This is a genomic window from Cryobacterium psychrotolerans (genome assembly GCF_900101115.1).
Taxonomy (GTDB): Bacteria; Actinomycetota; Actinomycetes; order Actinomycetales; family Microbacteriaceae; genus Cryobacterium; species Cryobacterium psychrotolerans.
The window spans coordinates 148,689-204,348 of record NZ_FNFU01000002.1 but is presented as its reverse complement, the minus strand read 5'-3'; the positions used below and the strand labels follow the sequence as shown (position 1 = coordinate 204,348).

Genomic DNA, 55,660 nt, shown 5'->3' with positions numbered 1-55,660 from the left:
CGGTGTCCACTCCGGCTGCCGCGTAAGAAGCGTTGCTCATTCCTGTCTTCCTGGGTCGCCGAACGGGATTTGCCCTTGCCGGGCCAGCGCACCCTCGCGCAGGGTGGCCGGGTCGAGCACTGCTTCGAACTCCGCGTCCGGCCCCGGGTCGCATCCGTTGGATGCGACGGGGCGCTCGAGCAGATTCTTGCCGAGGAGCGCGGAGTCGGGCAGCGGGATCGGGTACTTGCCCGTGAAGCAGGCGGTGCACAGGCGCTCGCGCGGCTGCTCGGTGGAGGCGATCATGCCCTCCTCGGAGAGGTAACCGAGCGAATCCGCGCCGATGACCTGGCGCACCTCGTCGACGCCGAGTCCGGTCGCGATCAGCTCCGCCCGGGAGGCGAAGTCGATTCCGTAGAAGCAGGGCCAGGTGATGGGCGGGCTGGAGATGCGCACGTGCACCTCGGCGGCGCCGGCCTCGCGGAGCATGGCCACGAGGGCGCGCTGCGTGTTGCCGCGCACGATCGAGTCGTCGACGACGATCAGTCGCTTGCCCTTGATGACCTCTTTGAGCGGATTGAGCTTGAGCTTGATGCCGCGCTGGCGGATAGTCTGCGACGGCTGGATAAAGGTGCGGCCCACGTAGGCGTTCTTCACCAGCCCCTGGCCGAAGGGGATGCCGGACGCCTGCGCGTAACCGATCGCGGCCGGGGTTCCGGATTCCGGGGTCGGGATGACGAGGTCGGCTTCGACCGGGTGCTCGGCGGCCAGGCGGCGCCCCATTTCGACCCGGGCCTCGTGCACTCCGCGACCGGCGATGGTCGTGTCGGGCCTGGCCAGGTAGACGTACTCGAATACGCAGCCGGCGGGCTTCGACTCGGCGAAGCGCTGGGAACGCAGCCCGTTCTCGTCGATGGTGATCAGCTCACCGGGTTCGACCTCGCGCACGAAGGTGGCCCCGACGATGTCGAGGGCGGCGGTCTCGGACGCGACGACCCACCCTCGCTCGAGGCGGCCGAGCACCAGCGGGCGCACGCCCTGCGGGTCGCGGGCGGCGTAGAGAGTGGTCTCGTCCATGAAGACGAGGCAGTACGCGCCGCGCAGGTGCGGCAGAACCTCGAGCGCCGTGGACTCGAGGGTGTGGTCGAGGTCGCCGGTGAGCAGCGCGGTGACGACGGCGGTGTCGGTCGTATTGCCGCGGGCCAGTTCGCCATCCGTCTGCGGGTAGCGCTCGTGCACGAGCTGGAGGAGTTCGGCCGTGTTCGTCAGGTTGCCGTTGTGGCCGAGCGCGATGGTGCCGGCGGCCGTGCGGCCCAGGGTCGGCTGGGCGTTCTGCCAGCTGGATGCCCCGGTGGTCGAGTAGCGGGTGTGCCCGACCGCGATGTGGCCGAGGAGGGTGCTGAGGGATGCCTCGTTGAAGACCTGGGCGACGAGGCCCATGTCCTTGTAAACGAGGATCTTCTTGCCGTCGCTGGTCGCGATGCCGGCCGATTCCTGGCCGCGGTGCTGCAGCGCGTAGAGGCCGAAGTAACTGAGCTTGGCCACCTCTTCGCCGGGAGCCCAGACGCCGAAGACGCCGCAGGCATCCTGCGGGCCCTTCTCACCAGGAAGAAGATCGTGACCTAATAGTCCGTCGCCACCGGCCAAGCCGCAGCCCCTTACTTGAGTGTGTTACTCGGTTTTTTCGGTATTTTCGGTGGTGCTCAGTCTATCCGAGACGGCCTGTGCGGTCGTTCGCCGGAGCAGTCGGTCAAGGATGAGCGCGACCAGGCTGCCGAGCGCAACGCCGAGCGCAACGCCCGCGAGGAGCAGGAAGCCGAAGACCTGGGATCGGTCGAAGTCCTCATTCTCCGGGAAGGTGACGGTGAACACGAGGGCGAGGATCGCCCCGAGCGCGGCGCCGACGATCATGAAGCTGAAGTAGCGCGGCGAACGGTGCACCGTCACGGTGGTTGCCGCGTCGGAGTCGGTCGGCCCGGGGGAAGTCACCTGTTCATTCTCGCACGTCCCTCGCCTCTGTACTCCGGCGCAGGTGCGGGCGCCGGCAGGTGCGGGCACTGGCAGGGTGCAGGCGCCGTCAGGGGCGGGCACTGGCAGACTGTCCCGGTGAACAGAATTGCGGTACTCGGCAGCGCGAACATGGACCTCGTCGTGCATCAGGAGCGGCTCCCCCGGCCGGGCGAGACGATCTTCGGATCGGGCTTCACCACCGTGCCGGGCGGCAAGGGCCTCAACCAGGCCGTCGCCGCCGCCCGGCTCGGCGGCTCGGTCGACTTCCTCGGCGCCGTGGGAGCCGACGCCTACGGGACCGAGCTTCGTGCGCTGCTCGCGGCCGAAGGCATCCGGGCCGACGGGCTCGCCTCGTCGCCCGCGCCGACCGGCACCGCGCACATCTCCGTGGTCGATTCGGGGGAGAATTCGATCGTCGTGGTGTCGGGCGCGAACAGCACGGTGACGGCCCTGACCGCCCAGCAGCGGGCGACCATCGAAGCGTCGGCGTTCCTCGTGATGCAGTGCGAGCTGCCGGTGCCGGTGCTCGTGGAAGCCATCGCTGCAGCCAGGGCCGCGGGCGTCTTCACGGTGCTCACGCCCGCGCCGGTCGTTCCGCTGCCCAGCGGATTCCTCGCCTCGGTCGACCTCGTCGTGCCCAACCGGATCGAGGCCGCCGAGCTCACCGGCGAGCCGGACCCGGTTCGCGCGGCGGAGCTGCTCAGCGCCGGCAAGACCTGGGCGATCGTCACGCTCGGCGCCGAGGGATCCGTCGTCGCGTATGACGGCGCCGTGCTGGGGCTGGCCCCGGCCCGCCCGGTGCGCGCGGTCGATACGACGGCGGCCGGGGACACCTTCGTCGGTGCGCTCGTGGCGCGGCTGGCGGTTTCGACTGCGGGGGCGGCCGCGGGGGCAGGTGCGGGTGCAGGTGCGGGTGCAGGTGCGGGTGCAGGTGCGGGGCCGGCGGCCTCGGGTGCGGCTGCCTCGGGTGCGGCTACAGCCGCCGGGTCGGCTCCGAGCGAGGCCGCGATGGTCGAGGCGGTGCGCTGGGCGACCGTCGCCTCGTCAGTGTCGGTCACCCGGCATGGAGCAACCAGCTCGATGCCGACCGAGGCAGAGGTCGCCGCGATCCTGGGCTGAGCCCGCGCGCATCCTGGGGATTTCCCCGGCTGAGATGCGGAGAAAGTACCTTCGTTGGCCCGGGGAAGGGTGTTTGTCCGCAAGTCAACGTCGGGCCGAGCATGACTGGCGTGTGAGCTCCTCCCGGCGGCGTCAGAGCAGGGGCAGCTCGCCGGCGAGATCCGCCCGCTGGCCGGACGCGTGGATGCGCCCTGTCGCCACCCCGTCGGACCAGCCGAGCGACCCGGTGGCGAGGGCGAGCCAGGTTGCGACATCCGTTTCGACGACGTTCGGCGGCGTGCCCCTGGTGTGACGCGGGCCGGCAACGCACTGCACGGCGCCGAACGGCGGCACCCGCACCTCCACGGTGTTGCCGCTCGCCTTCTCTGCGAGCAGCTGCAGCGTGTAGCGAACCGCCAGCGCACGGATGTCCCGGCTCGCGCCCCCGGCATCCGCCCCGCACTCCCGCACGGCGGCCGTGCCCGCCGCATCGTCGATCCTCGCCCTGGCCATGGGTCCAGTCTGCCCGGTCCGGCCGGGAAGTCGGACAGCGCGCCGATCACGGCCGACCGGCACCCGACCGGCACCCGGCCGGCCGCGTCGGGCCGTGACGCGGGAGGGGACGCGCGCGGCCGGATCGGCTAGCCTGAACGCGTGAGAATTCTGGTCCTCGGTTCCGGTGCCCGCGAGCACGCCATCATCACCGCGCTGCTCCGCGAGGAGCCGCGCCACCACGTCGTGGCCGCGCCGGGCAACGCCGGCATCGCCGCGGACGTCCCAGTCGTGCCGCTCGATGCGACCGACGCATCCTCGGTCACCAACTACGCGATCGAAAACAACATCGACCTCGTGGTGATCGGCCCGGAGGCGCCCCTCGTTGCCGGCGTCGCCGACGCGCTCCGCACCCGCGGCATCCCGGTCTTCGGTCCCGGTAAGGCCGCCGCCGCCCTCGAGGGCAGTAAAACGTTCGCCAAGCACATCATGGAGGAGGCCGGCGTGCCGACCGGTCGCGCCGTGCGCGCCGGAACACTCGCCGAGGCCAGGGCCGCCCTCGACGAGTTCGGGGCGCCGTACGTCGTCAAGGCCGACGGCCTCGCCGCCGGCAAGGGCGTGCTGGTCACGAGCGAGCGCCCCGCCGCCGTCGCCCACGCCACGCAGTGGCTGCAGCACGGCAGCGTGCTGATCGAGGAGTTCCTCGACGGAGCGGAGGTCTCGCTGTTCCTGCTCAGCGACGGCCACACCGTGCTGCCGCTCTCCCCCGCCCAGGACTACAAGCGGCTCGGCGACAACGACGCCGGCCCGAACACCGGCGGCATGGGCGCCTACTCGCCGCTGCCCTGGCTCGACGCCGAATTCGGCAGCGAGCAGGCCTTCGTCGACGAGGTCATCGACACCATCGCGTTACCCACGGTGCGCCGCCTCGCCCACGAGGACACCCCGTTCATCGGGCTGCTCTACTGCGGGCTCATTCTGACGGATGCCGGCATCCGGGTGATCGAATTCAACGCCCGCTTCGGCGACCCCGAGACCCAGGTCGTGCTGCCGCGCCTGCTCACCCCGCTGTCCGGCCTGCTGCTGGCGGCGGCGACCGGATCGCTCGGCGGGCTGGCCCGACCGGAGTTCTCTGACGAGGCCTGCGTGACCGTGGTGCTCGCCAGCGAGAACTATCCGGAGGCGCCGGTCACCGGGCGCGTGATTTCGGGGCTGGATGCCGCATCCGCCGTGCCGGGGGTCACGATCGCGCACGCCGCCACCGCCGCCCGCGGCGACTCGTTCGTCGCCACCGGCGGCCGGGTGCTCAGCGTCGTCGCCACCGGCTCGGGCTTCGCCGAGGCGCGCGCGCGCGCCTACCAGGCGCTGGGCGAGATCACGCTGGCCGGCTCGCAGTTCCGCACCGACATCGCCGCCCGCGTCGCGGGCTGAGCGGCGGGGCTACCCGCGCCCTGGGCTGGCTGTTGCCCTACCGGACGGCCGTGGCCGGCACACCGGCGACAGGTGTCCGATTCGGCACCTATTCCGCTTGAACGTCGGCGGCAGCGGGCGCGGCCGCGGCGGCCCGCGGCCCCCAGGTCGGCGCCTTCGGCCGGGCGAAGAAGGCCACGGCGAGCGCGCCGAGCAGGGCCACGGCCGCCGGCAGGAACAACGCCTGGCCCATGGCCGCGCTGAACCCGGCCTGCAGCGCCTCCGGGAGGCCTCCGGCTCCGGCCGTGCCGCCCTGCGCCGCCGCGCCAGCACCCGCGGGCAGCTCGGCCGAGAGGCGCGCCTGCATGATGGCCGCGATGCCGGCGCTGCCGAGCACGGCGCCCACCTGGCGGGTCGTGTTGTAGACGCCGGATCCGGCACCCGCGTCCCGGGGCGGCAGGTTGCGCGTCGCGGTGGTCGCCAGCGGCGCCCAAATGCCCGCGCTCGCGAACCCGAGCAGGGACAGCGGCAGGACGAGGTGCCAGATCGGGACATCCTCGGTCAGGATCGAACCGAGCCAGAACAGCGAGCCGGACAGGAAGACCAGGCCGACGAGCGCAATGTACTTGGGGTTCATCCGGTCAACGAGCTTGCCGACGACAGGGGCGAGTGCGCCGGTGATCACGGCCATCGGAACGAAGAGCAGGGCCGACTGGGTGGGGGTGAGCCCGCGCACCGTCTGCGCGTAGATCATCAGCGGGATCGCCATCCCGGTGAAGGCGAAGCCCACCGTGGTGATGGCGAGGTTGGAGAGCGAGAAGTTGCGTTCGGCGAACAGGCCGAGCGGAAGCAGCGGTTCGCCCTTCTGCACCGCCTGCCAGATCACGAAGCCGGCCAGCACGAAGATGCCCGCGAAGATGAGTCCGAGCACGGTGAACGGGCCGGAGATGAGGCCCCAGTCGTAGCGCGGGCCCTCCTGGATTCCGAAGACGATGAGGAACATGCCGACGGCGCTGAGCACGACGCCGAGCAGGTCGAAGCGGTGCTGGTGGGTGGTGAGGGTCGGCACGAGCCGCCAGGCCAGGATGAACGCGACCACGCCGACAGGAGCGTTGATGAAGAAGATCCACTCCCAGCCGGCCGCGTCGACGAGCACGCCGCCGAGGATCGGCCCGGCGAGCGTGGCGACGCCGGCGACGGCGCCCCACAGGCCCATGGCCTGGCCGCGGCGATCCGGCGGGAAGATGCGCGTGATCACGGCCATGGTCTGCGGCGTCATCAGCGCCGCGCCGAGCCCCTGCACCACGCGGGCCACGATGAGCATGGTGATGTCCCCGGAGAGGCCGCACCAGACGGATGCCGCGGTGAAGATCACGAGGCCGCCCAGGTACATGTTCTTCGGGCCGAACCGGTCGCCGAGCCGGCCGGTGATCAGCAGCGGCACCGCGTAAGCGAGCAGGTAGGCGCTCGTCACCCAGATCACCGCGTTGATGTCCGCGTCCAGCCCGGTCATGATCGCCGGGGTGGCGACGGACACGATGGTGCTGTCGACGAGGATCATGAAGAATCCGATGACGAGCGCCCAGAGCGCCGGCCACGGTTTCGTGACGTTTTCCATGTGCTCGGGTCCTTGCTGGAGAGAGTGGGATCGAGGTCTCGCTGACCAACTTCAGTAGCGTACGCGCAGTTGCGAGAGAATGGAGCCGTGACCGCATCCAGCCAGCCGACCGCATCCGCCGCCCTCGACCTTCCGGGCTGGCGGCACGCCTACTCGGGCAAGGTACGCGACCTCTACGTTCCGGACGGAGCGCCGGACCTCGCGGCCGCCGAACGCGTGCTCGTCGTGGCCAGCGACCGGGTGAGCGCGTTCGACCACGTGCTCGAGCCGGGCATCCCGGGCAAGGGCGAGCTGCTCACGACCCTCAGCCTCTGGTGGTTCGACCGGCTGACGGGGGTACCGAACCACCTGCTGCCCGAGCACACCCTGTCCGGGAGCCTGATCCCGGCCGCCGTCGCCGGCCGCGCCATGCTCTGCAAGACCCTCGACATGTATCCGGTCGAATGCGTCGTGCGCGGCTACCTCACCGGCTCCGGCTGGAAGGAATACCAGGCCTCGCAGACGGTGTGCGGCATCCCGCTGCCGGCCGGCCTGCACGACGGCGACCGCCTGCCGGAGCCCATCTACACGCCGGCCTGGAAGGCTCCGCTGGGCGCGCACGACGAGAATATCTCCTTCGAGCGCACGGTCGAGCTGGTCGGGGCGGATGCCGCGGCCGAGCTGCGCGCCCTCTCGCTCGAGATCTTCGGCCGGGCATCCGCGATCGCGGAGGATGCCGGCCTGATCCTCGCCGACACGAAGTTCGAGTTCGGCGCCGACCGGGAGACCGGGCTGACCCGGCTCGCCGACGAGGTGCTCACGAGCGACTCGAGCCGCTACTGGGATGCCGCGGCGTGGCGCTCCGGCCGGACGCCGGCCGAGCGCATGGCCAGCTTCGACAAGCAGATCGTGCGCGACTGGCTCGCCGCACACTGGGACCAGTCCGGAGAGCCGCCGCTGCTGCCGGCCGAGATCGTGGAGCAGACCGCTTCCCGCTACCGGGAGCTGCTGGAGCGGCTGACCGGGGCGTAGCGCCGGCCCCTCGCCGTTTCCGCTGGGTGCCGGACCCCGGCGGCGCGGATGCTCGGATGCGCTCCGGGCGGGGGGCCGGGTAGCCTGCTGCTCATGCGAATCAAGATGTGCAGCATCCATGTCGACGACCCGGCGGCGGCCTTCGAGTTCTACACGCGCACCCTCGGCTTCGAGGAGCTGGTCGTGATGCCCGACTACCTGCTGTACGTGGTGAAGTCGCCCGACGACCCTGACGGGGTCGGCCTGCTCCTCGAGCCGAGCGACAACCCGGTCGCGAAGGCGTACCAGCAGGGTGTGCACGCCCTCGGGCTGCCGGCGATCGTCTTCGGCACCCCCGACGTGCGGGCCGAACACGAGCGGCTGCGCGCCCTCGGCGTGCGTTTCACCGCCGAGCCGACGACGGATCCGGCCGGCACCACGGCGGTCTTCGACGACGGATGCGGCAACCTGATCCAGCTCCACCAGGACTAGCCCGAGTACCGGGCGGGGCGGGGCGGGGAATAGGGCAGGCCCGCGGAATACGGCGGGGGCGGCATCCGTTACTGGTGTCGTGACTACTCGATCTGCAAACGACCTGCTGGCCGCCGACACAGGGATGGGCGCGGTGACCCTGCGCGTCGGCAACCTCGACGCGATGATCGCCTACTACCGCGACGCCGTCACCCTCGAGCTGCAGAGCCACGACGGCCCGGTCGCCGTGCTCGGCCGTGGGACCACGCCGATCGTGATCCTGCAGCACGCACCCGAGCTGGCCGCGCCGGAGCCTCGCTCGGCCGGACTGTTCCACACGGCCATCCTGTTCGACACCCAGGCGCAGCTCGCCGCGGCGGTCTACTCGGTCGGCACGAGGCATCCGGGCAGCTTCACCGGCAGCGCGGACCACCTGGTCAGCCAGGCCTTCTACTTCACCGACCCCGAGGGCAACGGCATCGAGCTCTACTGGGACCGCGACCGGTCCGCCTGGAGCTGGACCCACGGACAGGTCGAGATGGACACCCTCCACCTCGACCCGAACGCGTTCATCTCGGAGCACCTCACCGAGGAGGGACAGGCCCACCCGTCGTTCGGCAACGCCATCGTCGGGCACGTGCACCTGTCCGTCGGCGATGTCGGAAGCGCCCGGGCGTTCTACGTGGACAAGCTCGGCTTCGAGGCCACCGCCACGTTGGGCCCGTCCGCGCTGTTCGTGTCGGCCGGCGGCTACCACCACCACATGGCGATGAACACCTGGAACAGCGCGGGCTCGGGCAAGCGGCGCCTGGCGCTCGGCCTCGGCGAGGTCGACATCATCGTGCCCACCGGCGACGACCTCGGCGCGCTCGGCGAACGGATGTCCCACTTCCGCGTGCAGACCCGCCACGACGGTCAGACCCTCAGCTTCGACGACCCCTGGGCGAACCAGATCACCGTCCGCACGGCGTAGGCGCGAGTCGCCCCGCGCCGAGTTGGCCCGTTCCGGTCGAGTTTGATCGGCACACCAGGCAAACTCGACCGCAAGTGGCAAGGTCGGCGCACCGATGCCGCGGCGTCGCGTCGTTCCCAGGCCGCCGAGAGTCGCCGTTTACGCCGAGGTGACCCGGTAGAACAGCGACACTCGGCGTAAACGGCGACTTTGGGCGAACGCGGGGCGGGGCGCGGCTAGGCGGCGGGGACCGCGACCGGCGCCTCAACGGGCACGTCGGGCAGCGCGTTGGCCTTCGCGACCTCGCCGAGCCAGGCGAGGCTCGGCTTGGGGGTGCGCACGAACGTCTCCCGGTCGACCGCGATGAGCCCGAACGTCGGGCGGAATCCGCTCGCCCACTCGTAGTTGTCCAGGGCGCTCCAGTGCAGGTAGCCGAGCACGTCGATGCCGTCGTCCATGGCCGCCTTCAGCCCGCGCAGGGCGCCGTCGGCGTAGGCGATCCGGCGGGTGTCGTCGGCCGTGGCGATGCCGTTCTCGGTGACCATGACCGGCACGTGCCCGCTCAGCTCCCAGGCAGCGCGCACGCCGAGTTCGAGCGCCGGCGGGAAGAACTCCCAGCCGGTCAGCGTGGTCTCGACGTCGCCCCGAACCGGGATGGGGCCGTCCGGGCCGATGAACGTGCGCGTGTACGCCTGCACGCCGATGAAGTCGTCGCCGCGGGCGTTCTCGAGGTACCAGTCGTCGCTCGGGTAGGCGTATTCGCGCAGCTTCTCGTCCGCGCCGGGCTCGCCCGTGGAGTGGAAGGCCTGGGTGGCGACGGTCCAGCCGGACTTGAGCCCGCTGACCGAGGACAGCACCTCGCGCGAGCGTTTGTGCGACTCGAGCAGGGCATCCGCCACCTGCAGGTCGGGCCGCGGCAGGCCGAACGCGACCAGGTTCGCGGCGGTCTCCCCGCCGGCGAGCATGGCCGCGATGTTCGGCTCGTTGATCGTGCAGACGTAGTCGACGCCCTCGGCGACGATCGGCAGCGCGGCCTCGGTGAAGCGGGCGAACAGGTCGGGCGCGTCGGGGTTGCGCCAGAAGCCGCGCGCGAACATCCACTGCGGCACGGTGAAGTGCATCAGGGTCACGACGGGGTTCAGGCCGAACTCGTGGGCGGTGTCGACCATGCGCCGGTAGTGGTCGATCTCGGCGCGGGAGACTTCGCCGGGCGCCGGCTCGATCCGGCTCCACTCGATGCTGAAGCGGTAGGAGTTCAGGCCGGCATCCGCGAGCAGCTTCATGTCCTCGCGGTAGCGGTGGTAGCTGTCCATCGCGTCGCCGCTGGGCTCGACGATCTGCGTGCCGGCGGCGTGCTCCTTGACCCACCAGTCGTTGTTGACGTTGTTGCCCTCGACCTGGTGCGCGGCGGTCGCGGCGCCCCAGAGGAATCCGTCGGGAAAGTTCTGCATGGTGCTCCTTGTCATCTGGGCTGCCCGGGTTCCGGGCGTGCCCTGCTGTCGGTGGGGTCGGGCGCTGCGGGCGCCGGGCGCCCCCAGAAGTCGTGGAGCACGGCGGCGGTCGCGCCGGGGTTCTCGCGCTGCGGCGAGTGTGCGGCTCCGGGGATGACCAGGTAGGGCGCGTCCAGCCGGGCGGCCATGGCGCGTTGCCAGTCCTGCGGCCAGGCGGCGTCGTCGACGCCGTGGGCGACCAGCACCGGGAGCGCGGTTGCCGCCAGGTCGACGGTCGTGTCGGTCTCGTCGGCGAGAATGCGGATGGCGCCGAGGAGGTTCTCGTCGCTGGTGCGCGCCAGGCGCAGCCGCCTGAACGCCTGGTCGGCGGTGAGCTCCTCGTCGGGCCGGCCGACGAGGAGCGGGTTGTCCCGGTCCCACCAGGCGGCCGATCCTTTCGCCCGCACCAGGGCCGCGTTCTTCGCGTTGCGTCGCGGCCAGCCGTGCGGGCCGGAGCAGAGCAGCGTGATGTCGGCGAAGAGTGCCGGCGAGGCGATCGCGGCGGCGCGCGCCACGATTCCGCCGAAGCTGTGCCCGACGAGGTGCACCGGCCGGCCCTGGCCCACCTGACGCGCGACGGCGAGCAGGTCACCGGCGTACGCGTCCAGGCTGTACTCGTCGACGCCGACCGGGGCGACGGAGTCCGCCTGCCCGCGCTGGCTGTACGCCCAGGCCTCCCAGCCCTCGGCCGCGACGAGCGGCAGGAAATCGAGGAAGTCCTCCTTCGACCCGGTGAAGCCGGGCACGAAGAGCACCACGCCCCGAGGGGCGCCGACCGGCCGCGCGTGCAGCGCGGTCAGGAGCCCGACCGGAAGGGACAGCGCCACGACCTCCACACCGCTCGGCACGGGCATCCGCCCGAAGGGGTCGGTCGGGGCGTACTCGGGCGTCATGCCGAGCCGCCTGGGGTTCTCCGGCCGGGGTTGGGGATCGCGTCGAGCAACCGGACCGTGTAGTCGTGCTGGGGGTTCTGCAGCACGGATGCCGTATTGCCGGATTCGACGACCGCGCCCTTGTTGAGCACCATGATCTGGTCGGTGACCAGCCGCGCGCTCAGCAGGTCGTGGGTGATGTAGAGCATGCTCACGCCCCAGGTTTCGCGCAGGCCCTCGAGCAGGGCGAGCAGTCCGGCGCGCAAGGACACGTCGAGCATCGACACGGGCTCGTCGGCGATGATCACCTGCGGGTCGCTGGCGAGCGCCCTGGCGATCACGACGCGCTGGCGCTGGCCGCCGGAGAGCTGGTGCGGCAAACGGGCCGCGAACTGTTCGACCGGGGTCAGGCCGACGGTTTCGAGCAGTTCGAGCACGCGGCGCCTGGCGTCGCGGCCGCGCAGCCCCGAGTAGTTCACGACCGGTCGGGTGAGCGTGTACTCGACGGTGTGCAGCGGGTTCAGCGCCGCGTACGGGTCCTGGAACACCATCTGCACCTCGCGGTGCAGGCTCTTGAGCCCCCGGCGCTTGACCTTGTCGATCTGGAGGTCGCCGAAGGTGATGGTGCCAGAGGTCGGATGCTCGATCCCGGTGATCATCTTCGCGATCGTGCTCTTGCCGCTGCCGCTCGCTCCGACGAGCGCCATCGACGCTCCCGGTTCGAGGGTGAACGACACGTCGTCGACGGCCAGCACCGGCTGGTCGGCGCGGCTCGGCCGCGGGTACAGCTTGGAGACGCCGGACACGACGATCGCCTGGTGCGCGGCGCGGCCCTCCCGGGTGCGCGCGGGCGCGTGGGTTGGTGCAGGAGTCGGGGCAAGCTCGATGGTCTCGACCGGCTCGACCGGCTCGACCGGCTCGACCACCGAGGCGCGGAGCGAGCCGCGCGACGCGAGCCCCGGCACCTCGACGACCTCCGCGCGCGGGTCGCCGTAGTGGCTGAGCAGCATTCGGGTGTACTCGTGCTGCGGAGCGTTCAGGATGTCCGCCGAGGACGCATCCTCGACGATCTGGCCCTCGTGCATGACCATGACCCGCTCGGTGACCTCGAGCACGATGCCGAGGTCGTGGCTGATCAGCACGGCGGTGAAGCCCATGGACTTCTGCAGCTCGCGAATGGTGTCCATCACGGCGTGCTGCACGAGCACGTCGAGGGCCGTGGTCGGCTCATCGAACACCATCAGCCGCGGTTCGAGCGAGAGCGCCAGCGCGATCGAGACGCGCTGCCGCATCCCGCCGGAGAGCTCCCCCGGGAACCGGTCGAGCACGCTGCCCGGCAGCTCCACCTTGCCGGCGAGCTCCTGCGCACGGGCCTCGCGGTCGCGTTTGGCAACGTGGCCGTGCGCCTCGAAGATGTCGAAGAAGTGGTTCCGGATGCTGCGCACGGGGTTCAGCGCGTTCATCCCGGACTGCAGCACCATGGCGAAGCCGCCCTGGCGCTGCACGCGCACGGCTTTGGGGTCCATCTCGGCGATGTCGACGCCGTCGAAGAGGATGCTGCCGCCGCCGATCATCGCCGGCGGCTTGGACAGCCGGGTCAGCGCGAAGCCGAGGGTGGACTTGCCGGAACCGGACTCGCCGACGAGGCCGACGAACTCGCCCGGCTGCAGGTCGAAGGAGACGTCCTTGACCGCGTAGACGCGTTCGGCGCCCTTCGACGCGTAGACGACGGACAGGTCACGAACGCTCATGAGGCTCATCGTGAGGCTCCTTCCCGGAGGCGCGGATTGCTCAGCCCGTCGACGCCGAAGTTGATCAGGCTCAGCGAGGTGGCGAGCAGGGAGATGCAGAGGCCGGGGGCGAAGAGCACGATCCACTGGCCGGTCAGCAGGGCGTTGCTGTTCTGCGCCCAGAAGAGCATGGTGCCCCAGCTGACGATGGTCGTGTCGCCGAGGCCGAGGAACTCCAGCCCGGCCTCGGCGAGGATCGCGGCGGTCGCCGCGGCGAAGAAGTTCGTCACGATCAGCGAGGTCATGTTCGGCAGGATCTCCCGGAACACGACCCGGCCGGGGCTCTCGCCGCTGAACACGGCGGCGGTGACGAAGTCCCGCGAGCGCAGCGACTGCGTCTGCGACCGGAGCACCCGGGCGCCGGACGCCCAGCCGGTGATCACGACAACGAGGATGATCATCCCGATGCCGCCGTTCTGCAGGTACGCGGCGATCACGATCATCAGCGGCAGCGCCGGGATCACGAGGAAGAGGTTGACCACGAAGTTGATCACGTCTCCGGCGACCGTGCGGATGTAGCCCCAGCTCAGGCCGACCAGCACGGCGATGAGCGTGGCGAAGATCCCGGCGGCGAAACCGACGAAGACGGAGACCCGCGCGCCCCAGATGATCTGGGACAGGACATCCTGCCCGGCGGCGGTCGTGCCCAGCCAGTGGGCCGCGCTCATGTCTTCGCTGCGGCCGAAGCTGTTGTCGGTGGCGCTGTACGGCGCGATCAGCGGGGCGAAGACGGCCAGGGCGATGAAAGCGCCGAGGAGCACGACGCCGATGCGCGCCTTGGGGACGCTCCAGATCGTCGCGATGGCCCGCCAGACGACGCGAAGCGGATTGGCCGGACCGTCGATCTCGGCCGGGACGCCCCGGTTCGCCAGCGCGGTGGACGTGTTCGTGGATGTCATCGCCGTGTCCTCGGGTCCAGGATGCCGTACAGGATGTCGACAATGAAGTTGGCCAGCAGCACGCTGATCGTGATGATCAGGAACAGAGCCTGCATGAGTGGGTAGTCCTGGTTGGTCACCGCCGTGTAGAGCAGGTAACCGACGCCCGGGTAGGCGAAGACCCGCTCGACGAGCAGCGAACCGCCGACGACGGCGCCGAGCGCGAGCCCGAAGGACGTGAGGTTCGGCAGAATGGCGTTCCGGGCCGCGTAGCGCAGCGCGACGGTGCGCGGGCGCAGGCCGTTCGCCTCGGCGAAGGTGACATAGTCCTCGCCGAGCGTGTTGATCATGGTGCTGCGCATCCCGAGGATCCAGCCGCCGAGGGAGGTGATCAGGATCGTCGTGGCCGGCAGGATCGCGTGGTACAGCGCGTCGCCCACGAAGGCGAGCGAGAACTCGGGCGTCGCCGATCGGCTGAAAGCGCCGGAGGTGGGGAACCACCCGCCGACGTAGCCGAGGAAGAAGACCAGCAGCAGTGCGGTCCAGAAGTACGGGAAGGCGCTGGCGAAGGTGCCGCCGACGGTGGGCAGCGTGTCGAGCCAGGTGCCCCGCTTCCAGGCGGCGAGCACGCCCAGCAGCGTGCCGAAGATGAAGGCGATGATCGTGACGAGCCCGACCAGGATGATGGTCCACGGCAGGGCGGCGGTGACGAGTCCGGCGACGCTCTGCGGGAAGAAGGTATAGGAGACGCCGAAGTCGAAGCGGGCGACACTGCCCAGGTAACTCAGGTACTGCTCCCACATGCTGCCGGTCGGCACGCCCAGCTGGGCCTCGACGGCGGCCTTGGTGGCGGGGCTGACCGGGCCGTTCTGCGCGAGCTTGGCGAGCGCGGCGTCGGCGGGCGACCCGGGCATGAGCCTGGGGAGCAGGAAGTTCAGCGTGATCGCTGCCCACAGCGTGAGCGCGAGCAGCCCGACCTTGTTGAGCACAAAGCGCACGGCGATCTCCTTTCGTTCTGGAGTCTGGCGGTGAGGCCGGTGAATCGAGGAAACGGGAGGCCGGCAGCGCGGGCGGGACAGGGCAACCGCCCCGCCCGCGCGTCAGGCCGAAAGGGCTAGGAAGCCTTTTTCAGGTTGGTCAGGATGAGCAACGGCGTCGAGTTCCACGTGTTCGGCGGCGCGTATGCGTTGTCCTCGGTGGGCCAGCCGGTGAAGTTCTTGTCGCTGTAGAGACCCCAGAGTCCGCCATAGAACATGCTGATCACGGGGAGCTGCTCGTACACGACGCCCTGGAGCTCCGCGGCGATCTGCTTCTGCTCTTCCTCGCCGGTGGCTGCCTTGAGGTCGGCCAGCAGGGCGTCGACCTTCGGGTCAGTGAAGCGCTGGAAGTTCGCGGTGGTCGAGGTTCCGACCGGGGTCGCGAACTCGCTGTTCAGCAGGCGGTTGAAGTCCTCGAAGACGCTGCCGGTGCCACCGAAGCCGGTGATCGCGATGTCGAAGTCACCGTTGTTGAGGGCCTTGTAGTATGCGGCCGGCTGCGGCTGGCTGAGCTTGACGTCGATCCCGAGCTTGCCGAGCTGCGCCTGGACCGTCTGCAGTCCCTGCAGCCAGTCGGTGTACCCGTTGGCGGTCGTGATCGTGATCTTGAGCTGCTTGCCGGCCTTGTCGACGAGCTTGTCGCCCTTCTTCGTGTAGCCCGCCTTCTCGAAGGCGGCAAGCGCCTTCTCGGTGTCCTGGCCGATGGCCCCGCTGTTCGGCAGGTCCTCGCTCAGCCATTCCTCCTGGTTGGGCAGCAGCAGACCGGACTGGCCGGCCGCCTCCACGTAACCCTGCTCGGCATCCACGGCGATCTTGTCGCGGTCGAGCGCGAAGCTCAGTCCCTCACGGAAGTCGAGGTCGTTGAAGGGCGCCTTGGTCAGGTTCGGGAGCAGGGCGATCGTGCCGCCCGGGGGGAACCAGTAGCTGTTGTGCTGCTTGTCGGCGTTGACCCAGGTGCCTTCGACGTCGGTCATGAACGCGTAGGCCCAGTCGTAGCCGTTGTTGACGACGTCGAGCTGGCTGTTGGCCGCGGGCAGCACGAGCTTGTCGACGGCGACCTTGTCGGCCTGCCAGTAGTCCTTGTTCTTCTTCAGCGTGTACTCGTTCGGGCTGAACTTGTCGAGCACGTAGGGGCCGCTGGCGACGGGCTCCTCGTTGGTGAAGGTCAGCGGGTCCTTGACGTCCTTCCAGATGTGCTCCGGAACGATGAGCTGCTGGTTGATGATGGCGACGGCCGGGACATCCTCCGCCTTGAGGTGGAAGACGACCGTGTCGTCCTTGACCTCGAGGCTCTTGATGTGCTGCCAGGCGCCCTGCACGTCCAGGGCCGGGGTGGCCTTGATCAGGTTGAACGTGAAGGCCACGTCGGCGGCGGTGAACGCTGTGCCGTCTGACCACTTCACGCCGGTGCGGATGTCGTAGACGACGGTCTGCGCGTCGGGCAGGGTGTTGCCCGTGGCCAGGAACGGCGTCGCCTTGCCGTCGAGGGTGTTGATGACCTGGAGCGGCTCGTACATGTAGGTGGTGGCCACGCGCTTGCTCGGGGAGAACGGGTTGAAGTTCTTCTCGAACGTGGGGGAGCCGTTGTCGGCGGCGACGAGCAGGGAGCCGTCACTCGCCGGAGCGTCGTTGTTTGCCTTGTTCTTGACGTCGATACTGCAGGCGCTGGTTGCCAGCACTGCAGTCACCCCGATTACGGCCAGGGCCGTGCGGGTGATGCGCCCTCTCAGATGCTTCATTGCAGTGGAACTTCCTTCGTGTCGTCGTTGACTGGGGCTGCTGCGGCCGACGTCCTGCCGGGAACAGGAGCGCGCAAAGCGAGTGACATTGAGTGTAAGCGCATACATTCAGCGAGTCAAGTCATTTCTCGCGCGAGGAACCATCCCCTCGCCAGGAGCCCGCTCCCGCTGAGTTGCGGACAAAGTACCTTCGTTGGGGCCATGAGGGTACTTTGTCCGCATCTCAACGCGAAGGCGCCTGCCAGGCTAGGCGGACCCCTCGGAGCTTTCCCTCAGCAGCACCTGCACGGGCAGGCGCAGCGAGATGGGCGGCTGGTCGCGCTTGTCGAGCCGGCTGAGCATCGCCCGGACCGCTGCCCGGCCGAGGTCGACCATCGGCTGGTGCACGGTGGTCAGCCGAGGCGTCGACTGCCGGCCGGCCTCGATCCCGTCGAAACCGGTCACGATGACATCCTCCGGCACGCGGATGCCGCGCCGTCGCAGCACGTCGAGCACACCGAGGGCCATCTGGTCGTTGGAGCACACCACGGCGCGGGGCAACTCGCCAGCCGCCACCAGACCTTCGGCGATGGAGCGCGCCTGCATCCGCGAGAAGTCTCCGCGCAGCATCGGGAGGGCGGCGGGGTCGATGTCCCGGGCGGCCAGGGCCTGGACGAATCCCTCGTACCGCTCCGCGTCATCCGGGGAATCGACCGGGCCGCCGATGAAGACGGGAGCCCGCACGCCGTGCCGGTCGATCAGGTGTTCGGTCAGGGTGCGCATGCCTTCGACGTTGCTGACGCTCACATGGTCGAAGTTGTCGCCGCGGCGGGGGCCGGCGACGAGCACGATGGGTATCCTCCGGGAGATATGGTCGAGCAGCGCGTCGGGGACGCTTCGGGCGAGCACCGCCATCCCGTCGACGCGGCCGGCGATGTCGCTGACCATCTCCTCCGGGTTCGTCCCGCGGCCGACGCCCACCAGGAGCGCGAAGCCGCGGCGCCAGGCCTCGAGCTCACTCCCCCGCAGCACCTCGTCGAAGTACAGGTTGGGCGGGCGCACCTCACCCGAGTCGGGCATGTCGACGATGACGTTCACCGGCTCCGACTGGTTGAACTCGGCCTCGTCCAGCTCCTCCATCGCGTCGAACCCGGGGAAGTACAGGCCGAGCACTCCCGTGCGCCGGGCCGCGAGGCTTCGGGCGCTGGCGCTCGGCACGTAGCCGAGCTCCCGCACCGTGGCCAGGACGTGCTCGCGTGTGGATGCGCGTACATCATCGGGACGACGAAGCACCCGGGAGACCGTCGCAATCGACACGCCCGCATGCGCGGCGACGTCGTAGACGGTGGGCGGCTTCATCGGGCCCCGTTTCCTTTCGCCGAGCCGGAGCGGCGGGATGCGACCCGCCTGGCCCGGCGCGACAGGCCGTGCACGGTCGCCTGGAATTCGTTCGGGCTCAGCGGCCTGCCCGGCAGCTTCGGGCGGTCACGGGCGGGTTCGCGCAGGCCGTCGAGCACGATCCCGAGCTGGCGCCGCCACTGGCCGGCATAGCCGTCGCCGAGCGAGCCGAGTGAGCCGACCAGCGTCACGAGCAGGGCCAGGTCGACGGTCTCGACGTCGGCGCGAAGCTCCCCGTCGCGCTTGGCCTGGGCGACGAGCGACGCGATGAACTTGCCGAATTCGGCGGCGGGCTGCGCGGACGGGTCGACCGCGGCCATCCGCTTGAGGATGTGCGGCAGCGAGGGGTCGGCGACGAGCCACTCGGCGACGCGCTCCGCATAGACGACGACGCCGTCCCACGCGCTCGGCGCGGCAACGACTTCCTCGCGGACGGTCTCCAGCTGGGCGAGGGCGATGTCGTAGAGGGCGCGCACGAGGTCGTCCCTGGTCGGGAAGTTACGGTACAGCGTGGCCACGCCGACGTCGGAGCGGCGGGCGATCTCCTCGAGGGACGCGTCGACGCCGTTCTGGGCGATCATCGCCCGCGCCTCGGTGATCAGCCGGTCCCGGTTTTGCCTGGCGTCGCGGCGCCTCGGCAGGGTCCCCTCCTGCGGGCCGCGTGAGGAAGAAGTCATGGCCCCGAGTCTAGGACCACTGGGACCCAATTCACGGAGGGAATCCTCCGCCCAGGCGTCTCGCGGGCGCTGAGTTGCATGGGAAGCTCGTAACACTGAGAATTCAGACAATGGAACCTGGCATCGTGGCCACAAGCTCGCCCGGTTCGGAAAGGGAAATCCCCATGCCGGTTGAGCACAATACCCGCGAGTTCGATCCGGAGATCGTGACCGATTTCCGGGACAAGATGAGCTACGGCTCCTACCTCGCCCTCGACACGCTGCTCAGCGCGCAGAAGCCCGTCAGCACTCCCGAGCACCACGACGAGCTCCTCTTCATCATCCAGCACCAGACGACCGAGCTGTGGCTTAAGCTCGTGCTGCACGAGCTCCGGGCGGCGACCGAGTTCCTCCGCACCGACCAGCTCGCCCCTGCGCTCAAGGCGATCGCCCGGGTCAAGCACATCCAGCGCACGCTGACCGAGCAGTGGTCGGTTCTGGCCACGCTCACCCCGACCGAATACGCCCAGTTCCGCGGGTTCCTCGGCAACTCCTCCGGCTTCCAGTCCTACCAGTACCGCGCGGTCGAGTTCGCGCTCGGCAACAAGAACCGCCGCATGCTCAGCGTCTTCGACAGCGACCCGGATGCGCACGCCCTGCTCAGCGAGGTGCTTGACGCCCCGAGCATCTACGACGAGTTCCTCCGCTACCTGCACCGCGCCGGCCACGACATCCCGGCCGCCGTGCTCGAGCGCGATGTCACCGAGGCCTGGGAGCTGCACCCGGAACTCGTGCAGGTCTTCCGCCGCATCTACGAGAACGCCACGGAGCACTGGGCCGCCTACGAGGCGTGCGAGGAACTCGTCGACCTCGAGGACAACTTCCAGCTCTGGCGCTTCCGCCACCTCAAGACCGTGCAGCGCATCATCGGCATGAAGTCGGGAACCGGCGGATCGAGCGGCGCGGCCTTCCTGCGGAAGGCGCTGGAACTGACCTTCTTCCCGGAGCTCTTCGCCGTGCGCACGGAGGTCGGAACGTGAGCGGCACCGTGCTCCCCTGGTTCCTCGACGCCCACGTGCACCTGGCACTGATCGACCCCTCCGCCCTCGCCGCCGGCGGGATCGCCCGGGTCGTCGACCTGGGCGGCTGGACGCCGGAGCCCGGCGGCACCGCGGCGAGCGGGACCGGCTCTTCGCCGCTCGCAGTCGCCCACGCCGGCCAGTTCCTCGCCGCTCCCGGCGGCTACCCGGGCGCCCAGTCCTGGGCTCCGGCCGGCAGCGTCTGCGAGGTGGCGACGGCGGAGGATGCCGCCGCGGCCGTCGACCGCCAGCTGGCGGGAGGGGCATCCGTGATCAAGGTCACCCTCAACTCGGTGGCCGGCCCCGTGCTCGGCACCGACGTGCTCGCGGCGATCATCGCCCGGGCCCACGAGCGCTCCACGCCGGTCGTCGCCCACGCAGAGGGGGTCGGCCAGGCCGTGCGCGCCTTCATCGCCGGCGTCGACGTACTGGCGCACACCCCGTTCAGCGAGCGCCTCGTGGACGAACTCGTCGACGCGATGGCCGGGCAGATGACCTGGATCAGCACCCTGGACATCCACGGCTGGGGCGAGCCCACCGACGACTTCGCCCGCGCCTCCGACAACCTGCGCCGCTTCCACGCGCATGGCGGACGGGTGCTCTACGGCACCGACCTCGGCAACGGACCGCTGCCGCTCGGGCTCAACCGCCGCGAAATCGACGCGCTGCTTCGCATCGGGATGTCGCCGGACGAGGTGCTCGGTGCCCTCACCTCCGCCTTCCCCGCCGCCGGCTCGGCGAGCGCGAACGCGCACGGCACCGTTAGCGTTATACCCGGCGAGCGCCCGACCGATCCGGCCGGATTCGCCGAATGGGTGTGCACCGCACGCGCGCTCAGCCGCTCCGAGCTCGAGGAATACGTATGACCCCCAGCACCACCCCCGTCGTCGGCGGCGGCCTGGACGCCCACATCGCGTTCGCCCGGCGGATGGACCGCATCGACGGGCTCGCGCACTACCGGGCCAGGTTCGTCGGCACCGAGGCCGGCTCCGACCCGGACGGGCCGCAGCCTGACCCCGTGGCCTACCTGGACGGCAACTCGCTCGGCCGGCCCACACTGGCCGGCGTGGAGCGGATCACCGAGTTCCTGACCGGCGCCTGGGCCACCCGCCTGATCCGAGGCTGGGACGAGGAGTGGATGGAGCTGCCGCTCACCATCGGCGACGACCTCGGCCGCGCCGCGCTCGGCGCCGCTGGCGGGCAGGTCTTCATCGGCGATTCCACCACGGTACTGCTCTACAAGCTCGCCCGTGCCGCCGTGGACTCGCGCCCCGGCCGCACCGAGATCGTGCTCGACAGCGACAACTTCCCCACCGACCGCTACGTGCTCGAGGGCATCGCCGCCGAGCGCGGACTCACCCTCCGCTGGCTGCGCCCCGACCCGGCCGGCGGCGTCACCGTCGAGCAGGTGCGCCGCGCCGTCGGCCCGCAGACCTCGCTTGTGCTGCTCAGCCATGTCGCCTACCGCTCCGGCTTCCTCGCCGACATGCGCGAGATCACGCAGGTCGCCCATGCCGAGGGAGCCCTGGTGCTCTGGGACCTCAGCCACTCCGTCGGGTCCGTCCCGGTCGAGCTCGACCTGTGCGACGTCGACCTGGCCGTCGGCTGCTCCTACAAGTACCTCAGCGGCGGTCCGGGCGCTCCCGCGTTCGGCTACGTGCGCAGCGACCTGCAGGACGTGCTCACCCAGCCGATCCAGGGCTGGATGGGCACGAAGGATGTCTTCACGATGGGCCCGGGGTACGTGCCGGCCACCGGCATCCGCCGTTTCATGAGCGGCACGCCGGCCGTCGTCGGCATGCTCGCGATGCAGGACACCATCGCGATGATCGAGGAAGCCGGGATGGAGCAGCTACGGGCGAAATCCGTGGCCCTGACCGAATTCGCCCTGACCCTCGTCGACGCCTGGCTGGTGCCGCTGGGCGTGACCGTGGCGTCGCCGCGCGAGCATACCCACCGCGGGGGGCACCTCACCGTGAACCACCCGGCGATGCGCCAGGTCACGAAGACGCTCTGGGAGCACGACGTGATCCCCGACTTCCGCGCGCCCGACGGCCTGCGGATCGGCCTGTCGCCGCTGAGTACGAGCTTCGTCGAAACCTACGAGGGCGTCGCGGCGATTCGGGACGTGCTGCGGGGCATCCTGCTCGGCCAGAGCGGGCTCACCGCAGAAGCGTGACCGGCCGGGACAGGCCGGCCGGGGACGGCCTGTAGAATTGGGGAGTCCGCCCCCCGACGCCTCCGGAGTGAGCCCCATGCCAACCATCGTCGTAGAAGTTATGCCCAAGGCCGAGCTGCTTGACCCCCAGGGAAAAGCCGTCGCCGGCGCCCTCGGTCGGCTTGGTAAGACCCGTTTCTCCGGCGTGCGCGTCGGCAAGCGGTTCGAGATCACCGTCGCCGGTCATGTTGATGACGCCGTGCTCGCCGAGGTGCAGGAACTCGCCGACAGCGTGCTCTCCAACTCGGTGATCGAGGACGTCGTCGGCATCCACGTGCTGGAGGCGCCCGCCGGAGAGACGCACTGATGCGCATCGGCGTCGTCACCTTCCCGGGCTCGCTCGACGACCGGGACGCCCAGCGCGCGATCCGGCTCGCCGGCGCCGAGCCGGTCGCCCTCTGGCACGGCGAGCACGACCTGCACGGCGTCGACGCGCTCGTCCTGCCGGGCGGATTCAGCTACGGCGACTACCTGCGCGCCGGCGCGATCGCGAGCCTCTCGCCGATCATGGCCGAGGTCATCGACGCCGCGAACAAGGGGATGCCGGTGCTCGGCATCTGCAACGGCTTCCAGATGCTCGCCGAGGCGCACCTGCTCGAGGGCGGGCTGATCCGCAACGACCACGGCCGGTTCATCTGCCGGGACCAGAAGCTGCGCATCGAGAACAACGCCACCGACTGGACCGGCAGCTTCGAGGCCGGCCAGGAGATCACCATCCCGCTCAAGAACGGCGAGGGCGGCTTCACGGCCTCGGCCGACGCGATCGCCCGCCTCGAGGGCGAAGGTCGCGTCGTCGCGCGCTACCTCGAGGTCAACCCGAACGGCTCGCTGAACGACATCGCCGGCGTGTCGAACGCCCGCGGGAACGTCGTGGGCCTGATGCCGCACCCCGAGCACGCCGTCGAGCCCGGCTTCGGCCCCGACACCGCCGACGCAATGCGTTCCGGCGTCGACGGGCTCACGTTCTTCGCCTCCGCGATCGAACGGGCGCTGGTCTCGCGCTAGCGGGCCTGGTTCGCCGAGCTTGCCTGTTCCGGTCGGCTTTGGCCGGCAGACCAGGCAAGCTCGACCGCATCCGTCAAACTCGACGCGCACGGCCCCGAGGCGTCGAAGTTCGCCGATTGCGCCGAGAATCGCCGGTCTAACGGCGACTCTCGGCAGGAACGGCGACTCTCGGCGGAACGCGCCGCGGGCGCTAGACGGCGCCCGACTCGGCCCAGAGGTTGATGGCCAGGTCGACGGCGTGCTCGTCGATGGCGGCGAGCTCGTCGGCGTCGAAGGCCAGGTTCGCGAGGGCCGCGACGTTGGTCTCCAGCTGCGCCACGGATGACGCGCCGACCAGCGCGGAGGTGACTGCGCCTCCGCGCAGGGCCCAGGCCAGGGCGAGCTGCGCGAGCGACTGCCCGCGGCCCGCCGCGATCTCGGTGAGCGCGCGGATGTGGCCGAGCGTCTCCTCGTTGATCATGCTGTCGCTCATCGAACCCGCCGAAGCCGCGCGGGAGCCCTGGGGCACCCCGGTCAGGTACCGGTCGGTCAGCAGGCCCTGCGCCAGCGGCGAGAACGCGATGCAGCCGGCGCCCAGGTCGGCGAGGGTATCGAGCAGCTCGCCTTCGATCCACCGGTTGAACATCGAATACGACGGCTGGTGGATGAGCAGCGGGGTGCCGAGGTCGGCCAGGATCGCGGCCGCCTGCCGGGTGCGCTCCGGCGAGTAAGACGAGATGCCGGCGTAGAGCGCCCGGCCGCTGGTGACCGCGGTGTGCAGCGCGCCCATGGTCTCTTCCAGCGGAGTGTCGGGGTCGGCGCGGTGCGAGTAGAAGATGTCGACGTAGTCGAGGCCCATCCGGTCCAGGGACTGGTCGAGGCTGGACAGCAGGTACTTGCGTGAGCCGAAGTTGCCGTACGGCCCCGGCCACATGTCGTAGCCGGCCTTGGTGGAGATGATCAGCTCGTCGCGGTGGGCGGTGAAGTCCTCACGGAAGATCCGGCCGAAGTTCGTCTCGGCGCTGCCGTAGGGCGGGCCGTAGTTGTTGGCCAGGTCGAAGTGCGTGATTCCGAGGTCGAAGGCGCGGCGCAGGATCGCGCGCTGCGTGTCGATCGGCCTGTCATGGCCGAAGTTCTGCCACAGGCCGAGGGAAATCGCGGGGAGCTGGAGGCCGCTCCGACCGGATCGCCGGTACGGCATGGACTCGTATCTGCTGTCAGAGGGCGCATAGGTCATGCCTCAATGCTGGCAGACCCGAGCCGCCGCCGCAGCCAGATGACGACGGCCCGCCATCGCCATCGCCATCGCCATCGCCTGAGCTTCGCACGTCCAATCGCTGCACGCGCGGCGTGCCTGCCGGGGCGCTACTTCGCCTCCACCCGGGTGTCCACGGGGACGGCGGCAGGAGCCGTGGCCTCCCGGGCGCGACGCCTGTTGTTGATGAACGAGTACGCGAGGAACACCGCGAGGATCCCAAAGATGGTCGCCGAGATCGGATCGGTAATGAAGATGTCGAAGCTTCCGCCGGAGATGAGCATCGACTGACGAAACGACCGCTCGAGAATCGGCCCGAGGATGAAGGCGAGGACGAGTGGTCCCGCGTCGAAACCGGTCTTGATCATGATCCAGCCGAAGACGCCGAAGATCAACACCACCCACATGTCGAAGGGATTGTTGTTGATCGAGTACACGCCCACCATGACCACCATGAGGGCGAAGGTCGCGAGGATGCCCGTTCGAACGCGCAGCATTTGAATGAAAATGCCGATCAGTGGGATGTTGAGAATCAACAGCATCACGTTGCCGACATACATCGACGCGATGACGCCCCAGAAGATGTCCGGGCGGTCCTCGATCAGCGAGGGGCCGGGTGTGATCCCCTGCAGCAACAACGCCCCGTAAAGCATCGCGAGCACAACGTTCGAGGGAATGCCGAGGATCAGGAGCGGTATGAAAGCGGATGTCGACGAGGCGTTGTTCGCCGTCTCCGGACCCGCAACCCCCTCAATCGCTCCCTTCCCGAACCTCGACGGGTCTTTCGCGCGCCGTTTCTCGAGCGCATAGGAGGCGAGGGAGGAAATGACGCCGCCGCCACCGGGCAGAACCCCGATCACGAAGCCGAGCAGTGAGCCGCGGGCGATGGCGCCGGAGGAGTCGCGAAAGTCCTTGCGCGATGGCCAGATATTCCTGATCTTCGTCGTGATCGCCTGCGCTTTCTCGGTGCGCTCGAGGCTGTGCAGCAGCTGGCCGACGCCGAACAGTCCCATGGCGATCGCCACAAAGTCCAGCCCGCCGAGCAGCGACGGGATGCCGAAGGTGAAGCGTGCCGTTCCCGTGATCGGGTCCTGGCCCACGGTCGAGAGCAGCAGGCCGATCGCGGCCATGCACAGGCTCTTCATGGTGGACCCCGTGCCCAGGGACGTGACGAGGAAGAGCCCCAGCACCATGATGGCCACGTAGGAGGCCGGCCCCACGGCCACGGCGACCTTCGCCAGCACGGGGGCCAGGAAGGTGAGGCCGATGATGGCCACGGTACCGCCGATGAAGCTGCCGATCGCGCTGATTCCGAGTGCGGGCCCGGCCCGGCCCTGCTTGGTCATCTGGTAGCCGTCAAAGGTCGTGACGACGGATGCCGCCTCCCCCGGGATGCGCAGCAGAACCGAGGTGATCGTGCCGCCATACATGGAGCCGTAGTAGATGCCCGCGAGCATGATCACGGCACTCGTGGCATCCATCGTGTAGGTGATCGGCAGCAGGAGAGCGATCGTGGCCGTCGGGCCGAGACCCGGCAGCACGCCGATGGCTGTGCCGATGACCACGCCCACGAAGACGAACAGGAGGTTCATGGGGTCGAAGGCAACGGAGAAGCCGAGGCCCAGATTGTTCAAGACGTCCATGTCACATTCCGATCAGTCGGGTGATGGTGCCCACGACGATGTCGTCGGGAAAGGGGACACCGAGCAGAACGGCGAAGCCCACGTAGAAGACGGCGGTGCCGCCGACGGCAAGTACGAGGGCAAGGCGCCAGGACTCCTCGCCGAACGCTCGCAACCAGAGCAGGAGCAGGAGGACGGAGGGAACGACGAAGCCGATCGCCTCAAACAGCAGGATGAAGACGACGAGGCTCAGCACGCCCCCTGCGAGCATGGTCGTGCGCCTGGTCCATTTCTCGTAGGCTTCCGTGTCGGGAACGATCGCGAGGATGCCCGCCGCGATCGTGGCCGCGACGGAAACCACGAACGGCCAGAGCCCGGGGCCGGGGCTGTTGAGTTCGCCGAGCGTGAGGCGCCAGGATCCGATCACGGCAGCGATCCCCGTCGCAAGCAACACGAGCGGGACGAGGCGGTAGCGGCCCGCATGGCGGCCGGGCGTTGCGGCCGGATCGGCCTCAGTACCCTGGGGTGCCTCGAGCTTGATGGCACTCATTTTTGTCCGAGGATGGGTTCGTAGAGGTCCTGCATGTCGGCGAAGATCTCGTCGAGGGCCCCGGCGCCGCTGAACTGCTCCGGTATGAACATCTCGCCCACCTGTTTGATCACGGCCGGGTCGGCCGAACAGGTCTGGAGTTCGGCCTCGAGGGTGGATACGACAGCGTCGGGCAGGCCCTTCGGTCCGACAACGCCGAAGACCGACACGGCATTGACGAGCTCAGGGAATCCCTGTTCGGCCAGGGTCGGCACATCGGGGTACCAGCCCGCCCGTTCCGGGCTGCTCACGGCGAGCGGTACGAACGACCCCTCATCGATACGCGACTGCACGTCCTGGTGGTCGGTGATGAAGAGCGCGTCGACGTGACCGCCGAGCAGGCTCGTTGTCATCTCGGCGTTGCCGACGGCGGGAACGGCGGTGACCTCGATGTCATATTCGTCGCTCAGTCGCTTCAACTCGATGGCCGCGGAGGTCGTTGCCCCGGGGATGGCGACGCTGAGCTTGCCCGGGTGCTTTTCGGCCGCGGCGAAGAACTCGTCGGCGCTCTCGTAGGGGGAATCCTCACCGACCACGAGCACGGTGGGCATCTGCGCCATCACGCCGACCGAGGTGAAGTCTTCGATGCCGTAGTTGAGCTTGTTGATCATGGGGTTCATGACGAGCGGACCGTTCGTGCCCAGGGTCAGGGTGTAGCCGTCCGGTTTGGCACTCGACACCTCCTGCATGGCCAGGCCCCCGCTGGCCCCGGGCTGGTTCTCGATCACGAAGGGCTGCCCGAGACCCTTCTCGAGGCAGGAGGCGAAGGCCAGGGCCGTCACGGTGGAGGGACCGCCGGCGGCGAACGGCACCACGAAGGTGACCGGTTTCGACGGGTAGTCGGCTTCTGCAGCCTGGGAGCCGGCGGCACTGCAGCCGACGAGGCCCATCATGGCCAGTCCGGCGAGTGCGGGCAGGAATACAACGGTGTTCTTCTTCAAAGCTGACCTCATTGTCATCTGTTTTGCGCCTCATGGTGGGGTGATTCTCACCAGCCCATTTCACTGTCGCAGAAACTTAATTACATCTCCAATACTATTTCGCGGGCGTATTGATACCCCAGCCACATGAAAGCGGCGGGCGGCTCAGACCCGTTCGAGCAGCATCGCCGTGCCCTGGCCGAGCCCCACGCACATCGTTGCCAGGCCCCGGCGGGCACCCTCGCGCTCCATGCGGCCCATCAGGGTGATGGCGATGCGCGAGCCCGATGAGCCGAGCGGATGCCCGAGAGCGATTGCCCCGCCGTCCCTGTTCACGATCTGCGGGTCGAGCCCGAGGCGGCGGATGCAGGCAAGCGCCTGCACCGCAAACGCCTCGTTCAGCTCGATCGCCCCCACGTCCCCAACCGACCACCCCGCGCGGCCGAGCACCTTGCGGGTGGCCGGTACGGGGCCGATGCCCATGATCCGCGGGGGCACCCCGGCCGACGCCCCGTCGACGATGCGTGCCCGTGGCTGCAGGCCCAGTCGTTCGATGGCCCGGCCGCTGGCCACGATTACGGCGGAGGCGCCGTCGTTGAGCGTGCTGGAGTTGCCCGCCGTGACGATCCCGCCGGGCCTCACGACCGAGCGCAGGCCCGCCAGCGCCTCGAGGGTGGTTTCGCGCCTCGGACCCTCGTCGTGCTCCACGAGACCCCCTTTCGTGGCCACCGCAACGATTTCGGCCGCGAAGCGGCCGCCGTCGATGGCAGCGAGAGAACGCTCATGCGAGCCCAGGGAAAAGGCATCCGCGTCGTCGCGCGAGATCTTGTCGACCCCCGCGAGTTCCTCGGCCGTCTCGGGCATCGACAGGGTGCTGGTGGACGGAAATCTGGGGTTGATGAAACGTGCTCCGATGCTCGTGTCGGCGATCTCGCCCGGGCGCCCGAATGCCTTCTCGGGTTTAGCGAGCACCCAGGGAGCCCTGGACATGGATTCCACGCCGCCGGCCACGACGATGTCGGCGGCGCCGCTCTTGATCATCTGGGAGGCCAGGATGATGGCGCTCAGGCCGGAGGCACACAGACGGTTGACCGTGAGCCCGGGGATCTCGTCGGGAAAGCCGGCCAGCAGGCTCGCGAGGCGCGCCACATTGCGGCTGTCTTCGCCGGACTGGTTGGCGTTGCCGAGGATCACCTCGTCAATGGCGGCCGGATCGATGCCGGTGCGCTGCACGAGCTCGCCGAGAACCAGCGCCGCCAGGTCATCGGGTCGGATGCCCGACAGGGCTCCGCCATAACGACCCACGGGGGTGCGCACCCCGCCCACGAGAAACGCCTCGGCCATCAGCGCGCACCGCCGTTGATGTAGAGGGTCTGGCCGGAGACGTAGGAGGAATCGTCGCTCGCGAAGAAGGCGATCGCGGCGGCGACCTCCTCTGCAGCGCCCACCCGGCCGAGCGGGGTGCGGTCGGCGACCACCTGCTGGTGGTCCTCCGTGGTGCTTCCCACCCGCTCGGCCGTGGCCGCCGTCATGGCCGTGGCGATATAGCCGGGTGCCACGGCATTCACGGTGATGTTGAACGGGCCGAGCTCGAGCGCGAGGGTGGCAGTCAGACCCTGGATCGCCGCCTTGGCCGCCGCATAGTTCGCCTGCCCCCTGTTGCCGAGGGCCGAGCGGCTGCTCAGGCTCACGATCTTGCCGTACCGCGCCGGCACCATGAATCTCTGGGCCGCCTGGGCGCACAGGAACGCGCTCGTGAGGTTGGTCACGAGCACAGAGTCCCAGTCGGCACGCCCCATTTTGAAGAAGAGGTTGTCGCGCGTGATCCCGGCGTTGTTCACGAGGATGTCGAGGCGGCCAGCCGTTGCGAACACCTCGTCGAACGCCTCGGAAACCCTGAGCTCGTCGGTGACGTCGCAGACGAGGCCGCGGGCAGACCCGCCGGCCGCGACGACCGCGTCAGTCGAGGAGATCTCCTCGGCCGTGGCCGCCGCGCGGTCCCCGTTGAGGTCGAGGATGGCCACCTGCGCGCCTTCTGCCGCCAGGCGCAAGGCCGTGGCCGCACCGATGCCCTGGGCTCCGCCGGTGATCACGGCGACCCTGTTGCTCAGCCTGTTCATTGAATCTCCCTTGATCATTCGTTCTGGTTGTGTGGTCGCGGGCCGCGGGCTCACGCGAACGCGGAAATTCCGGTGATGTCGCGGCCGATCAGCAGCGATTGGATGGAGTCCGTGCCCTCGTAGGTGTGCACGACCTCCATGTCGGTGAGGTGCCTGGCCACGTGGTTCTCCAGCAGCAACCCATTGCCGCCGAGGATGTCGCGGGCCTCCTGGCAGATCCAGCGCCCCTTCTGGGCGGTGTGCATTTTGGCGACGGAAGCCATGGCGCCGGTCATCTTGCCCTGGTCGGACAGGGCGGCCAGGCGAAAGCAGATCAGGTGCATCGCGGTGAGTTCGGCAAGCATGTTGGCGAGCTTGTTCTGCACGAGTTGGTAGCTCGCGATGGGCTTGCCGAACTGCACCCGGTCACGGGCATACGTCACGGCGGCCTCGTAGGCGGCGATGCCGTGCCCGAGGGCCTCCCAGGAGGCCCCGCCCCGGGTGGAATTGAGCACTCGAACGGCGTCCTTGAAGGAATTGCCTTCGACCAGCTTGTTCTCGGCGGGAATGCGAAGGTTGGTGATCGTGATTTCCGGCTGCAGAATCGCCCGCTTGCCGATTTTGCCCGTGATGACGGTCGCTTCGTAGCCATCCGGGAACGACCCGTCTGCGTTCTTCTCCATCACGAACGCCTTCACGTGCCCGTCGGACTCGTCGCGGGCCCAGATGACGACGACGTCGGCAAAGCTGGCATTGCCGATCCAGCGTTTGGCTCCGTTGAGCACGTAGTGCGCGCCATCGCGGCGGGCGCTCGTTTCGAGGGCCACCGAGTCGGATCCGTGCCCCGGCTCCGTGAGCCCGAACGCACCCACTAGGTCGAGCGCAGCCAGGCCGGGCAGCCAGCGCTGTTTTTGCTCCGTGCTGCCGAGCATGTTGATGGTACCCATCGTGAGGCCGGTCTGCACGCCGATGAAGGTATTGATCGACCCGTCGGCGCGGGACATTTCGAGGGACACCATTCCCGCTCCCAGCCGGCTCATGCCGGGGCATCCGTACCCCTCGATCGTGCCGCCCACGATGCCGAGCCTGGCGATCTTCGGCACCAGTTCGAAGGGGAACGCGGCCCGGTCCCAGTAGTCGTTGATGATGGGAAGCACTTCGGCGTCGGCGAAGGCACGCACTTTCAGCCGGATGGCCCGTTCCTCGTCGCTCAGGAAGTCGTCGACCAGGTAATAGTCGCTGTTGATCTCTCGGGTGGTCATGTGATGCCTTTCTGTGGCTACTGCTGCGGCGCTGTTTCGGCGATGAACCAGCGTGCGAGGGAGCGGCGCTCCCCGGCTTCGAGCACGCGTGCGGCGCCGTCGGTGGGGCGCACGGGAACCATCACCGTCGAGGCGTCCAGGACCGGGTGGCCCGCCTGAACCCCCGAATAGTGCAGGGTGTAGGACTTGGACCCCACCCGGGAGACCCACACGTCGATCTCGACGGGAGGACCGAATTCGATCGGACGGCGAAAGCTGAGCTGCAGCGCCGCCACGACCGTTGAGGCGTCGACGTTGTCGACATCCGCCATAGCGTGCGCCCTCCACTGCAGCCTGGCTTCCTCGAGCAGCGTCGCCACCCGGGCATTGTTGACGTGTCCGTTCCGGTCCTGGTCGCTCCAGCGCACACCGACGGCGGCGCGGAACGGATCAGTCAACGAGTTGCTCCTCGCGTGTGGCAAGCCAGGAACGCACGAGCGCGGAGCTCTCGTTGAGCTGCGGCGGCGCAAGGTCGTAGGTCACCGGGGTCTGGGAGAACTTCACCGGATGCCGCACCGTGGGAATGCGGCGATCCCCGGTTCCGGCCAGCACGACCGGCTCCAGACCGAGCTTTTCCGCGAGCTCGATGCCACCCTTCACGTCCTGGATGGGCGCACAGGGCAGGCCCAGTTCGGAGAGCAACTCGAACCACTCCGCCGCCGAGCGCCGGGCCAGCTCGTGCTGGAGAATCTCACGCAGCGCGCCGCGGTTCGCGTTGCGTTGCTGCGGCGAACTGAAGCGGACATCCGTCGCCGTCTCGGCGATATCGAGCGCCATGCACAACCTGGTGAATTGAGGGTTGTTGCCCGCGGCGATGATGAGCATGCCGTCGCCGGTGGGCATCGGCTCATACGGGTAGAGGCTCGGGTGCTCGTTGCCCATGCGGGTGGGGATGACGCCGCCCGTGACGTAGGCGGCCGACTGGTTGACCATTCCGGAGAGCGCGGAGGAGAGCAGGTTGAGTTCCACCAGCTGGCCACTCCCGGTGAGGTCCTTGTGGTGCAGGGCGCCCAGGATGCCCATGGCCGCGTGGAGTCCGGTGATCACGTCGAACATGGCCAGACCCGCGCGGTAGGGCTCGGTGTCCTGTCCGCCGGTGAGGCTCATCATGCCGGAGACGGCCTGCACGAGCAGGTCATACCCGGGCAGCCCCGCCCCCGCTCCGGTACCGAAACCGGTGATCGAGGCGTAGATCACCTCGGGATTGCGGGCGATGACCGAGTCGTAGTCGAGGAGGAAGCGTTCGAGTCCGCCGGGTTTGAAGTTCTCCACCAGGATGTCTGCCCTGGCGGAGAGCTCATGCGCCACCTCGAGGTCGGCCGCATCGTTCAGGTCGAGCACAATCGAGTGCTTGTTGCGGTTGACCGAGAGATAGAAGGTGGCCTCGTCGTCGCGCACCGGCGGAATCCAGCCTCGGGTGTCGTCGCCCTGCGGGCTCTCCACCTTGATGACCGTGGCGCCCATGTCGGCAAGCAGCATGGTGCAGTACGGACCGGCGAGCACGCGGCTGAAGTCCGCCACGACGATGCCGCTCAGCGGCCCGCTGCCCGGTCGACCGAAAATACTGTGCAGCCTCGTTGCTGCGCCAGATTCATCCATTGAATGGCTCCCTCTTCGTCTGTCGTGTCTCCACTGTCGCAAGGGGATTACTGCACGTCCAATATCAATTGCGCCAGTGATTGATACCTCAGCAGCAATAATGCATAAGTGCTTGACACTTTCATGCGCCCTTGGCAATAGTGGAGGCATGGAAATCCAGCAGATTCGAGCCTTCCTGGCGGTGGCCGAGGAACTGCATTTCGGCCGGGCGGCCGAGAAGCTCTTCATCGCGCAACCCCCGCTGAGCCGGGCCATCCAGAACCTGGAGCGCGAACTGGGAACGCTGCTCTTCGCGCGCAGCACTCGCTCCGTGCGGCTCACGCCGGCCGGAGAGGCACTCGTGCGGCCGGCCAGGGATATCCTCGACGGCGTACGGCGGGCCGGGATCGCCGTGGCTTCGGCAGGCAAGGGCGAGACGGGACGGGTGCGGGTTGCCTTCGCCGGGGCTTCCTCGCACGTGATGGTGGGCAAGCTCGCCAAACTCGTTCGGGAAACGCATCCGGGAATCGACTTCGAGCTCTACAGCTCCAACTTCGCGATCCCGGCCCTCGACAAGGTGATCAACAAGGAGATGGAGATCGGCCTGGGGCGGTGGAACTTCATCCCGGCGGGAATCGAGCACCGCGTGATCGCCTACGAAAACCTGGTTATCGCGATCCACTCCAGTCATCCGCTCGCCGATCGGAAATCGGTCTCCATGGCCGATCTCGTCGGTGAACCCTTCGTGACTCTCCCGCAGGACCCCGGAGCGATCCTGCGTGACCACCTGTTTCGATTGGCAAGCACGGCCGGCTTCGTGCCCTCCATCGTGCAGGTCGCTCCCGACACGTGGACCCTGGTCTCACTCGTCGCCGCCGAGATCGGCATTGCGCTCACCGTCTCCACCGTGGCCGAGAACGTCTACTATCCCGGCGTGATCTTCCTCCCGCTCGAGGACGACACGGAGCCCATCCTGCTGCAGCTCGTGTGGCGCAGCGACAATGACAGCCCCGCGCTGCGGGAGGTTTTGAGGCTCTCGGAACGAGTGCTCCCGACACCCGCGGTGGCGCCTGGTGCCGCGATTCATACCGAATAGAGAACAAATTGCCGAGGGATTTGGTATTGGATCGAAAATAGATTTGCTGGCACAGTCGATACCGTGCAGCTGGTCACCCAGCGCGCCAACCCGGCAAAGGAGCCACTCATATGCCCGCGACCACCTCGGATGTCCTGAACCTCGATGGGCTGCTGAGCGCAGCGGAACTCGAACTGCGTGACACGGTTCGACGCTTCGTGCAGGACAGCATCAAGCCGCACATCTCGGACTGGTACGAATCGGCGCACTTTCCGCTCGACATCGTGCAGCAAATGGGAGCGCTCGGGCTCCTCGGCATGCACCTGACGGGCTACGGCTGCCCGGGCCGGTCAAGCGTGGAATACGGCCTCGCCGCCATGGAACTCGAAGCCGGGGACTCCGGCCTGCGCACCTTCGTGAGCGTGCAGGGGTCCCTCGCCATGAGCAGCATCCACAAGTGGGGCTCCGAGGAGCAGAAGACCCGGTTCCTGCCCGAGATGGCGGCCGGCCGGCTGATCGGATGCTTCGGACTCACCGAGCCGACCGCAGGCTCCGACCCGTCGAGCATGGCCACGACCGCCCGCCGTGATGGGGACGGCGGCTGGATACTCGCCGGCTCCAAGCGGTGGATCGGCCTCGCCTCCGTTGCCGACATCGCAATCATCTGGGCGATGACGGAAGACGGCGTGCGCGGTTTCATAGTGCCCACCGACGCTCCGGGCTTCACGGCCACCCCAATCGAGTCGAAGCTCTCGATGCGCGCCTCCATCCAATGCGACATTCTGCTCGAGGATGTTCGCCTTCCGGACGCCGCCCTGCTGCCGGGCGCCCGGGGACTAAGAGGACCGTTCGCTTGCCTGAATGAGGCCCGCTACGGCATCATCTGGGGCGCGATGGGCGCGGCCAGGGACAGCTACGAGGTGGCGCTGGCCTATTCCCTTGACCGCCTTCAGTTCGACAAGCCCCTCGCCGCGTACCAGATCACGCAGCTCAAGCTCGTGAACATGCTGCTTGAGATCCAGAAGGGCACCCTGCTCGCCATCCACACCGGCCGCATGAAGGACGCCGGCGTCCTCGAGCCGGTGCAGATTTCCTTGGGCAAGCTCAACAACGTGCGTGAGGCCCTCGACGTCTGCCGGGAGGCCCGCTCCATCCTCGGTGGCAACGGCATCACGCTGGACTACTCGCCGCTGCGCCACGCGAACAACCTGGAGTCCGTGCGCACCTACGAGGGCACCGACGAGGTGCACACCCTCATTCTCGGCAGCCACATCACCGGCATTCCGGCATTCCGGTAGGCGGGCAGCGATCATGAAGGAGACTCGCAAATACCTCGTGGTTCCCGCAGCAGCCGTCGGGCTGTCGCTCGTGCTGTCCGGGTGCCTGGCCGGCGCGGCCGGCGGCACCACGGCCAACTACCCGTCGAAGGCCGTCACGGTGCTGATGCCGTACGCGGCCGGCGGCCCCTCCGACCTCACGGCGCGGGCCCTCTCGTCCTGCCTCGGCGACAGCCTCGGCCAGACCTTCGTGGTGGAGAACAAGGCGGGAGGCAGCGGAGCAGTGGCAATGCAGGAACTGGCGAGCGCAAAGCCCGACGGCCACACCCTCGGCCTCGGAACGGCGGGCACGCTCGTGATGACCCCACTCGTCAACGAGCTGGCCTATTCGCTGGACGACTTCACCCCGCTCGGCGTCATGGCGGAGAACCCCACCCTCATCGTCGTGGGAGACGAGTCCCCCTACGAGAGTGCGAAGGAGTTCTTCGCCGCTGCGGAGAAGCACCCCGGAACACTCACGGTCGGCGTGCCCGGAGCGACCAGCCCGGCCGCGATTGAACTGCAGCGCCTCAGGAACGAGTACGGAGTCGACGTTGTGGCCGTGCCGGCATCCGGAAATGCGGAGATGACCACCAGCCTGCTCGGCGGACACGTCGACGCGTTGTTCATCAACGATCACCCCGACGTCAATTCACGCATCGACGAGGGAACGTTCCGTCCGCTGGCCGCGACAACCTCCGAGCGATTGCGCTGGCTCCCAGAGCTGCCGACGCTGACCGAGCTCGGCTACACCGACCTCGTCAATGCGACATCCGTTTTCGGGTTGTTCGCTCCGAAAGACCTGCCGACGCCCATCATTGAGGATCTCGAGAGCGCCCTCGAGGCCTGCATGACCGACTCCGCCGTGCTCGAACAGCTCGGGGAGAACCTCGTACCGGAGGAGTTCCGTGACGGGGCGGCCCTCGGCGAGAGCCTGGCCGAGATCCAGGCCCTGTACCGACCGATCCTGGAGCGCTGACCCGTGCGCGAAATTCACGGCCTCACCCAGCTCACCGCGCTCGTCGGCGAGGAGCTCGGCGTCAGCGAGTGGCACACCGTGACACAAGACCAGGTGCAGGCTTTCGCCGATGCAACCGGCGACCAACAGTGGATTCACGTTGATCCCGTTGCGGCCGCCGCCGGACCGTTCGGCCTGACGGTGGCTCACGGGTACCTGACGCTCTCCATGATTCCGTTTCTGGCGAAGCAGGTGTACCAGGTCGCCGGACTGCGGATGGTCGTGAACTACGGGCTCAACAAGGTGAGGTTCCCGAACCCCGTTCCGGTGGGCTCCCGGGTGCGCGACCGGCTCACGCTCCTGTCCGTGACCGGGTCGGAACGGGGCCACCAGGCCGTCATTCGCCACCGGATAGAGATCGATGCGCCTGGCCGGCCCGCCTGCGTGGCCGAGACGGTGTCACTCCTGGTCGAATAGTCCGGCCGCCAAGACGGGCCGACACCCGCGCCGGGACGTCTGCGGCTCAAAGCTCAAACGGGGCCGGCGGGAGCGAGACTCAAACTTTCGGCGGATGCCAGGCCCGGCATCCGGTGCGAGGATGGGATCTCACCCTCCCCCTCATTTGGAGTGATGCCCCCGTGTCTCCGCGCCTGTTCTACCGCACCATCGCCATCGCCGAGGCGGTGACCTGGACGCTCCTGCTCACGGGCATGCTGCTCAAGTACGTGCTGCTGCCCGGCGAAACGGGCGACCTGGCCCTGCGGGTCGGCGGCACCCTGCACGGCCTCGTCTTCATCGCCTACGGCATGACCGCGGTGCTCGTGGGTGTCAACCAGCGCTGGAGCCTGCGGCTGATGGTCGCGGCGGTCATCACCGCAATCGTCCCGTACGCCACGATCCCGTTCGACCGTCTGCTGGAGCGTCGCCGCAAGCTCGACGGCGACTGGCGCAGCACGGCGACCAGCGACCCGCGGGACCACACCTGGCTGAGCGTGCTCCTGCGCTGGATGCTGAACCGTCCGGTTCTGCTCGGCACGGTCTTCGTGGTCGGCCTCGTGACGATCATGGCGACCCTGCTGATCATCGGCCCTCCCGGAGGCAGGGCATGACGGCGACGCCCACAGGAGGCGCCAGTGGCGGGGAGGTAGCCTGACCGGACGCTCAATCCGAGCGCCGTGTCAAAGGAGACCATTCGTGTTCACGAGCCCGTATCCCGACGTCGACATCCCCGACCTCAGCATCTTCGACTATCTCTTCGGAGAGATCGAAGACACCGACCTCGATCGTGTCGCCGTCGTCGACGGGGCAACCGGAGCCGCCACCAGTTACCGCACCCTGATTGACCAGATCAACCGGATCGCCGGCGCCCTCGCGGCCCGCGGAGTCGCGCCCGGCACGGTCGTCGGGCTGCTCTGCCCGAACATTCCGGCCTTCGCGAGCGTGTTCCACGGGATCCTCCGCGCCGGGGGGACCGTCACGACCATCAACTCGCTGTACACGCCGCAAGAGATCCAGCGCCAGCTCGAGGACTCGGGGGCGGAGCTGCTCCTGACGGTGTCACCGCTGCTCGGCGGGGCCCGTTCGGCGGCGAGGTCCGCCGGCATCGACGACGAGCGGGTGATCGTGCTCGACGGCGCGGCGGGGCATCCGTCGCTCGCCGACTTGCTGGCCCAGGGAGCGGATGCCCCGCGCGTGTCGTTCGACCCGGCCACCCACGTTGCCGTGCTCCCGTATTCCTCCGGCACGACGGGCCGGCCGAAGGGCGTGCGGCTCAGCCACCGCAATCTCGTGGCCAATGTGCAGCAGGCGCGCGACCTGATCGGCGTCGTCCAGGACGACCGGGTGCTCGCGCTGCTGCCGTTCTTCCACATCTACGGCATGACGGTGCTGCTCAACCTGGCGTTCAAGCAGCGCGCCGCGTTGGTGACCATGGCGAAGTTCGATTTCGCCGAATTCCTGCGGATCATCCAGGACCAGCGCTGCAGCTACGTGTTCATCGCGCCGCCGATCGCCGTGGCCATCGCGAAGCATCCGCTCGTCGAGTCGTACGACCTCACCAGCGTGCACACGGTGCTCTCCGGCGCCGCGCCGCTGAGCGGCGAGCTGGCCGCCGCGGTGTCGACCCGTCTTGGCTGCCGGGTGCTGCAGGGCTACGGGATGACCGAGGCCAGCCCGGTGTCGCACCTGATCCCGATCGACGCGCCGCAGCTCTCCCGCGCCTCGGTGGGGGTGACGGTGCCCAACATGCAGTGCCGGCTCGTCTCCACCGAGACGGGCGAGGAGATCCCCGTGCCCGCCGACGGGGTGAGCGAGCCGGGCGAGCTGCTCGTGCGCGGGCCGAACGTCATGCTCGGCTACCTGAACAACGACGACGCCACCCTCGACACCATCGACGCGGAGGGATTCCTGCACACCGGGGACATCGCCACGGTCGGCGCGGGCGGCGAGGTCACCATCGTCGACCGCAGCAAGGAGCTGATCAAGTACAAGGGCTACCAGATCGCCCCGGCCGAGCTGGAGGCGCTGCTGCTCACCCACCCGCACATCAGCGACGCCGCCGTGATCGGGGTGATGGATGCCGATGGCCAGGAAATCCCGAAGGCGTTCGTCGTCGTCGTGGCCGAGGCATCCGTGCACGGAGACCATGTGATCGCGTTCGTGGCCGACCGGGTTGCGCCGCACAAGAAGGTGCGCCTGGTCGAGTTCATCGACGTGATTCCGAAGTCCTCGTCCGGGAAGATCCTGCGCAAGGACCTGCGTGTGCGGCACGCGGAAGCGGCGGCCACGGCCGCCGAAGTGACACGGAGGCTCGGCAGGTAGACTTGCCGGGTCAAACATCCGTTAGCCCTGGGAGAACGCCACTCGTGACCGCTGTTTCCACCACCCCCTCCCGCGGCGTCGCCGACACCGTTTCGAACGCCCTCGCGACGCCGGAGAAGGACCAGCCGTTCGACGCGCTGGGCCTGACCCCCGGTGAGTACCAGGAGATCCGCGAGATCCTCGGCCGCCGCCCCACCAGCGGCGAACTGGCCATGTACTCGGTCATGTGGAGCGAGCACTGCTCGTACAAGAGCTCCAAGATCTACCTGCGCCAGTTCGGCGAAAAGGTCTCCCCCGCCATGAAGAAGAACCTCATGGTCGGCATGGGCGAGAACGCCGGCGTGCTGGATGTCGGCGAGGGCTGGGCGGTCACCTTCAAGATCGAATCGCACAACCACCCCTCCTACATCGAACCGTTTCAGGGCGCGGCCACCGGCGTCGGCGGCATCGTGCGCGACATCATCTCGATGGGCGCCCGACCGGTCGCCGTGATGGACGCCCTCCGCTTCGGTGACATCGACGACCCCGACACCGCCCGCGTCGTGCACGGCGTCGTCTCCGGCATCTCCTTCTACGGCAACTGCCTCGGCCTGCCCAACATCGGCGGCGAAACCTGGTTCGACAAGGTCTACCAGGGCAACCCGCTCGTCAACGCGCTCTCGGTCGGCGTGCTCCGCCACGAAGACCTGCACCTCGCCAACGCGACCGGGGCGGGCAACAAGGTCGTGCTCTTCGGGGCGCGCACCGGCGGCGACGGCATCGGCGGCGCATCCATCCTCGCCTCCGAAACGTTCAGCGAAGGCGGGCCGACGAAGCGCCCGGCCGTGCAGGTCGGCGACCCGTTCGCCGAGAAGGTGCTCATCGAGTGCTGCCTCGAGCTGTACCGCGACAAGCTGGTCGAGGGCATCCAGGACCTGGGCGCAGCGGGCATTTCTTGCGCGACCAGCGAGCTGGCGTCCAACGGCGACGGCGGCATGTACGTCGAACTCGACAAGGTGCTGCTGCGCGACCCGACCCTCACGGCCGAAGAGATCCTGATGAGCGAGAGCCAGGAACGGATGATGGCCATCGTCACGCCCGACAAGCTCGCCGGCTTCCTCGCGGTCACCGCGAAGTGGGATGTCGAAACCAGCGTTCTCGGCGAGGTCACCGACACCGGCCGGCTCATCATCGACTGGCACGGCGAAGAGATCGTCAACGTCGACCCGCGCACCGTCGCGGTCGACGGGCCGGTGTACGAGCGCCCCGTCGCCTATCCGAGCTGGATCGACGCGCTCCAGGCCGACACGGCATCCGCCCTGCCGCGCCCGACCGACGCCGCCTCGCTCGAGGAGCAGTTCCTGGCCCTGCTCGGCTCGCCGAACCTGGCCGACCCGAGCTGGATCACCGACCAGTACGACCGCTACGTGATGGGCAACACCGCCCTCTCCTTCCCCGACGACGGCGGCATGATCCGCATCGACGAGGAGACCGGGCTCGGCTTCGTCATCGCGACCGACGCGAACGGCCGTTACTGCCAGCTCGACCCGTACCGCGGCGCCCAGCTCGCCCTGGCCGAGGCCTACCGCAACGTGGCCGTGACCGGCGCGGTTCCGGCCGGCATCAGCGACTGCCTCAACTTCGGCTCCCCGGAGAACCCCGAGGTGATGTGGCAGTTCAAGCGGGCCGTCGAAGGCCTCGCCGACGGATGCCTGGAGCTCGAGATCCCCGTCACCGGCGGCAACGTGTCGTTCTACAACCAGACCGGCGACCAGCCGATCCACCCCACCCCCGTCGTCGCCGTGCTCGGCGTGATCGACGACGTCGCCCGCCGCGTGCCGAGCGGCTGGCAGGACGACGGACACAACATCTACCTCCTCGGCATCACCCGCGAGGAGCTCGACGGGTCCGCCTGGGCCGGCGTCATCCACGACCACCTGGGCGGGCTCCCGCCCGAGGTGGACCTCGGCCGCGAGGCCGCGTTGGCCGGGCTGCTGCACGCCGCCAGCCAGCAGGGACTCGTCGACAGCGCCCACGACCTCGGTGCAGGCGGGCTCGCCCAGTCCCTGGCCGAGGCGGTGCTCCGGTTCGGGGTCGGCGCCCGGGTCTGGCTCGGCGACATCTGCGAGCGCGACGGCGTGGACGCATCCGTAGCCCTGTTCTCGGAGTCGACCGGACGCGTGATCGTGTCGGTTCCCCGCGAAGACGACGTGAAGTTCCTCGGCCTCTGCGAGGGGCGGGGCTACCCGGTGCTGCGCATCGGCGTGACGGATGCCTCGGCGCCGGTCCTGGAGGTGCAGGACTACTTCACCGTGCCGCTCGCGGAGATGCAGTCCCGCCACCGCGGCACGCTCCCGTCCCGCTTCGCGTAGGGGTCTGGCTGCTCGAACGCCCCGTTTGTGGCGGTGAGTTGCGGACAAAGTACCGTGAGTTTCACAACGAAGGTACTTTCTCCGCGACTCAGCCGGGGACTCAGTCCTTCTGGACGGGAACCCGGGTCACCACGCCGCAGACGATGAACACGATCGCGGCGATGAACTGGGCGGAGACCCAGCCCTGGCCGTGCAGTTCAACCACGACGATCGGGTTCCAGAGCGCGGCGATCGGCACGAGCCCGAGCAGCCACCACCACGCCTTCGCCTGGATCACGAAGACGCAGAGGATCAGCGCGAGGATACTGACGATGTAGCGAATGACGATGAACCCGTCGACATCGAGCAGGGCGAGTCCGCCCAGGAGCGCCATCGCGCCGAGCAGCCCGGGCGCGAGCGCGGAGCGCGTGAACGTCGGCTCGGCGGGTGTTCCCATGGGACGTTTATCGGCGCGCATCCTCTCACCCTATCGAGGCCCCGCCCGCTCGCCGAACTGTGAGTTTGGCACCTTCCCGGGCCGCGCGAAGGTGCCAAACTCACAGTTCGGCGAGATGTGGTTGGGCGAGATCGGGTTGGGCGGACGGGGTTGGGTGGGGGCGGGGTCAGGCCGGGAAGGGGACGCCGAGGAGGGCTTCCGAGCGCGACCACAGCCGGGCCGCGATCGCGGCGTCGCGGGAGGTGCGAGTGGGTGCCTGCCGGGCCGGGCGGCCGCGGGTCAACCAGCGCGGGCCGTAGTACTGGCCGCCGACGGCATCCGGGTCGACCGCGGAGCGCACGATCGGCCACGCGCCCTGGTGCTTGCCCTGGGCGCCGATCGCGAGCGGCAGGCCGCCGATGACGCGCTTCCGGCGAGTCGGTTCGTTCACGCCCGGGATGCCGGAGGTCAGGCCCGAGATCGAGTAGCCGGGGTGCGCGACCATGGACTGCACCCCGGCCGGGCCGCCGACGCCGGACTCGCGCAGCCGCCGGTCGAGTTCGAAGCCGAACACCTGCATGGCAATTTTGGACTGCGCATAGGCCTTCCAGAGGTCGTAGCCGGTCTCGAGCTGCAGGTCGTCCAGCGCCGAATCCATCAGGCGGGAGATCATCGACCCCAGGGAGACGACCCGGCTGCCGGGCGTGCGCAGCAACGCCGGAAGCACCTGCGCGGTGAGCGCGAAGTGGCCGAGATAGTTGGTGGCGAAGACGAGCTCGTTGCCGTCAGGGCTGACCTGCCGGTCGCGCGGCGGATGCACGATCCCGGCGTTGAGGATGAGGCCGTCGATGCGCGGGAACTGGAGCAGCGATTCCGACGCCGAGCGCACCGATTCGAGGTCGGCAACGTCGAGGGTGATGGTCGACACGGATGCCCCCTGCACCCGGCCGCGCAGGGCCGCGAGGGCGGCATCCGCCCGGTCGGGATTGCGGCAGGCGAGCACGACGTGCGCGCCGGCGGCGGCGAGCTGCTCGCTCGTGAAATAGCCGAGGCCCGCGTTGGCGCCGGTGACGACGAACGTCTTCCCGGCCAGCGGGGGGAGCGTCCGGGGGTTCCAGCTCACGGAGCGGGGGTCGAGGCTGCCGAACCGCCGGCGGAGGAGTCGGTCCCGGCGATCTGCTCGTGGTGGTGAATGACCTCAGCGATGATGAAATTGAGGAACTTCTCGGCGAAGGCCGGGTCGAGCCTGGCGTCTTCGGCGAGGCCGCGCAGGCGCTGGATCTGCAGCAGTTCGCGGGCCGGGTCGGCCGGTGGCAACCCGTGCGCGGCCTTCAGCCGCCCCACCTGCTGCGTGAACTTGAACCGCTCGGCCAGCAGGTGGATCAGCGCGGCGTCAATGTTGTCGATGCTCTGGCGGATGCCCTGCAGCTCGTCGTTGCCGTTCTCCCCGGCGGGTTCGGGCAGATCTTCGTGTGCGGCCATACTTCGACGATAATGCACTCGGCCCGTCCCCCGGCCCACCCGTTACCCTCGGGCGGCGGGCGGGAACTCGGCCGGCTCCAGGTGCGGCGCGGACGGACCGTGGACCCGGCTGTCCCGCAGCCGCAGCCGGATCCGTTTCTGGGCCAGCAGGATGCCGACCAGCACCAGCAGCGCGCCGACCGGTTCGTGCCAGGAAAAGGTTTCGGCCAGCACGAGGACGCCGAGGACCACGCCGACGACCGGGGTCACATAGGTGACCGTCGACGCGTTCGTGGGCCCCCAGGCCCGCAGGACGTTGATGTTCCAGATGTAGGCCAGGCCGGTGCCGAGGGCACCGAGGGTCAGCAGGCTGAGCACGATCGGCCAGTTCAACGACACGGGAGTCCATGCGAGCACGGGCGTGAGCAGGAGCATGATCGCGCCGCCGATGCCGATGTTCAGGAACGCGAAGGTCGCTCCCGCGATCGGCCGGCCGCTGAGGTGTTTGCGTGTGTAGCTGAAGGTGAAGCCGTAGCAGACGGCCGCGCCGAGGCAGGCCAGCTGGCCCCAGAGATCGCCGGTGAGGGCCGCGTACTGCCACGGGCCGATGATCACGATCACGCCGAGGATACCGACGAGAATGCCGACCGCCTGGCTGCGGCCGAGCTTCTCCACCCGGAAGGCGAGGGTGGCCATCAGCGCCGTCATGATCGGCGTCACCGCGTTGTAGATGCTCGCGAGGCTGGACGAGACGTACTGCTCGGCCCAGGCGAAGAGGAGGTGCGGGACGACGCATCCGGTGATCGCGATGACCGTGAAGTGCAGCCATACGATGCGCTCGCGCGGCAGCACGGGCCCGCCCGCGACGCGGGGCCGGCTGATCATCACGATCAGGCCCAGCGTGAGCCCACCGAGCACGAGCCGCGACCAGGCGACCTGGCCGAAGCTCACCCCGTCGAGGGCGATCTTCATGAACAGGAAGCTGGCACCCCAGACCACGCCCATCCCGAGGAATTGGAGGGTGACGAGGGTCTTGCCTGCTGCCGGGGAGTCGCTCACCAACCGACCCTATCGCGCCGCGCCGACGCCCGAATCGGCTGTCGCCCGTGATGTCCGTAATCCGCCGACACTGCCCCCCGCGAAACTGCAATCGTGCGCGTCATGGGGCGTCCATAACGCGCACGATTGCGGTTTCGCGGGGAGGGAGGGAGGCGTCAGCCGAGCAGGTCGTGGCGAACGACGATGGCCTCGCGGTCGGGGCCGACGCCGATCGCCGAGATGCGCGAGCCGCTCATCGCCTCGAGCGCGAGCACGTAGTCCCGGGCGTTCTTCGGCAGGTCGTCGAACGAGCGCACGCCCGTGATGTCCTCGGTCCAGCCGGGGAACTCCTCGTAGACGGGCTTCGCGTGGTGGAAGTCGGACTGCGACACCGGCACCTCGTCGAAGCGCACGCCGTCGACCTCGTAGGCGACGCAGACCGGGATGGTCGCGAGGCCGGTGAGCACGTCGAGCTTGGTGAGCACGAAGTCGGTGACGCCGTTGATGCGCGCCGTGTAGCGGGCGATCGGGGCGTCGTACCAGCCGCAGCGCCGCGGGCGTCCGGTGGTCGTGCCGAACTCGAAGCCCTGGGCGCGCAGGAACTCGCCCGAGTCGTCGAAGAGCTCGGTCGGGAACGGGCCCGCGCCCACGCGGGTCGTGTACGCCTTCACCACGGCGATGATCCGGTCGATCCGGTTGGGGGCGACGCCCGAACCGGTCACGGCGCCGCCGGACGTGGCGTTCGAGGAGGTGACGAACGGATACGTGCCGTGGTCGACATCCAGCATCGTGGCCTGGCCGCCCTCGAAGAGCACCGTCTTTCCGGCGTCGAGGGCCTGGTGCAGCAGCAGCGCGGTGTCTTCGACCATGGGGCGCAGGCGCTCCGCGTAGCTGAGCAGGTCGTCGACGACCTCGTCGACCGTGATCGCCCGGCGGTTGTAGACCTTGACGAGCATGTGGTTCTTCTGGGCGAGGGCGCCCTCGACCTTCTGCCGCAGGATGTTCTCGTCGAACAGGTCCTGCACGCGGATGCCGACCCGGTTGATCTTGTCGGCGTAGGTCGGCCCGATTCCGCGGCCGGTCGTGCCGATCTGGCGCTTGCCGAGGAAGCGCTCCGTCACCTTGTCGAGGGTGCGGTGGTACTGGGTGATGACGTGGGCGTTGGCGCTCACCTTGAGCTTGGAGACGTCCACTCCGCGGGAGCTGAGCGCGTCGAGCTCCTCGAAGAGCACCTCGATGTCGACGACCACGCCGTTGGCGATGACCGGCGTGACACCCGGGGAGAGGATGCCGGACGGCAGCAGGTGCAGGGCGTACTTCTCGTCGCCGACGACGACGGTGTGCCCTGCGTTGTTGCCGCCGTTGAACTTGACGACGTAGTCGACTCGGCTGCCGAGCAGGTCGGTGGCCTTGCCCTTACCTTCGTCGCCCCACTGGGCTCCGATCAGAACGATGGCTGGCATTAGTTGTCTCCTCGGATGACGAAGGCTTCGGTGGGCGGGGCCGGGTCGGTTCCGGGCGGGGAGGCGGGCGACGAGTGTCTCCCCCCGCCGGGCGTGACCACCCGGATGACCTGGGTCTCGGTGTGCTCGTGCTCGAACCGGTTGATGACGCTCGGGTCCGCGCCGTTCAGGAATGCGGTGAGGCGCTCCACCTCGTCGGTCTCGCCGATCTCGGCAGCGGCCCGGCGCAGCGCGTAGAGCGCGCGCAGCACGCCGCGGTTGGGTTCGTGCGACCACGGGATCGGGCCCTGGCCGCGCCATCCGGCCTTGCGCAGCGAGTCGAGCCCGCGGTGATAGCCGACCCTGGCGTAGGCGTAGGACTCGAGCGTGCGGCCCTCCGCATGGGCGGCGTCGGCCAGTGTGGCCCAGGCCAGGGGTGAGGTCGGATGCGCCGCGACGACCTCGGGGATTCCGCGGCTGCCGGTTCGACTGAGCGCCGCGATCACCTCGGGTTCCGGGGGAAGGAGGGTCTCGGGCTGGTCAAGCAGATTGGCGCCGGTCACACCCCATGCTACCAAGACCCCCTCCGTCCCCTCCGCGAAACTGCAGTCGTGCTCGTTATCGGGGGATTTTAACCCGCCCGTGAGGGGTCGCATATCGACCTTCCCGGGGCCAGCGAAGGTCGATTTGCGACCCCTCACGCGGGGTCAGCCGGCGTCAGGACGCGGGCAGGGTGGGCCAGCGCAGGATGGCGCAGGCGCTCGCACCCGCCGGAAGCTCGCTCGGCGACGCCACGACCACCCGCGCATCCGTCAGGATCGCGGCACGCACGAGGGCGTCCGCTGCCGGAACGGCGCCCAGCTCGCCCGCACCGAGCGCGTCCTCGGACGAGGCGGCCACCCAGGGCCCGCGGTCCAGGGCGATCAGCGTGGAGTCGCCCATGGTGCCCGGCGCGATGATGAGCACGTCCACCTGGCTCTGCTGGAGTCCGCGGGTCACGGCAGCCTGGTCGATTTCGGACAGACCGTCGTTGCGTCCCGTCTCGAGCCGCGTGAGCGCGTCGTACTCGTCGGCGGCAAGGATCGAGGCGATGTGGCGGTGCAGGTCGGCGTCGAGTTCGTCGGTCGTGGCCCCGCCCGGGCGCGTGTTCGTGGGAACCACGGTGAGGATCTTCAGGCTGGCCGGGGAGAGCGCGTCGATCAGGAGTTGCCGGGCCCGCACGTCTCCGGTCACCACGAGCAACTCGGCCCCGCTGTCACGCACGACCTCGTCGATGGCCTCCGCGACGAGCCCCTCATTGCGCTTCCAGACCTCCTCGGTGTGGTGCTGGTAGCGCCCGTTGGCCAGGAAGTCGTCTTCGGACTGCGTCTTGGTCAGGAACTCGGTGTCCCCCTGCACGGCGCGGTGAGCGACGGGCTGGCTGCGGCTGAGCCGGAACTGACGGATCTCGCCGCCGTCCCTGCCCACCTCGGCCACGACGTAGCAGAGGTCCCTCGGCCGCTGGATGAGCAACGGAATCAGCGCCGGCACCGGTCCGTAGTTCACGATGAGTTCGCCCAGCGGCTCCCCCGGCAGCAGTTCGTTGACCTCGACGGCGCCGCCCCGCACGACGAGGAGGCGACTGACCGAACCGCCGACGCCCGGCGGTTCTTCGAGCAGGTCGACGATGACCGCCGCATCGGCTTCGGGGGCGCCGGCATCGATCAGCGCCTCGCGCACCGTGCGCTGCCGGATGGTCCCGGTGCGGCGCGGATCGCTCGTGTCCTGCGTCACATCTGCGTAAACCGTCGACGTGTTCCCCGCGCGACGGTAGAGCTCCGAGAGGCCCTCGTTCCCGAAATCAGCCATGGTCATCGATCCTTTCCGTGGTGCCTAGTAGTGGGACCACGGTAGACCTCGGCTCCGGCTCTGACAACCCTTCGGAATCCGCCCCGGGGCGACCCGTGCGCCGCTTAGACCGGGGTCTGCTGGTGGGCGGCCACGCACCATCCGCCGTTGGCATCGTCGAAGACGTAGGTGGTCGACATGATCGACTCCGTGACCTCGTCGCCGCTCCGGACAACGGCACGGTAGACGACGATTCCGGCGTGCTCGCCGAGGCGGATGACGGCCGGGTCGTGGATCTCGTAGCTGTCCGGGGCCGACGCGCCGGTGAAGGATGCGGCCGCCTGGTCGCGGCTCAGGACCTCGCCCGGCCTGATCATCAGCGCATCCCGGGTCATCGTGCGCCGGTAGTAGCCGGCACCCTGGCCGGCAGCCCTGGCTTGCCACGCCTCGTGTTCCTCGTGCAGCAGTCGGGCGGGCAGATCGTCGGTGATCGCAGTCATGACCCCACGCTAGCGCGTGCGCGTCCGAAGCGGTGCTGCAATATCCAGTCGTGCATGGTGACCGCCGCCGCGGCCGAGGCGTTGATCGACCGGGTGGAGCCGTACTGGCTGATTTCGACGACGGCGTCGGCGGCGGCGATGGCCTCCTCGGAGAGGCCAGGACCCTCCTGGCCGAAGAGCAGCACGCAGCGTTCGGGGAAGCTGAAGGTCTCGATGATGACGCTCCCGGGCACGTTGTCGATGGCGATGATCGGCAGGGTCTCGCCGGCAGCCCAGTCGACGAAGGCCGCGACATCCGGGTGGTGCAGCACGTGCTGGTAGCGGTCGGTGACCATCGCGCCGCGCTTGTTCCAGCGCTTGCGCCCGATGATGTGCACGGTGTCGGCGGCGAAGGCGTTGGCGCTGCGCACGATCGAGCCGATGTTCATGTCGTGCTGCCAGTTCTCGATGGCCACGTGGAACGGATGCCGGTGCTCGTCGAGGTCCGCCACGATCGCGTCCATCCGCCAGTAGCGGTACCGGTCGATCACATTGCGGGTGTCGCCTCCCTCGAGCAGCGCCGCGTCGTACTGGGGCTCATGCGGCCACTCCCCCTGCCACGGGCCGACGCCGTGGGTGGAGAGTTCGGGCGTCGGATTCTGTTGCTCGGTCACCGCTCCACCGTATCCCGCGAACACACATCTCCCGGCGGTTAGTCTGGACGGCCGCAACCGGAAGGACTATTCGCATGCTGCCCACTCTCTTCGGGATCGACTTTCTGGACTCCGAATGGCTGATCGGCTGGTTCGGATCCTTCGTGCTGCTGGGTGTCGCCGCGGTCGTGTTCATCGAAACCGGTTTCATCGTGTTGGCGTTCCTGCCCGGCGACTCGCTGCTGTTCACCGTCGGCCTGCTCACCGCGACCGGCGACGTCCCGTTCCCGATCTGGGTGACCTGCGCGGTCATCTTCGTCGCCGCGTTCGCCGGCGACCAGCTCGCTTACTACCTCGGCCGCAAGGCCGGCCCGGCCGTTTTCGCGCGCGAGGGCAGCCGGTTTTTCAACCCGAAGAACGTGGAACGCACCAATGCCTTCTTCGCGAAGCACGGCGGCAAGGCCGTCATCATCGCCCGCTTCCTGCCCGTGTTTCGCGCCTTCGTGCCGGTGGCCGCCGGGGTCGGCCGCATGCGCTACCGCACCTTCGTCACCTACAACCTGATCGGGGCCTTCGCCTGGGGCGTCGGCCTCACCCTCGTCGGCTACCTGCTGGGGCAGATTGCCTTCGTCGAGAAGTACTCCGAGTTCTTCATCATCGGGATCGTGCTGCTGTCCGGGGTTCCGATCCTCTCCGAGTTGTACAAGGGCGGGCGAGAAGCGATGCGCGCCCGCGGCGGGCGCCCGGCGCCCGTGCCCCGCGCATCCATACCTGACGACCTGCGCGAGTAGCAGCGCCCTCGCCCGGGGTGCCTTTCGGGTACCCTAAACCTGCCCTATGATTTCGGTATGCTTAAAGATGACGCCGGGACTCAGGACGACGTGCGACCGGATTCCCCGCGAGCCGCCTCGTCGCCCGAGATCACGACCGTCGCATCCTCGCGCCTGCTCTGGCTGCTCGGCCCGGCCCTCGTCGCCGGCGTCGCCTACCTCGATCCCGGCAACGTCGCCAGCAACATGACCGCCGGCGCCCGCTACGGCTACCTGCTCGTCTGGGTGGTCGTGGCCGGCAACGTGATGGCGTGGCTGATCCAGTACCTCTCGGCCAAGCTCGGCATCGTCACGGGCACGAGCCTGCCGGAGATCCTGGGCGTGCGGATGCGGCGCCCACTCGCACGGCGTCTCTACTGGGTGCAGGCCGAGCTCGTGGCCATGGCCACCGACCTGGCCGAAATCATCGGTGGCGCGGTCGCGCTCCACCTCCTGTTCGGCCTCCCGCTGCTCGCCGGCGGCGTGATCACCGGCGTCATCTCGATGATCGTGCTCACCGTGCAGACCCGCCGCGGGCCGCGCACCTTCGAGCGTGTGATCGTCGCGCTGCTGCTGATCATCGCCGTCGGCTTCACGGCCGGCGTCTTCATCTCCCCGCCGGATGCCGGCGGGGTCGTCTCCGGGCTCGTGCCGCGCTTCGAGGGCACGAACTCGGTCCTCCTCGCCGCGTCCATCCTCGGTGCGACGATCATGCCGCACGCCATCTACGCCCACTCCGCCCTCGCCCGCGACCGGTTCCCCGCGTGGCAGGGCGAGAAGGCGACCAGGCGGCTGCTCTGGGCGACGAAATGGGACGTTTCGATCGCCATGGCCATCGCCGGCACCGTGAACCTCTCGATCCTGCTGCTCGCGGCATCCGCCCTGCAGGGGGTCGCGGGAACCGACACCCTCGAGGGCGCCTACGCCGCCCTGGCGACGACGCTCGGACCGGCGGTCGCCACGATCTTCGCCGTCGGGCTGCTCGCCTCGGGCCTCGCCTCCACCTCGGTGGGCGCCTACGCCGGCGCGGAGATCATGCACGGCCTGCTGCACGTGCGGGTGCCGCTGCTCGCCCGTCGGGTGGTCACACTCATTCCGGCGCTGCTCATCCTCGGCGCCGGCTTCGACCCGACCCAGGCGCTCGTGCTCAGCCAGGTCGTGCTGTCGTTCGGCATTCCGTTCGCGCTCATCCCGCTGGTCTGGCTCACCGCGCAGCGCGGCATCCTCGGCACGTATACCAACCGCTGGTTCACGACCGTCGCCGGGGCCGTCTGCGCCCTGCTGCTCGTGGCGCTGAACGTGGTGCTGCTCGTGCTGCTCTTCACCGGCGCGTGAGCCCGCCCATGTCCCCCTTCATGATCCCGACCCCGTCCCCCCTCCCCGCGAAACCGCAGTTGTGCTCGTTATTCGGCGCCCATAACGAGCACAAGTGCGTTTTCGCGGTGGCGATCGGTAGCCTGAGGGCGTCATGACACACACCACCCCGGCCTCCGAGGACTACCTCAAGACCATCTACGCGCACACCGAATGGCAGCCCGACCCGATCACGCCGTCGGGGCTGGCGATGCGGCTGGGAGTCGCTCCGTCCTCCGTCACCGAAATGGTGAAGAAGCTTGCGGCGATCGGCCTGCTCACGCATGTTCCGTACGGCCCGCTGTCGCTGACGGATGCCGGCCGGTTGCGCGCGACGGCGGTGGTGCGGCGGCATCGACTGATCGAGACCTGGCTCGTGCGCGAGATGGGCTATGACTGGGACGAGGTGCACGACGAGGCGGAGATCCTGGAGCATTCGATCTCCGACCGTCTCCTCGAGGCCATCAACGCCCGGCTCGGCTTCCCGTCCAGCGACCCGCACGGCGACCCGATCCCCGCCGCCGACGGCGCCGTCGACCGGGCGCCCGCCATCCTGCTGGCGGCCGCGCGACCCGGCCACGCCGGAACCGTGCTGCGGATCAGCGATCGCGACCCCGGCATCCTGCGCGATCTCGCGACCGACGGAATCGGTCCGGGCACGCGGCTGGTGGTCGTCGACGCCCTCACCGTGCGTCTGCCGTCGGGTCGCACCCGGCCGCTGACGCTCGAGGCGGCCGGCTCGATCTGGGTCAGCGATTAACCTCCGCGTAACGCGCCCCGGCTAGGCTGGGGCCCCAGGGAGAGGACCGCTAGATGGCACGTCGTGACGAGATCGAATGCTGGCTCACCGACATGGACGGCGTCCTCGTCCACGAGAGCGCCGCGCTTCCCGGGGCGGCCGCGCTGCTCCAGCAGTGGACCGACGCCGGCACCCCGTTCCTGGTGCTCACCAATAACTCGATCTTCACCCCGCGTGACCTGAGCGCCCGGTTGCGTGCCTCCGGCCTGAACGTGCCGGAAGACCGGATCTGGACTTCGGCGCTGGCCACGGCCGACTTCCTCAAGTCGCAGATCCCCGGCGGCACCGCGTTCGTGATCGGCGAGGTCGGAATCACGACGGCCCTGCACGAGGCCGGCTTCATCATGACCGAGACCAACCCGGACTACGTCGTCGTCGGCGAGACCCGGAACTACTCGTTCGAGGCGATCACCAAGGCGATCCGTCTGCTGCTGGGCGGCGCCCGCTTCATCGTGACCAACCCGGATGCGACCGGGCCGAGCGCGGACGGCCCGCTGCCGGCGACCGGAGCGATCGCCGCGCTCATCACCAAGGCCACGGGCATGGAGCCCTACGTCGTGGGCAAGCCCAACCCGATGATGTTCCGCTCGGCGATGAACAAGATCGGCGCGCACTCCGAGAACACGGCCATGATCGGGGACCGGATGGACACCGACATCATCGCCGGCATCGAGGCCGGCCTGCACACGATCCTCGTGATGACCGGCATCAGCGACAAGGCCGAGGTCGGCCGCTACCCGTTCCGCCCCGACGAGATCCTCGCCGGCGTACACGAACTAGTCGCCGCCGAGCCGGCAGAGTCCGACGAAATCTAGCCCGCTCACTCCCCGCGAAACCGCAGTCGTGCGCGCTAAAACGCCCGAATGGCGCGCACAACTGCGGTTTCGCGGGGGTCAGCCGAGCGGCTCGGCCGACGCCCGGCTGAGGAAGCAGTAGTAGTCCCGCTGGCCGCTCGTCCACTGCTCGTCGGTCACCGGGTAGCTGCCCTGCACCTGCAGGTCGGGGATGGCTCCGACAGCGGTGATGTCGATCACACCGGGCGCGCTGCAGAGCGCGTTGATCTGCTCCGCAAGCGCGGCCTCGCCGGGGAACGCGGCATCCGGCTCGCCGGCGAACACGCCGCGGTAGACGAGCTGGGCGGCGTGAGGGGTCGCGCAATCCACGACCGTGAACTCCTCCTCCCACGGGGAGGTGTACGGCTGCAGGCATTCGCCGCCGCGCAGGGCGTCCCAGTCATGCACGCCGACCGGCTGCGGGCCGGTGGCCGGCGCGGTCGGAGTGGGAGTCGGAGTGGCCGTCGGCGTGGTGTCGGCGGATGCCGCGCTGCTCTCGGTCGGCGCGGCGATCGGGGCTGGACCGCCAACCAGCCGTTGCCCGAAGTAGAACAGGGCGACGAGCACGCCGGCCGCGAGCAGGCCGCCGGCCACCCAGGCCAGGACCGTGACAACCCGCCGGCGGTCGGCGGGCTTGCGGGCGGGCTTGCGCGGCACGCCGGCGGACGCGGCAACGGCTGCCGCGCCTGTCCCGGCGAGCGGCAGTGCCGGGGCGGGCAGTGCCGAAGCGGACGGCGCCGGGGCGGACGGTGCCGAAACCGGGGTCGCGGGGCGTCCCGGCACGGCGGTCGCTGCGGCCTCGTCGGCCGTGGGCACAAGGGGAGATTGCACGGGCGTCGTCCACCACGGCGCGGGCTCCAGGTCGGCCTGCGAGCGACCGGCGCCGGGCGCGGGGACCGGCGGCTGCTCGGGGAGGCTCGGCTGTCCGGCGTTCGGCTGCACGGCATTCGGCCGTACCGCGTTGGGCTGTACCGCGGCGCTTGGCAGCGCAGGCGTGCCGACCTGTTCGGTGGGGCCGGTCTGTTCGGTGGGGCCGGCCTGCTCGGTGGGGCCGGCGGGTTCGGGCAGGACAGCGGGTTCCGGCAGGGCCGCGGGTGCGGGCGCTGCGGGCGCCGCAGCGTCGAAAATCTCACGCGCGGACTTCGGCGCGGCGGGGCCCTGGCCCAGGGCTCCATCGCCAGCGTCAGCAGCGTCAGCAGCGTCAGCAGCGTCAGCAGCGTCAGCAGCGTCAGCAGCGTCAGCGTCAGCGTCAGCGTCGTCCAGGCCGCCGTCTCCGTCTCCGTCGAGCTGCGTATTCAACCACTCGAGGCCGACTTCGCCGTCCTCCTCGTCGCGGGGCATTAGCTCAAACCCAGATCCTCAAGCCCGATGGCCGCGTAGTACGGGTAGCCGGCCGCTTCGATCACTTCGCGGGCGCCGGTGTTCCGGTCGACGACAACGGCGACGCCGGCGATCTCGGCGCCGACCTTCAGCAGTGCTTCGATGGCCGCCAGGGGCGACCCACCCGTGGTCGACGTGTCCTCGAGCACGATGACGCGCTTCCCGGCGAGGTCAGGGCCTTCGACCTGCCTGCCGCGACCATGGTCCTTGGGCTCCTTGCGAACGACGAACGCGTCGTACGCCTTGCCACGGGCGGCGCCCTGGTGCAGGATGGCCGCGGCCACGGGGTCGGCACCCATCGTCATGCCGCCCACCGCCGCGACATCCGGGATGTCGGCGATGAGATCGAGCATGACCTGGCCGATCAACGGCGCGACCCGGTGGTCAAGGCTCACCTTGCGGAGGTCGACGTAGTACGTCGCCTTCTTCCCGCTGGTGAGGGTGAAGTCACCGTGGAAGACGGCGTCGGCCGAGATGTAGTCAATGAGCTTCTGGCGGGTATCAGTCACGTGCCAACTTTAGGCCATCCGCAATCCGAAGGGAGAGGCTAGTAGATGCGAACGAGCGGGCGCTGCGGCATCCGGCGGTAGCCGTCCTTCGAGACCTCGACGACGAGGAAGGAAACGGAGAGGAGGGCGGTGATGGACAGGAGGGCAAGAAGAACGAACACGAGGTGCCTTTCAGGAGAGGGGATTCATCGATCCAGACGGAGGCGCCATTGCTCGTGTTCGACAGTTCAATCTGACCACGGCCCACCGTTCAGCACAATCGCATTATTCTCCACCCACCCTGTAGTTTTGCTACATGGACGTGCAACGACTCGAGCTGCTCCGCGAACTCGCCGAACGCCACAGCGTCACCGCGGTCGCCCGAGCAACGCACCGCACCCCGTCCGCCGTCTCCCAACAGCTCAAGGTGCTCGAACGCGAGGCCGGCCTCCCCCTCACCGAGCGCAGCGGGCGCGGCCTGGTGTTGACGGATGCCGGGCGCGCGCTCGCCCGCAGCGCCACCGATGTCGCCGTCGCCCTCGAACGGGCGACCGCGGTGTGGGATGAGTTCCGCAACCGCGTTACGGGCGACGTGAGCCTGGTCACCTTCCCGACCGCCGGCCAGATGCTGCTGCCCGGTGTGCTGCAGCAGCTCGCCGAGCACGCCGGGCTCGTCGTGAAGTGCACCGACATGGACCCGGAGCTCAGCGACTTCCCCGCGCTCACCTCCGACTTCGACATCGTGCTCGCGCACAGCATGCGCGGCCAGGTGCCCTGGGGTGGGCGCGGGCTGACGGTGGTGCCGCTGATGACGGAGCCGTTGGACGTGGGGCTCCCGACCAATCACCGGCTGGCCTCGCGGGCATCCGTCGGAGCGGCCGACGTGGTCGGTGAGACGTGGATCGGCGTGCCGGACGGCTACCCGTTCGAGCGGATCGTGCACGAGATCGAGCAGCAGGGCGGTGGGCGCGTGCACGTGTCCCAACGCTTCGCCGACATGCGCCTGGTCGAGGCGTTCATCATGGCCGGCCTCGGCATCGCCCTCGTGCCCCGCTATACCTCCGGCGGAGGCCAGCCCGGCCGGCTCGTGCTCAAACCACTGCGCGGCGTGGATGCCGAGCGGCAGATCGTGGCCCTCATGCGCCCCGACCGCGCGGAGCGCCTCGCCGTGCGGACCGTCATCGACGCCCTCCGAACCCGCGCCGCCCGCGTGCAGGCCGAGCACACGTCCTGACGCGTCCTGGCCGGCGGTCGAGCCGTCCGGTGATCGAGCCTGTCGAGATCAGGGTCCCGACAAGCTCGACCTGCGGGGACAAGCTCGACCGCCGCGATCCGCTAGTCGTTCTGGGGGAAGCCCAGGTTGATGCCGCCGTGGCTCGGGTCGAGCCAGCGGCTGGTCACGGCCTTCTCCCGGGTGTAAAAAGCGACCCCGGCAGGGCCATAGGCCTTCGCGTCACCGAAGAGCGAGTTCTTCCAGCCACCGAAGGAGTGGTACGCCACCGGCACCGGGATCGGCACGTTGATGCCCACCATCCCGGCCTGCACCTCGTTCTGGAAACGGCGGGCCGCCCCGCCGTCGTTGGTGAAGATCGCCGTGCCGTTGCCGTACTGGCTGCTGTTGATCAGGTCGAGGCCCTCGGTGTACGTGGCGACGCGGAC

At 69.0% G+C, this 55,660-nt stretch carries 57 protein-coding genes (1 of these 57 running past the window's edge); 22 read left to right on the top strand and 35 right to left on the bottom strand.

Going from position 1 to position 55,660, the window contains the following annotated elements:
• The 3 genes in view from purM to BLQ39_RS02570 are tightly spaced (at most 24 nt apart) and all read right to left on the bottom strand, a layout consistent with a single transcriptional unit that may run on beyond the window.
• Positions 1 to 40, bottom strand: the start of a protein-coding gene (gene purM, locus BLQ39_RS02580) for a phosphoribosylformylglycinamidine cyclo-ligase (protein ID WP_092321520.1). The gene continues 1,064 nt to the left of window position 1, outside the view; only the first 40 of its 1,104 coding nucleotides appear in the window; it begins with the start codon at positions 38 to 40; its stop codon lies off the left edge, out of view.
• Positions 37 to 1,626 (bottom strand): amidophosphoribosyltransferase, encoded by a 1,590-nt coding sequence (gene purF / locus BLQ39_RS02575; RefSeq protein WP_241982949.1) that lies wholly within the window; start codon positions 1,624 to 1,626, stop codon positions 37 to 39. The genes purM and purF overlap by 4 nt, the downstream gene beginning before the upstream one ends.
• A 24-nt stretch (positions 1,627 to 1,650) precedes the next feature.
• Positions 1,651 to 1,968, bottom strand: a complete 318-nt coding sequence (locus BLQ39_RS02570) for a hypothetical protein (RefSeq protein WP_174775359.1) — start codon at positions 1,966 to 1,968, stop codon at positions 1,651 to 1,653.
• Positions 1,969 to 2,085: 117 nt separating this feature from the next.
• On the opposite strand from BLQ39_RS02570, the gene BLQ39_RS02565 reads away from it, so the two are divergent.
• Positions 2,086 to 3,108 carry a ribokinase gene (locus tag BLQ39_RS02565; RefSeq protein WP_198417098.1) on the top strand — a complete coding sequence of 341 codons (1,023 nt, stop codon included), beginning with the start codon at positions 2,086 to 2,088 and terminating at the stop codon, positions 3,106 to 3,108.
• A 132-nt stretch (positions 3,109 to 3,240) separates the two neighbouring features.
• On the opposite strand, the gene BLQ39_RS02560 is transcribed toward BLQ39_RS02565, so the two are convergent.
• Positions 3,241 to 3,600, bottom strand: a complete 360-nt coding sequence (locus BLQ39_RS02560) for a sterol carrier family protein (protein WP_092321518.1) — start codon at positions 3,598 to 3,600, stop codon at positions 3,241 to 3,243.
• A 141-nt stretch (positions 3,601 to 3,741) separates the two neighbouring features.
• Here BLQ39_RS02560 and purD point away from each other — a divergent pair, with 141 nt between their 5' ends.
• A complete protein-coding gene (gene purD / locus BLQ39_RS02555; RefSeq protein WP_092321517.1) occupies positions 3,742 to 5,010 on the top strand; it encodes a phosphoribosylamine--glycine ligase in 1,269 nt (422 codons plus the stop codon).
• Positions 5,011 to 5,098: 88 nt separating this feature from the next.
• On the opposite strand, the gene BLQ39_RS02550 is transcribed toward purD, so the two are convergent.
• Complete coding sequence (locus tag BLQ39_RS02550) at positions 5,099 to 6,607, bottom strand: DHA2 family efflux MFS transporter permease subunit (protein WP_092321516.1); 1,509 nt, start codon at positions 6,605 to 6,607, stop codon at positions 5,099 to 5,101.
• Positions 6,608 to 6,694: 87 nt separating this feature from the next.
• On the opposite strand from BLQ39_RS02550, the gene BLQ39_RS02545 reads away from it, so the two are divergent.
• The 3 genes from BLQ39_RS02545 (at position 6,695) to BLQ39_RS02535 (ending at position 9,041) form a co-directional block, all read left to right on the top strand.
• Entirely contained in the window at positions 6,695 to 7,618 is a 924-nt protein-coding gene (locus BLQ39_RS02545) for a phosphoribosylaminoimidazolesuccinocarboxamide synthase (protein WP_092321515.1), read from the top strand.
• 93 nt (positions 7,619 to 7,711) lie between these two features.
• Entirely contained in the window at positions 7,712 to 8,089 is a 378-nt protein-coding gene (locus BLQ39_RS02540) for a VOC family protein (protein ID WP_092321514.1), read from the top strand.
• Between the two features lie 124 nt (positions 8,090 to 8,213).
• The gene (locus BLQ39_RS02535; RefSeq protein WP_092321513.1) at positions 8,214 to 9,041 is read left to right on the top strand and encodes a VOC family protein; all 828 of its coding nucleotides are present in this window, start codon (positions 8,214 to 8,216) and stop codon (positions 9,039 to 9,041) included.
• 215 nt (positions 9,042 to 9,256) lie between these two features.
• Here the strand turns inward: BLQ39_RS02535 and BLQ39_RS02530 are convergent, their stop codons facing one another.
• From BLQ39_RS02530 to BLQ39_RS02495, 8 genes are all read right to left on the bottom strand, one after another.
• Positions 9,257 to 10,471 (bottom strand): glycoside hydrolase family 1 protein, encoded by a 1,215-nt coding sequence (locus BLQ39_RS02530; RefSeq protein ID WP_092321512.1) that lies wholly within the window; start codon positions 10,469 to 10,471, stop codon positions 9,257 to 9,259.
• An 11-nt stretch (positions 10,472 to 10,482) separates the two neighbouring features.
• Positions 10,483 to 11,403, bottom strand: coding sequence for an alpha/beta fold hydrolase (locus tag BLQ39_RS02525; RefSeq protein WP_092321511.1), 921 nt, complete (start codon positions 11,401 to 11,403; stop codon positions 10,483 to 10,485).
• On the bottom strand, positions 11,400 to 13,142 hold the full coding sequence (locus BLQ39_RS02520) for an ABC transporter ATP-binding protein (RefSeq protein ID WP_092321510.1): 1,743 nt from the start codon (positions 13,140 to 13,142) through the stop codon (positions 11,400 to 11,402). Before BLQ39_RS02520 ends, BLQ39_RS02525 begins: the two co-directional genes overlap by 4 nt.
• Positions 13,139 to 14,071 carry an ABC transporter permease gene (locus BLQ39_RS02515; protein ID WP_092321509.1) on the bottom strand — a complete coding sequence of 311 codons (933 nt, stop codon included), beginning with the start codon at positions 14,069 to 14,071 and terminating at the stop codon, positions 13,139 to 13,141. Before BLQ39_RS02515 ends, BLQ39_RS02520 begins: the two co-directional genes overlap by 4 nt.
• On the bottom strand, positions 14,068 to 15,048 hold the full coding sequence (locus BLQ39_RS02510; protein ID WP_092321508.1) for an ABC transporter permease: 981 nt from the start codon (positions 15,046 to 15,048) through the stop codon (positions 14,068 to 14,070). The genes BLQ39_RS02515 and BLQ39_RS02510 overlap by 4 nt, the downstream gene beginning before the upstream one ends.
• 116 nt (positions 15,049 to 15,164) lie before the next feature.
• Positions 15,165 to 16,826, bottom strand: coding sequence for an ABC transporter substrate-binding protein (locus tag BLQ39_RS02505; RefSeq protein ID WP_092321507.1), 1,662 nt, complete (start codon positions 16,824 to 16,826; stop codon positions 15,165 to 15,167).
• Positions 16,827 to 17,072: 246 nt separating this feature from the next.
• Entirely contained in the window at positions 17,073 to 18,164 is a 1,092-nt protein-coding gene (locus tag BLQ39_RS02500) for a LacI family DNA-binding transcriptional regulator (RefSeq protein ID WP_092321506.1), read from the bottom strand.
• Complete coding sequence (locus tag BLQ39_RS02495; protein WP_092321505.1) at positions 18,161 to 18,880, bottom strand: TetR/AcrR family transcriptional regulator; 720 nt, start codon at positions 18,878 to 18,880, stop codon at positions 18,161 to 18,163. The genes BLQ39_RS02500 and BLQ39_RS02495 overlap by 4 nt, the downstream gene beginning before the upstream one ends.
• A 164-nt stretch (positions 18,881 to 19,044) precedes the next feature.
• Here BLQ39_RS02495 and kynA point away from each other — a divergent pair, with 164 nt between their 5' ends.
• The 5 genes from kynA (at position 19,045) to purQ (ending at position 23,161) form a co-directional block, all read left to right on the top strand.
• Positions 19,045 to 19,899: a tryptophan 2,3-dioxygenase gene (gene kynA, locus BLQ39_RS02490; protein ID WP_092321707.1), complete on the top strand. Its 855-nt coding sequence runs from the start codon at positions 19,045 to 19,047 to the stop codon at positions 19,897 to 19,899.
• Positions 19,896 to 20,804 carry an amidohydrolase family protein gene (locus BLQ39_RS02485; protein WP_092321504.1) on the top strand — a complete coding sequence of 303 codons (909 nt, stop codon included), beginning with the start codon at positions 19,896 to 19,898 and terminating at the stop codon, positions 20,802 to 20,804. Before kynA ends, BLQ39_RS02485 begins: the two co-directional genes overlap by 4 nt.
• A complete protein-coding gene (locus BLQ39_RS02480; RefSeq protein WP_092321503.1) occupies positions 20,801 to 22,117 on the top strand; it encodes a kynureninase in 1,317 nt (438 codons plus the stop codon). The genes BLQ39_RS02485 and BLQ39_RS02480 overlap by 4 nt, the downstream gene beginning before the upstream one ends.
• A 76-nt stretch (positions 22,118 to 22,193) precedes the next feature.
• Positions 22,194 to 22,463 carry a phosphoribosylformylglycinamidine synthase subunit PurS gene (purS, locus tag BLQ39_RS02475; protein ID WP_092321502.1) on the top strand — a complete coding sequence of 90 codons (270 nt, stop codon included), beginning with the start codon at positions 22,194 to 22,196 and terminating at the stop codon, positions 22,461 to 22,463.
• Positions 22,463 to 23,161, top strand: coding sequence for a phosphoribosylformylglycinamidine synthase subunit PurQ (gene purQ / locus BLQ39_RS02470; RefSeq protein WP_092321501.1), 699 nt, complete (start codon positions 22,463 to 22,465; stop codon positions 23,159 to 23,161). Before purS ends, purQ begins: the two co-directional genes overlap by 1 nt.
• 190 nt (positions 23,162 to 23,351) lie before the next feature.
• Here purQ and mgrA read toward each other — a convergent pair whose 3' ends face one another.
• From mgrA to BLQ39_RS02425, 9 genes are all read right to left on the bottom strand, one after another.
• Positions 23,352 to 24,377 carry an L-glyceraldehyde 3-phosphate reductase gene (gene mgrA / locus BLQ39_RS02465; protein WP_092321500.1) on the bottom strand — a complete coding sequence of 342 codons (1,026 nt, stop codon included), beginning with the start codon at positions 24,375 to 24,377 and terminating at the stop codon, positions 23,352 to 23,354.
• Positions 24,378 to 24,505: 128 nt separating this feature from the next.
• A complete protein-coding gene (locus tag BLQ39_RS02460) occupies positions 24,506 to 26,038 on the bottom strand; it encodes a tripartite tricarboxylate transporter permease (RefSeq protein WP_092321499.1) in 1,533 nt (510 codons plus the stop codon).
• Between the two features lies 1 nt (position 26,039).
• Positions 26,040 to 26,567: a tripartite tricarboxylate transporter TctB family protein gene (locus BLQ39_RS02455; RefSeq protein WP_092321498.1), complete on the bottom strand. Its 528-nt coding sequence runs from the start codon at positions 26,565 to 26,567 to the stop codon at positions 26,040 to 26,042.
• The gene (locus BLQ39_RS02450; RefSeq protein ID WP_198417097.1) at positions 26,564 to 27,565 is read right to left on the bottom strand and encodes a tripartite tricarboxylate transporter substrate binding protein; all 1,002 of its coding nucleotides are present in this window, start codon (positions 27,563 to 27,565) and stop codon (positions 26,564 to 26,566) included. The genes BLQ39_RS02455 and BLQ39_RS02450 overlap by 4 nt, the downstream gene beginning before the upstream one ends.
• 126 nt (positions 27,566 to 27,691) lie before the next feature.
• Entirely contained in the window at positions 27,692 to 28,870 is a 1,179-nt protein-coding gene (locus tag BLQ39_RS02445; RefSeq protein ID WP_092321496.1) for a thiolase family protein, read from the bottom strand.
• Positions 28,870 to 29,646 carry a 3-oxoacyl-ACP reductase FabG gene (gene fabG / locus BLQ39_RS02440; RefSeq protein WP_092321706.1) on the bottom strand — a complete coding sequence of 259 codons (777 nt, stop codon included), beginning with the start codon at positions 29,644 to 29,646 and terminating at the stop codon, positions 28,870 to 28,872. The genes BLQ39_RS02445 and fabG overlap by 1 nt, the downstream gene beginning before the upstream one ends.
• Positions 29,647 to 29,696: 50 nt before the next feature.
• Positions 29,697 to 30,887 carry an acyl-CoA dehydrogenase family protein gene (locus BLQ39_RS02435; protein WP_092321495.1) on the bottom strand — a complete coding sequence of 397 codons (1,191 nt, stop codon included), beginning with the start codon at positions 30,885 to 30,887 and terminating at the stop codon, positions 29,697 to 29,699.
• 17 nt (positions 30,888 to 30,904) lie between these two features.
• Positions 30,905 to 31,324, bottom strand: coding sequence for an acyl-CoA thioesterase (locus BLQ39_RS02430; protein WP_166784510.1), 420 nt, complete (start codon positions 31,322 to 31,324; stop codon positions 30,905 to 30,907).
• On the bottom strand, positions 31,317 to 32,525 hold the full coding sequence (locus tag BLQ39_RS02425) for a CaiB/BaiF CoA transferase family protein (RefSeq protein WP_092321494.1): 1,209 nt from the start codon (positions 32,523 to 32,525) through the stop codon (positions 31,317 to 31,319). The genes BLQ39_RS02430 and BLQ39_RS02425 overlap by 8 nt, the downstream gene beginning before the upstream one ends.
• A 148-nt stretch (positions 32,526 to 32,673) precedes the next feature.
• Between BLQ39_RS02425 and BLQ39_RS02420 the strand changes: the two genes are divergently transcribed.
• The 7 genes from BLQ39_RS02420 (at position 32,674) to purL (ending at position 41,024) form a co-directional block, all read left to right on the top strand.
• Entirely contained in the window at positions 32,674 to 33,600 is a 927-nt protein-coding gene (locus tag BLQ39_RS02420) for a LysR substrate-binding domain-containing protein (protein WP_092321493.1), read from the top strand.
• Positions 33,601 to 33,710: 110 nt separating this feature from the next.
• Positions 33,711 to 34,877, top strand: coding sequence for an acyl-CoA dehydrogenase family protein (locus BLQ39_RS02415; protein ID WP_092321492.1), 1,167 nt, complete (start codon positions 33,711 to 33,713; stop codon positions 34,875 to 34,877).
• Positions 34,878 to 34,890: 13 nt separating this feature from the next.
• Positions 34,891 to 35,874: a Bug family tripartite tricarboxylate transporter substrate binding protein gene (locus BLQ39_RS02410; RefSeq protein WP_092321491.1), complete on the top strand. Its 984-nt coding sequence runs from the start codon at positions 34,891 to 34,893 to the stop codon at positions 35,872 to 35,874.
• A 3-nt stretch (positions 35,875 to 35,877) separates the two neighbouring features.
• Positions 35,878 to 36,330: a MaoC family dehydratase gene (locus BLQ39_RS02405; protein ID WP_092321490.1), complete on the top strand. Its 453-nt coding sequence runs from the start codon at positions 35,878 to 35,880 to the stop codon at positions 36,328 to 36,330.
• A 161-nt stretch (positions 36,331 to 36,491) separates the two neighbouring features.
• Entirely contained in the window at positions 36,492 to 36,962 is a 471-nt protein-coding gene (locus tag BLQ39_RS02400; protein ID WP_092321489.1) for a DUF3817 domain-containing protein, read from the top strand.
• An 85-nt stretch (positions 36,963 to 37,047) separates the two neighbouring features.
• Positions 37,048 to 38,673, top strand: a complete 1,626-nt coding sequence (locus BLQ39_RS02395; RefSeq protein ID WP_092321488.1) for an AMP-binding protein — start codon at positions 37,048 to 37,050, stop codon at positions 38,671 to 38,673.
• A 44-nt stretch (positions 38,674 to 38,717) separates the two neighbouring features.
• A complete protein-coding gene (gene purL / locus BLQ39_RS02390) occupies positions 38,718 to 41,024 on the top strand; it encodes a phosphoribosylformylglycinamidine synthase subunit PurL (RefSeq protein ID WP_092321487.1) in 2,307 nt (768 codons plus the stop codon).
• Between the two features lie 100 nt (positions 41,025 to 41,124).
• On the opposite strand, the gene BLQ39_RS02385 is transcribed toward purL, so the two are convergent.
• The 9 genes from BLQ39_RS02385 to BLQ39_RS02345 all read right to left on the bottom strand — a co-directional run bounded on the left by BLQ39_RS02385 (position 41,125) and on the right by BLQ39_RS02345 (position 48,360).
• Complete coding sequence (locus BLQ39_RS02385; protein ID WP_092321486.1) at positions 41,125 to 41,460, bottom strand: DUF6804 family protein; 336 nt, start codon at positions 41,458 to 41,460, stop codon at positions 41,125 to 41,127.
• Positions 41,461 to 41,626: 166 nt separating this feature from the next.
• Positions 41,627 to 42,562, bottom strand: coding sequence for an SDR family NAD(P)-dependent oxidoreductase (locus BLQ39_RS02380; RefSeq protein WP_092321485.1), 936 nt, complete (start codon positions 42,560 to 42,562; stop codon positions 41,627 to 41,629).
• Positions 42,559 to 42,921, bottom strand: a complete 363-nt coding sequence (locus tag BLQ39_RS02375) for a chorismate mutase (RefSeq protein ID WP_092321484.1) — start codon at positions 42,919 to 42,921, stop codon at positions 42,559 to 42,561. The genes BLQ39_RS02380 and BLQ39_RS02375 overlap by 4 nt, the downstream gene beginning before the upstream one ends.
• A gap of 42 nt (positions 42,922 to 42,963) precedes the next feature.
• On the bottom strand, positions 42,964 to 43,959 hold the full coding sequence (locus BLQ39_RS02370) for a DMT family transporter (RefSeq protein WP_422386369.1): 996 nt from the start codon (positions 43,957 to 43,959) through the stop codon (positions 42,964 to 42,966).
• Between the two features lie 155 nt (positions 43,960 to 44,114).
• On the bottom strand, positions 44,115 to 45,401 hold the full coding sequence (locus BLQ39_RS02365) for an adenylosuccinate synthase (protein ID WP_092321483.1): 1,287 nt from the start codon (positions 45,399 to 45,401) through the stop codon (positions 44,115 to 44,117).
• A complete protein-coding gene (locus tag BLQ39_RS16060; protein WP_092321482.1) occupies positions 45,401 to 45,943 on the bottom strand; it encodes a DUF3151 domain-containing protein in 543 nt (180 codons plus the stop codon). Before BLQ39_RS16060 ends, BLQ39_RS02365 begins: the two co-directional genes overlap by 1 nt.
• A gap of 154 nt (positions 45,944 to 46,097) precedes the next feature.
• Positions 46,098 to 47,228: a baeRF2 domain-containing protein gene (locus BLQ39_RS02355; protein WP_134575658.1), complete on the bottom strand. Its 1,131-nt coding sequence runs from the start codon at positions 47,226 to 47,228 to the stop codon at positions 46,098 to 46,100.
• Between the two features lie 104 nt (positions 47,229 to 47,332).
• A complete protein-coding gene (locus tag BLQ39_RS02350) occupies positions 47,333 to 47,707 on the bottom strand; it encodes a DUF4440 domain-containing protein (RefSeq protein ID WP_092321480.1) in 375 nt (124 codons plus the stop codon).
• Positions 47,704 to 48,360: a TrmH family RNA methyltransferase gene (locus tag BLQ39_RS02345; protein WP_092321479.1), complete on the bottom strand. Its 657-nt coding sequence runs from the start codon at positions 48,358 to 48,360 to the stop codon at positions 47,704 to 47,706. The genes BLQ39_RS02350 and BLQ39_RS02345 overlap by 4 nt, the downstream gene beginning before the upstream one ends.
• Positions 48,361 to 48,434: 74 nt before the next feature.
• Between BLQ39_RS02345 and BLQ39_RS02340 the strand changes: the two genes are divergently transcribed.
• The 4 genes from BLQ39_RS02340 to BLQ39_RS02325 all read left to right on the top strand — a co-directional run bounded on the left by BLQ39_RS02340 (position 48,435) and on the right by BLQ39_RS02325 (position 52,115).
• Positions 48,435 to 49,130 (top strand): DedA family protein, encoded by a 696-nt coding sequence (locus BLQ39_RS02340; RefSeq protein WP_092321478.1) that lies wholly within the window; start codon positions 48,435 to 48,437, stop codon positions 49,128 to 49,130.
• A 57-nt stretch (positions 49,131 to 49,187) separates the two neighbouring features.
• On the top strand, positions 49,188 to 50,483 hold the full coding sequence (locus BLQ39_RS02335; protein ID WP_092321477.1) for an Nramp family divalent metal transporter: 1,296 nt from the start codon (positions 49,188 to 49,190) through the stop codon (positions 50,481 to 50,483).
• Between the two features lie 133 nt (positions 50,484 to 50,616).
• Positions 50,617 to 51,261 (top strand): metal-dependent transcriptional regulator, encoded by a 645-nt coding sequence (locus BLQ39_RS02330; RefSeq protein WP_092321476.1) that lies wholly within the window; start codon positions 50,617 to 50,619, stop codon positions 51,259 to 51,261.
• Between the two features lie 53 nt (positions 51,262 to 51,314).
• Positions 51,315 to 52,115, top strand: a complete 801-nt coding sequence (locus tag BLQ39_RS02325) for an HAD-IIA family hydrolase (protein ID WP_092321475.1) — start codon at positions 51,315 to 51,317, stop codon at positions 52,113 to 52,115.
• 78 nt (positions 52,116 to 52,193) lie between these two features.
• Here BLQ39_RS02325 and BLQ39_RS15510 read toward each other — a convergent pair whose 3' ends face one another.
• From BLQ39_RS15510 to BLQ39_RS16055, 3 genes are read right to left on the bottom strand one after another with little or no spacing between them, the layout of a single operon-like run.
• Positions 52,194 to 53,474, bottom strand: coding sequence for a hypothetical protein (locus BLQ39_RS15510; RefSeq protein WP_135109336.1), 1,281 nt, complete (start codon positions 53,472 to 53,474; stop codon positions 52,194 to 52,196).
• Positions 53,474 to 54,022, bottom strand: coding sequence for an orotate phosphoribosyltransferase (gene pyrE / locus BLQ39_RS02310; protein WP_092321472.1), 549 nt, complete (start codon positions 54,020 to 54,022; stop codon positions 53,474 to 53,476). Before pyrE ends, BLQ39_RS15510 begins: the two co-directional genes overlap by 1 nt.
• Before the next feature lie 38 nt (positions 54,023 to 54,060).
• The gene (locus BLQ39_RS16055; RefSeq protein ID WP_255452854.1) at positions 54,061 to 54,183 is read right to left on the bottom strand and encodes a hypothetical protein; all 123 of its coding nucleotides are present in this window, start codon (positions 54,181 to 54,183) and stop codon (positions 54,061 to 54,063) included.
• A gap of 134 nt (positions 54,184 to 54,317) precedes the next feature.
• Between BLQ39_RS16055 and BLQ39_RS02305 the strand changes: the two genes are divergently transcribed.
• Positions 54,318 to 55,235 carry a LysR family transcriptional regulator gene (locus BLQ39_RS02305; protein ID WP_092321471.1) on the top strand — a complete coding sequence of 306 codons (918 nt, stop codon included), beginning with the start codon at positions 54,318 to 54,320 and terminating at the stop codon, positions 55,233 to 55,235.
• A 101-nt stretch (positions 55,236 to 55,336) separates the two neighbouring features.
• On the opposite strand, the gene BLQ39_RS02300 is transcribed toward BLQ39_RS02305, so the two are convergent.
• A partial coding sequence (locus tag BLQ39_RS02300; RefSeq protein ID WP_143006457.1) for an aldehyde dehydrogenase family protein occupies positions 55,337 to 55,660 on the bottom strand: 324 nt, incomplete at its 5' end.

Coding starts and splice junctions, on each gene's coding strand:
- BLQ39_RS02335 (WP_092321477.1), top strand. CDS start 49,188: ATGCTTAAAGATGACGCCGGGACTCAGGACGACGTGCGACCGGATTCC.
- BLQ39_RS02445 (WP_092321496.1), bottom strand. CDS start 28,870: ATGGCCGAGGCGTTTCTCGTGGGCGGGGTGCGCACCCCCGTGGGTCGT.
- BLQ39_RS02385 (WP_092321486.1), bottom strand. CDS start 41,460: ATGGGAACACCCGCCGAGCCGACGTTCACGCGCTCCGCGCTCGCGCCC.
- BLQ39_RS02375 (WP_092321484.1), bottom strand. CDS start 42,921: ATGGCCGCACACGAAGATCTGCCCGAACCCGCCGGGGAGAACGGCAAC.
- BLQ39_RS02340 (WP_092321478.1), top strand. CDS start 48,435: ATGCTGCCCACTCTCTTCGGGATCGACTTTCTGGACTCCGAATGGCTG.
- mgrA (WP_092321500.1), bottom strand. CDS start 24,377: ATGACCTATGCGCCCTCTGACAGCAGATACGAGTCCATGCCGTACCGG.
- BLQ39_RS02415 (WP_092321492.1), top strand. CDS start 33,711: ATGCCCGCGACCACCTCGGATGTCCTGAACCTCGATGGGCTGCTGAGC.
- BLQ39_RS02500 (WP_092321506.1), bottom strand. CDS start 18,164: ATGAAGCCGCCCACCGTCTACGACGTCGCCGCGCATGCGGGCGTGTCG.
- BLQ39_RS02420 (WP_092321493.1), top strand. CDS start 32,674: ATGGAAATCCAGCAGATTCGAGCCTTCCTGGCGGTGGCCGAGGAACTG.
- BLQ39_RS02480 (WP_092321503.1), top strand. CDS start 20,801: ATGACCCCCAGCACCACCCCCGTCGTCGGCGGCGGCCTGGACGCCCAC.
- BLQ39_RS02515 (WP_092321509.1), bottom strand. CDS start 14,071: ATGACATCCACGAACACGTCCACCGCGCTGGCGAACCGGGGCGTCCCG.
- BLQ39_RS02530 (WP_092321512.1), bottom strand. CDS start 10,471: ATGCAGAACTTTCCCGACGGATTCCTCTGGGGCGCCGCGACCGCCGCG.
- BLQ39_RS02425 (WP_092321494.1), bottom strand. CDS start 32,525: ATGGATGAATCTGGCGCAGCAACGAGGCTGCACAGTATTTTCGGTCGA.
- BLQ39_RS02350 (WP_092321480.1), bottom strand. CDS start 47,707: ATGACTGCGATCACCGACGATCTGCCCGCCCGACTGCTGCACGAGGAA.
- BLQ39_RS02495 (WP_092321505.1), bottom strand. CDS start 18,880: ATGACTTCTTCCTCACGCGGCCCGCAGGAGGGGACCCTGCCGAGGCGC.
- BLQ39_RS02365 (WP_092321483.1), bottom strand. CDS start 45,401: ATGCCAGCCATCGTTCTGATCGGAGCCCAGTGGGGCGACGAAGGTAAG.
- BLQ39_RS02450 (WP_198417097.1), bottom strand. CDS start 27,565: ATGACAATGAGGTCAGCTTTGAAGAAGAACACCGTTGTATTCCTGCCC.
- BLQ39_RS02540 (WP_092321514.1), top strand. CDS start 7,712: ATGCGAATCAAGATGTGCAGCATCCATGTCGACGACCCGGCGGCGGCC.
- purS (WP_092321502.1), top strand. CDS start 22,194: ATGCCAACCATCGTCGTAGAAGTTATGCCCAAGGCCGAGCTGCTTGAC.
- BLQ39_RS02305 (WP_092321471.1), top strand. CDS start 54,318: ATGGACGTGCAACGACTCGAGCTGCTCCGCGAACTCGCCGAACGCCAC.
- fabG (WP_092321706.1), bottom strand. CDS start 29,646: ATGAACAGGCTGAGCAACAGGGTCGCCGTGATCACCGGCGGAGCCCAG.
- BLQ39_RS02535 (WP_092321513.1), top strand. CDS start 8,214: ATGGGCGCGGTGACCCTGCGCGTCGGCAACCTCGACGCGATGATCGCC.
- purQ (WP_092321501.1), top strand. CDS start 22,463: ATGCGCATCGGCGTCGTCACCTTCCCGGGCTCGCTCGACGACCGGGAC.
- BLQ39_RS02455 (WP_092321498.1), bottom strand. CDS start 26,567: ATGAGTGCCATCAAGCTCGAGGCACCCCAGGGTACTGAGGCCGATCCG.
- BLQ39_RS02505 (WP_092321507.1), bottom strand. CDS start 16,826: ATGAAGCATCTGAGAGGGCGCATCACCCGCACGGCCCTGGCCGTAATC.
- BLQ39_RS02460 (WP_092321499.1), bottom strand. CDS start 26,038: ATGGACGTCTTGAACAATCTGGGCCTCGGCTTCTCCGTTGCCTTCGAC.
- BLQ39_RS02355 (WP_134575658.1), bottom strand. CDS start 47,228: ATGGCTGATTTCGGGAACGAGGGCCTCTCGGAGCTCTACCGTCGCGCG.
- BLQ39_RS02550 (WP_092321516.1), bottom strand. CDS start 6,607: ATGGAAAACGTCACGAAACCGTGGCCGGCGCTCTGGGCGCTCGTCATC.
- BLQ39_RS02325 (WP_092321475.1), top strand. CDS start 51,315: ATGGCACGTCGTGACGAGATCGAATGCTGGCTCACCGACATGGACGGC.
- kynA (WP_092321707.1), top strand. CDS start 19,045: ATGCCGGTTGAGCACAATACCCGCGAGTTCGATCCGGAGATCGTGACC.
- BLQ39_RS02435 (WP_092321495.1), bottom strand. CDS start 30,887: ATGACCACCCGAGAGATCAACAGCGACTATTACCTGGTCGACGACTTC.
- BLQ39_RS02520 (WP_092321510.1), bottom strand. CDS start 13,142: ATGAGCCTCATGAGCGTTCGTGACCTGTCCGTCGTCTACGCGTCGAAG.
- BLQ39_RS02525 (WP_092321511.1), bottom strand. CDS start 11,403: ATGACGCCCGAGTACGCCCCGACCGACCCCTTCGGGCGGATGCCCGTG.
- BLQ39_RS02410 (WP_092321491.1), top strand. CDS start 34,891: ATGAAGGAGACTCGCAAATACCTCGTGGTTCCCGCAGCAGCCGTCGGG.
- BLQ39_RS02560 (WP_092321518.1), bottom strand. CDS start 3,600: ATGGCCAGGGCGAGGATCGACGATGCGGCGGGCACGGCCGCCGTGCGG.
- BLQ39_RS02330 (WP_092321476.1), top strand. CDS start 50,617: ATGACACACACCACCCCGGCCTCCGAGGACTACCTCAAGACCATCTAC.
- BLQ39_RS15510 (WP_135109336.1), bottom strand. CDS start 53,474: ATGCCCCGCGACGAGGAGGACGGCGAAGTCGGCCTCGAGTGGTTGAAT.